The following is a 57,671-nucleotide window of genomic DNA, read 5'->3' as shown; positions in this document are numbered from 1 at the left end:
GGGCCATATAGTTTTAACGCCGCACGTTTTCTATTAGCCACCTTATCTTTACTGCCACTACTGTTTATTTTTAAATCAAAGCAGCAACAGGATAAGAAGCATTTGTGGTTAGGTGGTATTTTAGGAGGAACCTGTCTGTTCTTTGGCTTTACGTTTCAGCAAGTTGGCTTGCAATATACAACGGCAGGTAACGCGGGTTTTATCACCAGTATGTATATTGTCTTTGTGCCTATCGTAGGCATATTACTTAAGCATAAGGTAGAGCCTCATACTTGGTTGGGCATTATTTTAGCACTCATTGGCTTATATTGCTTAACGATTGGCCCGCACCTCAATATCAATAAAGGCGATGCGATTGAACTGATTGGTACTCTGTTTTGGACAGGGCATGTCATCATTATCGGCTATTTTTCTCGCTATGTTTCGGCCGTTCCGTTGTCCATCATTCAGTTTCTCATAGCAACCATCTTGGGCACTGTGACCGCTTTTTTCACAGAATCGCCGACTCTAGCTGACTTTGAAATGGCATGGTGGCCATTGGTATACACCGGTGTTGCTTCATCCGGCATTGCCTTCACCTTACAAACCCTTGGTCAACGTAATGTATCGGCCAGTATCAGCGCCTTAATCTTATCGTCCGAAGCAGTATTTGCCCTCATCGGCGGATGGCTTTTGATGAACGAAGTGTTATCAACACGCGCCTTAATCGGCTGCGGATTCATTTTATTGGGCATGATCATCAGCCAGTGGCCACGCCAAACTAAAGCTGCCGTTGTCCCGGTTTCTTAGGCCCCCCCAATCTCACTCTGTCACTTGATCAATACCAAGTGGCATTTTTCGATCAACGGGCGTCGATAAAATCATCATCGTATTGGTATCACTTAAATCAATTAAGCGCTCTAGCAGTTCATCCAATAAGGACATAGAGCGCACGGCCACCTTTAAAATAAAGGCATAAGGCCCTGTGACATTGTGGCATGAGATCACCTCATCCAGACTTAAAACCAGCGCTTTAAATTCACGCTCTTTGGTTCGGTAAACCTGACATTCAACTAATGCTGTAATGGGAATACCAACTTTTTCCAAGTTGATTTTTGCACCATAGCCCGTAATAACGCCCGATTCTTCCAGTTTGCGCACTCGCTCTGCAACTGCTGGCGCAGAGAGGTGAACCAGTTTTCCTAACTCGGCATAGGTTAGGCGAGCATTTTCTTCCAATGCTTTGAGTAACTTCCAACTCGTTCTATCGATCTCCATCCACCGTATCCCTTTACTATCAATAAATTTCCACCAGCCAATTCCGACATGACATATAAAAAAAACCGCGAACAAGCGCGGTTTTTATGACAGTAATTTTATGCATCGCAGCTATAGAGACAATGTCTTTTCACCACGAGCAACACCGGATACACCAGTACGCACCACTTCCAGTAAATGCGCACCACCCAATGCTTGTAAGAAACCATCTAGCTTGTCGGATTCGCCAACGACTTGAATCGTATAAATAGAGGGCGTCATGTCAACAATATTACCGCGGAAAATATCTACGGTACGTTTCACTTCCGCCCGTTGCGCGCCAGTGGCACGAACTTTTACTAACATCAACTCTCGCTCGATGTGCTGACCTTCCGTTAGATCCACCAGCTTAACCACATCGATCAACTTATTTAGCTGCTTGGTAATTTGCTCAACCACTTGATCTGAACCAAACGTTGTCAGTGTCAAACGAGATAAAGTGCCATCTTCCGTCGCGGCGACGTTCAAAGACTCAATGTTAAAGTTACGCTGAGAAAACAAACCAACCACGCGCGACAAAGCACCGGGCTCATTTTCCATCAATACAGAAATAATATGTCGCATGTTAGGTTCGCTCCGTCTTGCTCAAGAACATATCACGCATAGAGCCACGAGGCACTTGCATTGGATAAACGTGTTCTTCTGGGTCCACATAGCAATTGATGAAAACCAACTGATCGGTCATAGCAAAAGCTTCTTCCATCTTACTATCAAGCTCATCTTTACTACGAATTTCGACGTATTTATGACGATAAGCGTCCATTAATACTTTAAAATCCGGTAACGAATCCAAGTAAGAATTAGAATAGCGCCCTTCATAGTTCATATCTTGCCATTGACGAACCATGCCAAGGTAACCATTGTTTAGACACAGAATTTTCACTGGCAAACCGTACTGCAAGCAGGTAGAAAGCTCTTGAATATTCATTTGAATACTGCCTTCACCAGTGACACATACAACGGTTTCTTGCGGAAAACTCATTTTGATGCCCATCGCCGCAGGCAAACCAAAGCCCATCGTACCCAGACCACCTGAATTCACCCAGCGATTTGGTTTATCAAATTTATAGTACTGAGCGGTAAACATCTGATGCTGACCAACATCTGAGGCAACATAAGCATCGCCTTTTGTTGCGCGCCAGCATGCTTCAATGGCTGCCTGAGGTTTGATTTTTTCACTGCTGGTATCATAGCGACCACCATGAACAGAACGCCATTCAGTAATTTGTTTCCACCAATTAACCAACGCCTCTGTATTCGAAGTTTGCCCCTCTATTAAGGACAACATTTCTTCAAGTACCTGCTGTACAGGGCCAACAATAGGCACATCTGCACGAATAGTTTTTGAGATCGCCGCAGGATCAATATCAATATGAATGATTTTGGCACTAGGGCAAAACTTATCAGGATCATTGGTGACACGGTCATCAAAACGAGCACCCACAGCTAAAATGACATCGCTGTGATGCATGGTCATATTAGCCTCATAGGCACCGTGCATACCTAACATCCCTACAAACTGACGATCTGTTGCTGGATAACACCCCAAGCCCATTAAAGTGTTGGTCACAGGGAAATTCATGGTTTTGGCAAGAGTCGTCAGTAAGTCGGACGCCCCCCCCATGATCACCCCACCACCTGCATAGATAATGGGGCGTTTTGCTGCCAACAACAGATCTACCGCTTTTTTAATTTGGCCACTGTGACCTTTTGTGGGCGGCGTATAGGAACGAATAGAAACAGATTCAGGATATTTGTACTCGTATTTGTCCCCTGGCATGGTCATGTCTTTTGGCACGTCGATGACCACTGGGCCTGGACGACCTGTGCTGGCAATGTGATATGCCTTTTTCATAATCATTGGAATTTCAGCAGGATGCTTCACGGTGAAACTGTGTTTCACAATAGGACGAGACACCCCTATCATATCGGTTTCCTGGAAGGCATCTTCACCGATCAAGTAACTCATTACCTGACCACAAATGACCACCATAGGAATGGAGTCCATATAAGCCGTTGCAATCCCTGTCACTGTATTGGTCGCGCCAGGCCCGGAAGTCACAAGCACCGTGCCAGGCTTACCTGTTGCACGCGCATAACCATCGGCCATGTGCGTTGCGGCCTGTTCATGTCTTACCAGAACGTGCTTTACATCGGATTGACGATGCAAGGCATCGTAAATATGAAGAGCGGCACCGCCCGGATAACCATAGATATACTCAACTCCCTCATCTTTAAGGAAGCGGGCGATCATTTCGCCACCAGATAATAACTCCACTTTGTTACCCTCTATAGTATTCATCTGTCTGCTAATTCTAATCATCATGTTAGTGCAGCTATTGTAACCGCATACGACAAACAGATTAAAGTTGATAAAACGAAGTTTGCTAAACTAATGAGGCAACCAGAACAAAAGTAACACTCAAACGCAATAAATCGCAGTTTTTACACTGTCCGCGTCTTTTCGCGAGGGGAATAAAATACGGTATACTTAACCCTATTCTATTTGTGCTAATCAGAGGTCTATCTGATTGAGATGGGCTGATTGGCCCATAGAAAGAAGTCATCGACAGGGTGTTGTCGAATAAATTGAACCCTGATTTTCGCAACACAACCAGAGACTGTCAACTAGAATATCTCTATACTAAGAAAAAGAGCGCGGATAAGACTTGCCCTAAAAAACACTTCGTGGTGTGATAGCGGCATAATTTGACTAGGAGTTTTGAACATGGCTAACGAACTGAGCCAACAACGAATTATTGATGAATTCTTACGTTGTTTCCGAAAAATGTTAATGGATCCTGAGCTTGCTGGGGAGTTAATTCGTATTGCGAAAGAGAATATTCGCGAACCGAATGCGTACCAACGCATTGCCGAAGAAGTCTCTAATCAAACGACCATAAAAATACAAGAAAATCACACCGAAGCCGACCGCATGTTCATCAAGCTACTGATGGATGTGGTAAAAGGCGATTCACAGCTTTATTGATTGTTTAGTGATTGATTGCTTCTGGTTAGACGGCAAGATGGCCGTCTAACCCCATCGCTGTCTTACCTTACAAATACCGATTGGTTATTCTCTTGTTACCACCTGCACTTTCTCATCCCGACAATCTGACCAACTTAGTAGACCAGATAAAATGCTGGGCCACTGAACTGGGCTTTGCCGATGCTCGTATTGTCGCCCCCGACCTTGAACAATATAAAGAGGATTTTAACAAATGGTTAGACAGCGGCTATCATGCAGGAATGGATTATTTAGCCAACCATGGCGATATGCGCTTTCATCCAGAGCAGCTACATGTGGGGACTCGTCGGGTAATTTCCCTACGTATGCATTATTTGCCGCAGTCAGTCGAAACCGTTGAGCGACTTAAAACAAAAGAAAAGGCCTATATAGCCCGTTATGCCTTAGGGCGAGACTACCACAAACTCATCCGCAAACGTTTAACACAGTTAGCAAAAAAGATTCAAGAAGCAATCGGCGACCATGGCTATCGCGCTTTTGTCGATAGTGCCCCTGTGCTAGAAAGGCAAATTGCTGAACAAGCAGGCATGGGCTGGATTGGCAAAAACACCCTGTTACTCACACCCAAAGCGGGCAGTTGGTTTTTACTGGGGGAAATTTTCACCAACCTCCCCTTACCCGTCGATCAGCCCACCAACACTCGACATTGTGGCAGTTGTTCCGCCTGTTTGACTCAATGCCCAACGGATGCATTTGTTGAGCCTTGGGTACTGGATGCTGGCAAATGTATTTCCTATTTGACCATTGAGCATAAAGGTCCCATTCCTGTTGAACTAAGAAGCAAAATGGGCAATCGAATTTTTGGTTGTGACGACTGCCAACTAGTCTGCCCTTGGACAAAATTTGCCAAACACACCGAAGAAGACGACTTTCAACCCCGACATGATCTGGATTCAGAAGATCTGATCACGTTATTTGCCTGGGACGAAGAGACGTTTTTAAAAAATACTGAAGGGTCACCGATCAGGCGAACTGGCTATGAAAATTGGCGACGAAACATTGCGGTGGCATTAGGTAATGCCCCTACTAACAAAGAGACGATAGACGCTCTCAAGAAAGGGCTATTAAGCAGATCTGAATTGGTCAATGAACACATTCACTGGGCCTTAAAACAGCATTTAAGCCAGTAACGCTAAGACAAAGACTTTGCCTTCTCACCCTTATGCATCTAACCTGGTTAAGAAATGCCCTTTTCGTCAGGCCCGGCGTCTACTATGACTTGGTTTCGCCCCATATTTTTGGCCTGATACATGGCTGCATCCGTACGTTTTAATAAACTCATACCGTTCTCTCCAAGCAATAGCTGGGAGGCCCCGACACTCATGGTGACTTGGATAGCAGGATCATCAAAGGACGCCATTTCCAAGCGCTGTCGCAGGGTTTCTGCAATATGTTGTGCCCGTTGGATAGCAATATGAGGCAACAACACAGCAAACTCTTCCCCACCCCAGCGGGCAACAATGCCATCGTCCATCACAACACTTTCAAGCAGCTTGGCGGTAACATATAAAACATGATCCCCCACCTGGTGGCCAAACTGGTCGTTTATTCGTTTAAAATTATCTAAATCAATTAACAAAAGCGATAAGGGCGTTTTTTTATGCTCCGCCATGGCCACATGTTCTCTGAACAGTAGGTCAAAACGCGTTCGATTATAGACCTGTGTTAAAGAATCAGTATTGGCAAGGGTATAGAGTTTTTTATTTAGCTGCACTAAAGTCATATTTTTTTCTTCAAGACTTTGTGTCTTTTGCGCCACTTTTTCCTCTAACTGACTGTTTAACTCAGATAGCTCTCGACGCGAAGCCGCCAAACCATGGATAATTTTATTCATGCCATTAAGTATCCACTGATACTCTAAAAAATGCAGAAACTTGGTATTTCCATACAGCCTTTTTGGATCGTCTAAATTCATCTGACTAAGTTCTTGCTGTATTCCACTGACCGCCTTTCCTAACCCTCTAACGACAAAACAATGCAGTAAGAGCCAGATAACAGCAATCTGAATAAAAAGTAACCCCATATACCAAAGCAACCGATGAACAAACATTCTCCACACTTTATCGTTAGAAACATACACGCAGAGCCGCACTGGTTGCTCTCGCACAGAAAAAGGATAGATCCATGTATCTAAAGCGGACGTTTCCTTATTAATATGATCAAAGATGGGAGTGGAATGATCTGCTGTTTGAAGAAAAACGCCTTTAACACCTTCGTGGTTTAACTGGCGACTCACCTCAAAAAAAAGTCCACTGCTATCAAGAGACAAATTTCCGACGTCTAGGGGCTGTTGATCTTTGTCTGAATTGTGAGCGAAGAAGGTAATCTCGTATAATTTACTTCGCCAAAAACAAATACAACGAGATTACCATGCCCCGATTAATGCTCACTGATGAGATGTGGTCGAAGCTAAAAGCTATTCTGCTTGAAGATAGAGTCTATAACAAGCGAGAGCATCGATACACGATGGAAGGCATTCTTTATCGGTTGCGTGTCGGCTGCCCTTGGCGAGATTTACCAGACTATTTTGGCTTATGGAATACGGTTTACCGTCGTTTTTTACTGTGGTCCAGAAAAGGAATTTTACTCAGGCTATTCAAATCCTTATCGGCCAATAAGGATACGGAATGGGAGTTTCTTGATGGCAGCTATATAAAAGCGCATCAACACAGCTCGGGCGCATCCTCTGAGGAAAATCAAGCGATTGGGCTGAGTCGTGGCGGTAATACAAGCAAAATCCACCTTGCTGTAGACAGTTATGGTTTACCAATAGAGTTCATAATCACAGGCGGAGAAGTTCATGATAGTAAAGTGGCCAATGACCTTATTGAGGTCTTGCCACAAGGAGATTTCATCATTGCGGACAAAGGTTATGACAGTGAAGCGATTCGCGAGAAAGTTCGTCAATGCGGCTCGACTCCAGTCATTCCTAGAAAGCAAAATTCGAAAAAAGGAAACGCCGATATAGATTGGTGTTTATACAAATATCGGCATTTAGTTGAAAATGCGTTTGCTCGGCTCAAACATTTTAGAGCGATAGCCACGCGTTATGATAAGTTGAAAATTCATTTTGAAAGCATGTTAGCGTTAGCTTGCTCGATCATTTGGCTGCCAATGTGAAAGATCAACAGCCCCTAATGAATTCACAGAAGAATCTTTAATTTCCTGAATCAACAAGGCAACCGTCTGATCAACGTGATGCTTCTGTGTTGCTTGTATTTCAACATGATTGGCAAACAGTAGAGCGCCATAGACAATAACACTGATGCAGACATAGCAACCCAATATATTACCTACAACAAAATGGGTAAAACGGGCACACCTAGTCACAGTGAATCCCCAACAACTTGCACCAGCATTAACATCTAGAAGACTGCCCTCTTAATCTTGACCTATCACCCTCTCCAAGCTGCGAAAAAGCCACTGCATTCATTTTGATAGAAACATTTGCATAAACCCAAGCTTGAGTGAACCTTAGCCTATGCACAATTGCCAAACAAAACCCTCTTATTTTCAGATCGTGCAGCCTATCTTTGACTTGGGCTACACGATATAAAGTTTGATACCGTTACCCCCTATTATTCCCCGTTATACCTTATCAACCCTTCTTGGGCGGTCGAAGCTACTAATTGACCACTGCGATTAAAAATCTGCCCTCGCGCAAACCCTCTAGAATGGCTGGCAGATGGCGAGTCTGCCACATATAAGAGCCAATCATCTAAGCAAAAATCACGGTGAAACCAAATAGCATGATCCAAACTGGCAACGTTTAAATGAGGATTATTAATCGAAATCCCGTGTGGTAAAAGTGCGGTTTGAATAAAGCCATAGTCGGTCGTGTAAGCCAACATAGACTGATGTATTAATGGATCATCAGGGAGTGTTTCAACGCTGCGGATCCACATGTGCCGACGCGGCATATCAGGGCGTGGCCGAAACGGATTCTGATTTTCCACTACTCGATACTCTATTGGTCGATCAGCAGTAAACAAGCCTCTGACCTTTTCAGGAATTTCATTGGCGTGAGCACGATATAAACTCAACTCGGATTGAAAACACTCAGGCCCTGGCACATTAGGCATCGCCACCTGATGATCTAAGCCCTTTTCTTCAATATGAAACGACACCGTCATGACCAAAATGCATTTACCAAACTGATTGGCCATAACACGCCGCAAGCTAAAGCTTCGTCCATCACGAACCACTTCGACATGATACTCTATGGGCTGACTGGAATCTCCAGGACGTAAAAAATAGCAATGTAATGAATGAGGGCGGCGATTTTCAACAGTCTGAGTCGCGGCACTCAACCCCTGACCAACCACTTGACCACCGAACACTTTGGGAAATCCAATATCTTGGCTACGCCCCAAAAAATGATGTTCTGATAAGCGCTCCAACTTTAATAAATCAATCAAATGATGAACGACATTATTCATATCACTTCCTCTTCTACCCTACATAGAATTTTAAGGGTATTTTACGACATTCTATAGTGGTAATTATCGAATGAACTGACAACCCAGTTAAATCTGATACACTCATCAATGATAATTCAATTATAAAGTGCATTGTATGACCTAACAGCATCAATGTTAGAATAATCACGGATTTAATAGAGGTAATTCTGTTGGCTACATCATCGTTAATCGATCCATATGGTCGTCGAATTGACTACTTACGTATTTCTGTGACAGATCGCTGTGACTTCCGCTGCACTTACTGTATGGATGAAGACGTCACCTTCATCCCTAAAAGCCATATCCTCTCCTTAGAAGAAGTGGTTCAAGTCGCTAAAACCTTTATCAAAATGGGCACCAAACGCATTCGCATTACGGGTGGCGAACCACTGGTCCGTAAAAACCTTTTATGGGCTTTAGAACAAATCGCTAAGACCGACGGTCTTGAAGAGCTCACTATTACAACCAATGGCTCGCAATTAGAAAAAATGTCACAAGGTTTATTAGATGCTGGCGTCTCTCGTATCAACATCAGCTTAGACACACTCAATGCCGGACGATTTTTCAAACTCACTCGACGTGATAAATTTCAACAAGTCATTAATGGTATAGACAAAGCGACGTCATTGGCATTCAAAAGACTTAAATTGAACAGCGTTATTCTGAAAAACCACAATGATGATGAGATCCAACCTCTTGCTGCGTTTGCTCTTGAACGGGGAATGGACATCAGCTACATCGAAGAAATGCCCTTGGGTATGATTCACGACCATGACCGTGCTGAAGCTTACCTGTCCAGTGATGATATTATCGACAGGCTGAGCCAGCACTTTGCCTTAACGCAATCCAACTTAACCACAGGCGGTCCGACACGTTACTACAATGTAGCAGGTTACCAAAATAAAATCGGCGTTATTTCGCCTCATAGTCATAACTTTTGCAGTGACTGTAACCGTGTTCGTCTGACCGCAGAAGGCCGCTTATTACTATGTCTTGGCAACGAACACTCAAAAGATTTAAAACCTTTTTTACGCCCCCCATCCGTTACACAGGGCGTGTTAGAGGAAGGTATCATCAGCGCCCTTGCTTTAAAACCTTACCAACACCACTTTAACCTTGAAGATCCGCCACAAATTTTGCGTTTTATGAGCGCAACAGGAGGCTAACGAAGGAACCATTATGAGCAAACTTCCAACCCCTTTTCGTCCTTTAAATATCTGTGTCCTTACCGTGTCAGATACACGAACTTTAGCAGAAGACACCTCTGGTGATGCTTTGATCACTATGCTTGAAGCAGCAGGTCATCACTTTATTGAGCGAGCACTCGTTCGAGACGATATTTATGACATGCGTGCTGTTGTTTCCCAGTGGATTGCCGACAAAAAAGTACAGGTTGTCCTAATCACAGGAGGCACCGGCTTTTACTCTAGAGACAGCACTCCAGAAGCGATGATTCCTTTATTTGATAAGCAAGTTGAAGGCTTTGGAGAGCTATTCCGTCAGATATCCTATGAAGAAATCGGCACCTCCACGATACAGTCAAGAGCCGTTGCTGGACTGGCAAATAATACCTTAGTCTTTTGTCTGCCTGGTTCGACTGGCGCTTGTCGAACCGCTTGGAATGGCATTTTAAAAGAACAATTGGATTCGACACATCGTCCCTGTAATTTTGTTGAGCTTTTATTGGGGAAATTCAAGCCGAGCTTACATGAGGTCTAACAGGTATGTCTGAACTTTTACCCTTTGAAGAGGCCTTACATGCCATCGAGCATGGTGTTAGCCAGCAGGTAGCATGCGAATCCATTTTATTAGCGGCCGCATTAAATCGCATTGCGGCGCAGGATATTTGCGCCCAACAAGCGGTTCCCGCTTTTGATAACAGTGCGATGGATGGCTACGCCTTTCGTATTGAGGATTGGCAAAGCGATAAACGCCTTCCCATTAGTCAACGCATTCCTGCCGGTTACGCCCCAGAAAGATTAGCTCCCAATACCTGCGTGCGGATTTTTACTGGTGCTAATATTCCTGCGGGTGCCAATATTGTTGTCATGCAAGAAGAAGCAGACGTCTCAGAACAGGGTGTTCGCTTTCCTTTTTCCAATAACACCTCTCCTAAACAAGGGGATAACATCCGCCCCAAAGGACAAGACATCCAACTAGGGCAAACCGTTCTAGCCAAAGGGACAAAAATCACGCCCATGCACATTGGCCTTTTGTCTAGCCTTGGTCTCACCGAGCTCAAGGTTTTTACGCCGCTTCGAGTCGGCATATTAACCACAGGAGATGAATTAGTCCCAGCAGGTCATCCCCTCCAAGAAGGGCAAATCTACAACTCTAATGGCCCTATGCTAAGTGCCCTTGTTCAGCAATCTGGTTACGTGGTTGCCGATTGTCTTCATGCCGAAGATACTCCTGAGGCGACCGAAAAAGCCATTATAAAATTACTGCAATGCAGCGATGTGATCTTATCATCCGGTGGTGTCTCCGTTGGAGAAGAAGACCATGTAAAAAGCATTTTGCAAAAGCTAGGCTCAGTGCATCTTTGGAAAATTGCCATTAAACCAGGTAAACCATTGGTTCATGCAACCCTAAGTGGCACCCCATTTTTAGGATTACCCGGCAATCCCAGCTCGACATTAGTGACGTATCATTGGTTTGCACGACGTTTATTGGCGAAAAGTGCAGGACAGGCCCTTGATTGTGATAGAGCTTACCCTGTGATCGCAGGTTTTAGTCGAGAAAAAACCATCAAACGGGATGAGTTTATTCGCGTTGCCATTGGTGACGATGGCCTCGCTTATGCTCACCCACAGCAAAGCTCTGGCGCGTTACTTGCCGCCTGCGAAAGCCAAGGCTATTTACATATCAAGGCGCATTCCAAAGTCGAATATGGCAATCACTACGACTTTTACCCTTTTACTGGCTTCTAAACGCCCCAGCATACGAAATAAGTGTAAAAGTGCGCTAAAAGATAGTGCTTACGATAATTTAAACTAAACTAGAAAGAGTCCATTAGGGCTCTTTTTATTATCACCCTACATTCGTAAGCAATCATGGAGAATGCACTTATGCGCGATATAGAATGGGAACAATCACTTTATCGTCATCAGCACGATATGATTGTTAGACTGGATAAATTTAGAAAGCGAGACAAAAGCCTCACGTTAACAAAAGACGAAAGCATGGCCATAGAACATGCCTTTCAACTGCTTGTTGCCTCCATGTTAGATCTAGCACGCTATGTATTAAAGCACCACTACCAAGTCAGCATTTCTTCTCGTGATGAAGTATTTGCCCAACTGGTCTCACATAATGACGTCACCTTGCAACAGGCGGAACAAATACGTTTTTTAATCGAATTAAGAGATAAAATCCTACACGACTATTTGTCTGAAAATTTTGACATGTTAGAAGACGCCATGAGTTTACGGCGCTATAGTTTGGTTGAAACGCTCACACAAGAATGGCTAGCACAACTGGATAACAACCTAAAAGAAAAGGACTAAGAATAGGAAATAAACGTCAGAAGTTTATATTGCCTCATCAATAAATGCTTTTCTAAACAGACCACGAAACCACTGATGAGCAGGGTCATGCTGAAAACGCTCATGCCATATCATAGAATAATCAAAATCACGACTTTTAAACGGTAGTTGATGCATCGTTAGTCCTGGAATCGTCGCCATAATATCTTGAGCAAACAAACAGGGCACGGTTAACAATAAGTCACTGTCTTTCACCACTCTGGCCGCTGGCACAAAGGTTGGTAGTTGTAACGACACATGACGCTTATGTCCTAACCGCTCCAACTCCCTATCCACTGCAAAATAGGCACGACGTCCTAACACGACTTGCACATGGTTTGCTTGTAAATACCCTTCAAGTGTTAACGCCGTCTTAATATTAGGGTGATTCTCACGGGCCAAACAAACCATGCGGTCACTCTTTAACCGCATGGCACGTACCCCTGTAGGCGGTTCCTTAGAGAGTACCGCCACGGCTAAATCAATATCGACTTGATCCAGCTCTTGAGCAACATCTTCATTCCACGACTTCACATCCAACGTCGCATTGGGAGCGGACTGCTGAAAAACATCCAAAATTTTAGGTAAGACTGTCAAGGAGCCAAAATCGGTTGTCGAAAGAACAAAGCGGCGCTGGCTGGTTTGGGGAATAAAGTTAACTGGCTGCAGCAGTCGCTCTAAACCTGCTAATGTTTCTTTCAGAACGGGTGCCAGCTCTAATGTCTTTGTTGTGGCGGACAGCCCATGGGAAGTCCGAATAAATAACGGATCATCAAACACATCTCGTAATCGCGCTAACGAACGACTGACCGCAGGTTGCGACACATCCAATCTTATCGCCGCCTTAGTTACATTTAATTCTTCAATCAAAACCTGAAAAATATACAAAAGATTTAAATCAACATCTGATAACCTGACTTCCGACAAAAGAATACTCCGCTCACAGATACTCTGCTTATTGTATTGGGCAAAGCCCTATTGTTATTTTTCTAAAATCGCTCTTATATCATCACTAGACAAACCTAGAAGATATAAAATGCCATCTAATCCCAAGGTATTTATCGGACAAGGTGCTTGCTTTCTGACAAGAGGCTTAGCATGTAAAGCAACGCCTAATGCTGCCTTCTTAAGCATTAATAAGTCGTTTGCACCATCGCCACAGGCAATCGTTTGAGACCATCCACATCCCGTCTCTTCTACCAGAGCGTCTAACAAGTCAGCTTTACGCTGCGCATCGACAATAGGCCCCATATGCTTGCCCGTTAACTTGCCATCGACAATCTCTAGAACATTCGCATGAGCCTCATGCATTTGATGCTCGGCTCGCACTCGATCTGCAAAGAACGAAAAACCACCAGATAAAATTGCTGTACGCCACCCAAAGTGGTGCAACACTTTCATCAGAGGACCAATCCCTTCCATATGAACGATGCGTTGATACACGCCATCCATTACATCACAGCTTAATCCTTCTAATAAAGAAAGGCGCTGAACAAAACTCTCAACAAAATCAATCTCACCGCGCATGGCACTTGCCGTAACCGCCGCAACCTGTTCGCCGATGCCCATCTCTATCGCCAACTCATCCATGACTTCTGCTTTGATCAGAGTAGAATCCATATCAAATACAGCGACACCCGCCTGTCTAATATCCAGCGTGGATGATTGGTAAATATGATCAATTTGCGTGTCATCTGACCGCATAAGCAAGGCATTACGAAAGCTTTCTAGACGATCATCCCCTATGGGGTTTGCTAACGTCATTCGCACAACAGATACAGCTTCAGACTCTTGAGTTAGAAAAGTGGCATGACCTTCAACCGCTTGTTCTTTTAGCCATGTAGTAAACTGAGTCAAATAAGTTGCATCAAAGGCACCCATTAACGTGATATTGGCAGACATAACCACTCCTTAAAAAGAATCTGACCACTATAACAAATCAGTTTGCAGAAACTAAGTACTAGACACGATAACAAACGAACATCAATGATTTATTTTTGGCACTGACGGATACATCTATACTGAAAGGAACCTTTTTTTGCATTTTCCTTTACTCAAACAGTAAAGAAAAACAGAGCCTCCAAGTGTATACTTGACTGATTGTTTTATAAGTAAATTTAAAGGGCATCAATGCAGACGCAAATGAAAAGCAACAAAGCCATCGCTTTCCTTCGTAAAAAGCTATCGGCGTCAGCAATTACCATCACAACGTTTATGTCTTTGATGATAATAACGGTGGGGCTTTTTTGGTTTACCATCACCCAAGCCTTAGAAAACTACTTGGATCAACAAATCGATGTATTAGGCAACAGCTTAGCCACTCAAGCCGCTTTTAACGCAACTCAATCGATTTTAACGAATGATTTACTCAGCCTGAATGTCCTGCTCAATCGTCTTGTATTGGACGATAATATTTTAAGTGCTCGTGTTTATAATAAAAAAGATGAGCTATTAGCCGAAGCCAGCAGCGGTAACGCTAAGCAGCCAACGAATGCCGATTTTCGCCCTTCTAAAACACACAGGGTGTATACCTCAAGCATTCGCTTTCAAGATGATGTCGTCGGCCATGTCCTCATCACACTAGACAAAACACCAGCGCAAGAGACTCTTAAACACCTCACCAACTTATTAATCGGCGTCTCGATTTTTATATGCGCCATCGCACTATTGCTTGTGGTTTTAGTCACTCGCTGGCTGTTTTCTCCCATCAATGATGCCACCGACGCCCTATACGCCTTAGCAAAAGGTCATCATGATGCGAAATTACCTAATGCAGCCTTCAAAGAAGCCAGAGCACTGTGTCACGCAATTCATGAAGCGCAAAACCTTGAATGGCCCAAACCTGAACCGATAGATGAACCAATTTCTGACGACATCACAGGGATACCAGCAAAAACACAATTAGAAATCGATTTTGAAACCATTTTAGCAGAGTCAAAACGGCGCAGCTGTGTGCTTTTCATCGATATTCTCAATATTAATGAATGGCACGAAAACATGACACCGCTTCAGGTTGCCAACTTACTTACTCCCATTTACCGTGCGATTTTCCAAACAACCGAACGCTTTCATGGACAAGTCCACCAATATCAAGACGACTCCGTTCTCATCCTGTTTAATGCAGAGGACACAGGCGATCATTTATATATGGAAGCCATTAGTGCCGCTCACGTCATTATCGGTTTAACGGAAGCCCTATTAGAAAACGAATTATACCATGACGCTCCCGCCTTGAACCTCCACCTCGGATTACACAAAGGAACGCCTCATATTACAGAGATGATGAAAAATGACACGTTTGATGCAGATGAAATAGGCGAACTAATGGATGACATCACCAAACTCACTCAATCCACCAGCATTAATAAACTGGTCATCAGTGAACAGGTTTTCACCATGAACGATATACAAAACCGAGTGTTTACCAGTTTGCCAGAGATCATTGACATAGATGAAAATGAAATCTTAATTTATGAAGTAAAAGGTCTGGCTGAGAAATATCAAAAACGTGTCTATCAATATATCAAAGAGATCAACCGGGCTGATGAAAACTTAGCGTTAGATGCAAACAACTAATTCAGGCCTACCCCGTTACAAACGTATAAAAAAAGGTTTTAGCAATACCGATAAGCCACAAAATACGCCTCCCTAGCACTGCTAAAGAGGCGTTTAATACTCTTCTGTCCTGTAGTCCTGAAATAGGTTTACACTAGGACTGTACGTTGCCGCCGACGCAAGCCTGCGGTGGTCGATCCATCAAAACTAAAATCAATATCACCGGACAAACTGGACGTTTGTGCCCACAACTGTTCACATAAAGTTGATAATTTCGTGTCATTTCCTTTCTGAAGCCAGCCCACAACAGCCCGCGCCACATTGGGATAATTTACCTGAACGACCCGACTGCTCTCTAACCAATTCTGAATAATCGATGAACTCAATGTGCTACTGGTGTGTGCAAGTTTTAGATACTCCAAAGCAATAGCATTTGAATGTTGTTCTATTTGACCTTGCAGTGGTTTAGCTAAAATACGACGCCCCAACTGCAATGCCTCTGAGTTCAATTCAAACCCAGCATTGCACAAGACAGATTCACACTCACTTAAATTGTTATGAAACTCAATGCGACTGAAAGGAAAGACTTCTATATTGCCATAGACACCAGGCTCAATGTCTTTACAGTGCATACGAAAATGGTAATTCGGTACCCCTTCCAACCATTCCATGACTTCTTCGCTGTCCTCAAAAGGCAAATAGACTAAGACATGATCATCTTTAGGGTTATTATGTTTGTTATCCATGAGAATCAAAGGCGGCAAAATTGCATGATCAAAATGATGCCAGTGAGCACCAAGCTGAGTGGTCGCAGGAGCAAAATGCATCATAATCCATTGAGCGATACGACTCCCTTTGAATTGCGGAATGTTATGATGAAATGCATATTGGTGACCAAACCCAACACTAGGGGTTCCTTGGCGTTTCGCCGCCCAAGCAACAATGGGCTCAAAATCCGTAATTACCAAATCATAAGAGCGAGTATTAATAGTTCGAATGTCTTTCAGTAACTTCACGACATTGGCTTTTCGACAGGTAGAGACAATGTCCAGTTTGCCATTTCGCGCCACAAAGCTCAAACCCTGAAAGGTTTGATACTCCCCAAAGACGTCCATATCAAAGTAATCTTTTGCGTCTCGTCCTGAAAAAATATAATCCACGTCAATGCCTGCTCGGTGAAACTCAGCTGCCATTGAACGTGCACGAGTAATATGGCCATTGCCAGTCCCTTGAACGCCGTACAAAATTCTCACACCAATACTCCTACCATGATGGCCGCGCAAGCTGTTCCAAGTAATGCTCCCATTACCGTATCCGTTGGAAAGTGAACGCCTAAAAATATCCGAGACAGTCCTACATGACTGGCCCAGACATACAATAAAACACTAAACTCGGGGAAAAATTTGCTTAAACAATAGGCAATAAAAAATGCTCCCGAAGTATGACCTGAAGGAAAAGAAAACTGGTCAGATGGGATAATAAAACTACTAAAATTCTCCAAAGCCTCTGCAGGCCGATTACGCTTAAATCCCCGCTTTAAAAGAAAATACAAACAACGCTCTAATATAAACCCCATCACCAAGATCAAAACCAAGGTATTAAATTCTAACCACCATAGGGATAAAGCTAACAGCGCATACAATGGGCCATCCGCGCTAAAGGAAATAGCACGTCCAATTCGAGTAAATCCAACACGATGTTTACGTGCCATACACCAAGAAAAAGTATGTACATCTACTGCGTGGATATTTTGAAGGATATTCATACGCCACCCCGCTCATTATTTGTCTACCCCTAACATAGAATAGAAAAATGTCAGTTTAGCGGCAGTTATATGACAGCTGTATGAAGTACATACTCACCGTAAAATGATGAGGGTTTCACGGACTAGAAAAAAATGCCTCGCATGATGCGAGGCATTGAAAAAACCATTCACAATAAACAGCCCGTTAACTCATAACCAGCTTGATAACATAATCCCCACTCCCAACGTTTGTGAACTGTGGTTATAATCAAGCAACGAATCACCGTAACCATTAAAGTACTGTATGTAACCTCTCGATTTACCCCAAAGAGGGAAGGTAAAACCTAATTGTACCGACCCCTTATTACCGGATGTGCGAAGATTGTTTCGTAAGGTCATATCAAATGTATAATCGTCAATGGTATGCACCATCGTCAATTCCCCATACCCCAAATATTTTTCAATATCGGGGTTATCATCATCGGCCGCATTTTCAGGAATACGGTACCAAGGCTTGATGGAATAAACGGTATTTTCAGTCTGAAACAAAAAGTTAACGTATATACGGTTCCAAGAACGAGATAAAGCCGTTGATTGCCCATTCGATTGATGAACAATACCGTAGCTTACATAAGTCGGTTTAATACCAAAAAGCCCTTTTTTGGGCTCCGTCATTAGGAACATTTCTGGCTCATAGTTGGTGTCTCTAAAGGGCGCTGAAATGCTACTATTGTAAGCTTGCCAATAAGACAGCTGAGTGTAAGCCACCCATAAACTACTGTTTTTACCAACCACATCGTATAAAACAGGCACTTTAAAGCTAAATTGAAATTTAAATTCAACATCATTTAAATCATCTGAGCTGTTTTTATCCCCTAAAAATGCCCTACTGACAGGGTGAGGGTTATAGTTAAAAGGTAAAAAATAATTGGTTTTATAGGGTGTTAATACAAACGGATTATTGGCCGTTGCTTGCTCTTGTTCCATGCGTTGCTGTATAAGGCCATGGGCCTTTTTAGCACGTTCCGAAATAGGTTCAGGAACTGCTGGTTCTTCCGGCGTCGAATCATCGGAAGTATCAGATTTAGCGTTAACAGACGATTGATCCGTCAGTGCTTTACTCTCTGTTGCCCACAACAAAGAAGGTGAAAATAATATCAGTACTAGCAACCATTTCATGTTTTTGTCCTAGGGTCTCTCAGAGAAAGAGGTCAGTATTACAGTGACAGTACTCATTTTTTTGTATAGGTTTCTTTGTCCATTTCACATATGTCGACAGTGAAGCTCACATTCACCACCTTAAAACCCTGCAAAGCATCAAGAACCAAAGAGGAAAGCATTCTTCTGCTCTCAACCGAACGGCCAGATAGCATCCGAATGGTGACATGTACAAAGGCATCGTCCTTGCCACCCGTCACAAAATTTTTGTACGCAAGCGCCCTTAATTTCAGATCTTCCTCCGCAAAAAGGCCCGAAGTAAGGCAAGCCGACTTTACCACGTCTAGCCAATCAACCGGCGGCACTTCTTGTTCTAAATTTTGACTGTATTCAATAATGCAATGAGGCATACATTAGTCCCTTGTAATGTCCGTAAAAGAGTAGCGTTAGTATACTACGGTCTTATTGCAAGCCATTCAGAAAAGTGAAAACCTTTATTTATTTCATTATTAATAACCTAATGAGGCATTAACACCTTCTGGAATAAAACCATTAGCACGATAATGCCGAATCGCCTTAGCCACTATCTGACTGGCCGAAACAGGATTCGTTGGCGCGGAAATATGCGGCAAAACAGTCACCTTCGGGTGGGACCAAAAACGGTGTGAGGTTGGCAACGGCTCTTGGGCAAAGACATCTAATACGGCATGATCCAAATGTCCATTGTCCAAGTGTTCCAACAAAGCCATCTCATCAACGATAGGACCACGGGCAAAATTAATCAGCATGGCGCCATTGGGTAACAGGGCCAATCTTTCATGATTGAGTAAACCGCGAGTACTATCCGTCAAGGGCAACAAACAAATCAAAATATCGCTGTCCTCTAACAACGCATCTAGACCTTCTTCACCACAATAACACGGCACGCCCTCAAAATTTTTGGCCGTTCTACTCCAACCAGACACATGAAAACCATTATCCACTAAGCGTGTTGCACTGACTTGCCCTAACGCACCCAATCCTAACACCCCGACGCGTCGCTCCTGTGGTGTCACCATTGCCCGTTGATACCATGTTTTTTCACACTGCTGTTGCCTATAAAATGGCATACCACGATGCAGATACATGGTCCACGCTAACACCGCTTCAGACATGGTCTTCGCTAACTCAGGGTCAATCAAACGGACAATGGTAAATGGCATCGTCGTTAATTCATCGACCATACGATCCACACCAGCCCAAACACTATGAACCCACTTTAAATTTGGCAATTGCATGAGTTCTTGCGGGTCTGGGTTGGCTACAATTGCCACGTCACATTGCGACTTTTCCACATCGGACAAAAGACTAAAAGCCACAATGGTTTCTTCAGGAAGTAGAGTCGATAACTGCTTGAGCCAAGCCGCTTGTTCGACTTCGTCTATTCGACCAACAAATGGAATCATCACAGATAGCCTTGTTTACACTTTTTCACTACAGGTTATTTACGATCCCGCCAAGACTCCTTGGCTAACATCAACCGCCTATCCTTCATAAAAGTCCCTTTTAGCGGCTCAGTTGACCTTCCCTGGTACATACACCTATAGGATTTATGAACGGACGGTATTTTCTACTTTTTCCGTTGTTTCTGGGGTTTCAAACCCAACAAGGTTTATAAACTCGGGGCGCACATTGGGCAAAGGGTTTACTTCTGAAAAAAGTAAAGAATGGCTCTGATTTTCGATAATCCGAACATGCTCACGAGTAAGCTCCCTTGGCTCTTTAACGCCACAAGAATGCGCAATCAATCCGATACCATGTAACAGACCATCAGCATAGTTAGCAACCCGCTCTGATTTCTCTTGAGCCTGCAGACCTTTTTGTAAATCAGCATTATGTGTGGTAATCCCGGTTGGGCAAGTATTCTTATTACACTGTAATGCTTGAATACAGCCTAGAGAAAATAAGAAGCCCCGCGCAGAGACAACAAAATCCGCTCCTGCACTTAAAGCCCATGCGGCTTTCCCAGGAACCACTAATTTGCCGGAGGAAATAATTTTGATGTATTTTCGAAGCCCATACGCTGTCACTATGTCCACCACTTTCGGTAAACTTTCACGCAACTGCATCCCCACGTAGTCCATCAATGGCTGAGGCGCAGCCCCCGTTCCACCGTCAGAGCTGTCTATGGTGATAAAGTCAGGGCAGTAAGGTAAGCCTTTTTTATGCACTAAGTCACACAACTTCTCGAAAAAATGAAGATCCCCTACCACCATTTTAAAACCAACGGGCTTACCCGTTAAAGAACGAACGTGATGAATCATTTCTAATAGGTCTTCAATGCTCTTAATATTCTTATGACCATTAGGACTGATGGAATCACGCCCTTTAGGAATCCCTCGAATATAGGCAATCTCTTCGGTCACTTTGGCCCCTGGCAACATTCCTCCTTTACCAGGTTTCGCCCCCTGCGACATCTTTATCTCTATCATGCGTACTTGTTCATGAGCCGCAACCTTCGTCAATTTATCATCGTCTAAATTGCCTTGCTCATCACGAACACCGTATTTTGCCGTCCCTATTTGAAAGACTAAGTCACATCCACCTTCTAAATGATAAGGAGATAATCCACCCTCACCAGTATTCATCCAAATACCAGCTTTGCGAGCCCCCTTCGATAAAGCCTGTACAGCCGGTTTCGACAAGGCGCCGAAGCTCATACCGGAAATATTCACAACAGAACTGGTGCGATAGGGTTTTTTGGCTGTAAATTCACCGATACAAATTTCTTTTGGCAGAGCGGCATCTTCGTCCAATGTCGGAAAAGCGCAGTTGACAAAGAAGATATCACCGGGCGTATCTAAAGAACGAGTCGAGCCAAATGCAATGGTTGTATCGACTTTTTTCGCCGCACGATAGGCCCAAGAGCGTTCCGCACGGTCAAATGGTCGTTCTTCCCGATCCATCGCGAAAAAGTATTGCCGAAAAAATTCACCTAAATGTTCGAGGAGATAACGGAAGCGCCCCACAACAGGGTAATTTCGCCTTATGGTGTGTAAAGTTTGATGAGTGTCCACCCAATACATAACACCAATCGCGATCACAAGAATAAGTAATCCAAAAAGAAACAGGATGGCTCCCCAGTGTATTGTATCAGTAGCAAGTGACGACAACATATTCATCGATAATGACCTCTAATAGAGAAAAATGTCTTTAACCTACGCAAAGACGATAAACAGAACTCAAAGCCCCTATTCACAGCCATCAAATAAGAGCTATCGTTTTTATTATTGAATGAACTCTTTAACAACGCTCACTTCAATGCTAAGAGTAAGGGATTCAGTCTATTAATTCATCTTCAAACCATGCACGCATTCGTTAACAAATTGTGAAGAAGAGACGGGACGGCTAAATAAATATCCCTGATAGAAGTAGCAGCCTATTTCCTGTAGCCGTTCAAACTGCGCCACACTCTCAACCCCTTCCGCTAATACACTCACATTAAAAGCTTTCGATAACGCAATAATAGAGAAAACAATGGCTTCGTTCCCCTTATCACTTAGCAGATCTCTCACAAAAGACTGATCTATTTTTAACCGATTAATTGGCAATATTTTTAAATATTTCAATGATGAATAGCCTGTCCCAAAATCATCAACAGACAAGTGAACCCCCATTTCACGAATCAGGTTCATTTTTTCTAAGGAGGACTCAAGATCGGTCAGTAACATGTTCTCAGTGATCTCTAAGTCCACACAACTGGTCGGTAATTGATACTTGTCTATTTTCTCCTTGAGCATCGCTAAAAAACCATATTGCTGAAATTGCACGGGGCTCACATTGATCGAAATACGCCAGCTAGGGAACCAGACCCCTTCTTCTAACCACTTTGCCACTTGAGAAAAAGCGGTATCCATTACCCATGAACCGATATCAACAATCAATCCCAGTTCCTCAGCCAATGGGATAAAATCATTAGGGGAAATAAAGCCCTGCTCGCCATCGTTCCAGCGAATTAACGCTTCTGCTCCTATTAACTCCCCAAGATTATTCACCTGTGGCTGATAATACAACTCAAATAAACCGAGTTCGATCGCTCTATGTAAAGACTTTTCCTTTTCCAATCGAAGATCTGAAATGGCTTGCATGGTATTTTCATAGATAACATAAGTATTGCGTCCAGACTCCTTCGCTCGATAAAGCGCGGTATCAGCCTGCTTAACGATGGTTTCTACTTGCCAATTTTCACCTGAAAACAATACCACCCCAATACTGGCAGAAATATGCATAGAGTGCTGGTCAATCTCCTGAGACGTTGCACAGAGAACTAATACCTTTTGAGCAAAGGCTTTAATAAACGCCTCGACTTCCGTCTGCTTATCCATCTCCATTACAAAAAAAGCAAACTCGTCCCCTCCCATGCGCGCCAAAACAATCGAGTCTCGCTCCAGTAAAGACAACTCCTCAGCCACACGTATCAAGAGCTTATCACCTACGTTATGACCAAGCGCGTCATTGATGGTACTAAATCGGTCAAGGTCGATCAGTATCAGTGCACCAAATTGGCCTTCTTGGATGTCGTGATTGAGGTAATCATCAATTTTATCCATAAGAAGCTGTCGGTTCGGTAACTTGGTCAGAGGGTCGTAATAGGCTAACTGATGAATATGTTCTTGCGCTTCGATACGTTCTGTCACGTCTCGGACCAGTAAAAGAATTTCTACTTTTCCTTGCAAGTCAAACTGCGCTAAATGGATTTCAACTGGAATGTCCTTATCCGCTCCCTTGAAAAGAGTTTCCAGCGTAAGGGGCATATCGGGGGGCATTGTATCAATATGGCGCTTAATGGTATTGAAGGTCTCATCATCTAACACCTTCTGTGCAGATTGACTCAGCGTTGACTTTGCCTGTTCACCCAACATCATTCGTGCCGCTGCATTCAAATACACTACTTTAAAATCTTGGTCTAGCAATAATATGCCATCCGCTGCATGTTCTATCACCGCGATGGAATGTGTATAACTTCGCTCTAGTTCATCTTTTGTTTTCTTAAGCTTTTGCCACAGTCGTGCAAAGCTGACATATAAACGTCCAAATTCATCAAGGCGATGACGGCGAGATAAAATATCGGGAAACGGCCGATCTAAGTCTTCTTCAATAGAAGCAAATACTTGTGTTAAACGCTCTAAAGGATGAGTAATTAAAAAATAAAAAAATACCGAAATGATAAAAGCAAACAACAAATCTTTGACCAAGTTATACATCAGGATCGAAGCATGTTTAATTAAAAAATTTTCTGCTAGCACCTGCTTTTCGGGCCAGATAATTAACTGGCCCGCTTTAAAATAAGGTTTTCGTAGAATAAGACTGCGGTGATAAGAAGACAGATCGGGGAGCAAGAAATCAGCGGTGGATTGAGAGAGGAAAAAGTGTGTCTGCGTTGACTGACCAGAAACAAACACCTTACCCGACTCATCCTTTACCTCGACACGAGCGACACTAGGATTCAGTAACAAACTGTCTATTTGCTGCTTGATAAATGTTTTGTCTAATCGAAAAGTGGCTTCAGCAATTGGTTTTTCAACAATCGTTAAAATATCACCAAAAAAGCGATTGATATTCTGTTTTTCTGTGGAAATTCCCTCTAATACCTGAACAAAACTACTCAGCAAACTCAATACAACCGCTAAAGTGAGCGTCAACACCGCCTGTTTTATAAACAAAGACCTAGACAGTCGTCCCATTCGCTTCCTTCCGCAAAAGATATGATTAGTGTATTACTCTACCTATATTGCCCATCCTTGAGCAAAACATAAATACATTTTATAGATAATTCAATGGGCAATTGCAGAGACAAGAGGACTTGTTCACATCTTCCCTAGTAATAAGATTAACACACCAAAACACTCTTAGTAGCTAGATTTTACATAATGGAACGCTTTTGTTAGGCTATCTGGTCATTGTATTAAATCCATTAGCCTGATGTAATCTAATCAAGCTGGCACCTGCTAAAACAACTATCCCCAATACAATCAGGGAACCAATGATTACTCCTTGCCACTGGTCTGTTCGCCAAAAAGGATCAAGATAGTATCCCCCCATGCTGCCACCTAAATAGTAGCCAACCAAATATAAAGAAGACGCACTGGCTTTAGCATACTTAGCATTGCGACTCACAAAACTACTCGCCGTAGAATGGCATAAGAAAAAACCAAAACAGTTTATTGCTAAACCACAAAGGATGATTTCCAAACGCGCACTCAACGTGATTACCGAGCCCAGCATAAAAATCAATGTCCCAATCACCATAATATAGGGCTGTGCTAGCCGTTGGGCTAATCGACCAGAAACGGCCGACCCGACGGTACCAGCAAGATAGGTTAAAAATAATAAACCAATGTATTGGGAAGACAGCTGGTACGGCTTGCTTTCTAGACGAAAGGTAATATAGCTGTACTGATTAATGAAAACAAAGAAACTCAAGCCACCAATAACGTAAGCAGTCACCAGACGACGATTGGATAAATGCCCTAGCATATTAGAAACAATTGTTGACCATTTCAAAGGCTTCGATTCGAACTGTTTTGAGGCGGGTAATAACACAATAAATGCTATTAAAAAAACCAAACTGATGCCAGACATGGCCGCAAAGGCAGCGGACCGCCCCATCCATTCGCCAACAAAACCACCAATTAAGCGACCACCAATCCCTCCTAGCGTATTACCGCCAATATATAACCCAACCGCAACCATCAGTGCCTCAGGACGGTATTCATCCCCTAAATAAGCCACCGCTATAGCGGGCAACCCTGCCAAAAAAAAGCCCTGCAAACCTCGCAATAATAAAAGTGTTTCAAAACTATGCACCACAGATAAGGCATAGGTGGTGCAAGTTACCCCCAGCAATGTCATCACCATCAGCCTTTTTCGCCCAAAGGCATCAGAAATAGGACCGTAAAATAGTAAAGATATCCCTAAAGTCAGCGTGGTAATCGTAAAGCTAGCAGAGGCCTGCAACGCACTCACGTGAAACTCATTAGCAATCATGGGTAACAAAGGCTGAGTCACATAGACATTCGCAAACACCATAAATGATCCGATCACCAAAGCAATCGTACCACGCCAAAAAGTACGACTTCCCGTTTCTACCATACTACCCCCTTATCAATACCTTCAACTATTGATCTGCACTATACGCCTTCAGCATTTATCAATAAAATATATGTTTCTTATTCAATACATAAAGGTTGTTGATGGATATTAAACCGCTACGCTATTTTCTCGCCATTGCACAAAATGCCAGCTTCACCAAAGCCGCTGAACAACTCAATGTGGCGCAGCCCGCCGTCAGCATGGCAATGAAAAAGCTAGAACAGGAATTAGGACTAACACTGATTCATCGCAAAGAGCGAACCATTACGCTAACTGATGAAGGGCAACGCTTGGCTTACCATGCCGAAAAAATTCTGCAAGCGACCGATGACGCTCTATTGGAAATGTCCGAACTCAAGGGATTGAGCAAAGGTGAAGTACGTATTGGCATTCCCAGTATGCTTGGCTCTTATTACTTCCCTCCTATATTGATGGCTTTCCGTCATCAACACCCCAATCTCTCACTCACCGTTGTCGAAGGCGGCACATGGCAATTACAAAAAATGCTGGAAAATGGCGAATTGGATTTAAGTGTCATTGTTGCAGAAAACCTACCGGATAACTTCAACACCCATCAGTTACTAAAAGAAGAGATGCTGGTTGCTGTCGCCAAAGACCATCCCTTTAGCCAACGGCAGAGCGTTACCGCCGAGGAGTTTTTCGATCAGGAGTTAGTCATGTTCAAGGAGGGATACTTCCATCGCAGAATCGTCAATCGGCTCGCCCAAGAAACCAACAAGAAGCCCAAAATAGGCTTTGAAACCAACTTAATTCCCTTGATTAAATCCATCACTCGACAAGGCTTTGGTATATCAACACTGCTTAGCATGGTGATTGAACCAAAAGACGATCTGATTACTCGCCCCTTTGATCCACCTATTTGGTTAAACTTGGAAATAGCTTGGCGCAAAGACGGTTATCTATCCCAAGCTAACCGCGCCTTTTTGGATTTTCTCAGCCACCAAGCGGATAACGAACAAAACAGAGACGCCCACACCTCTAGTTTCTATACTCCTAAATAATCACTAAAAACGCCCAGCAAGCTGAGCGTTTTTACAGTGCTACAATACTACCGCTAACACACTATCCTTGGTACAAACGTCGCTCGACCAAAGAAGAGCTTTTTAGACTTCCCATACCTTTAGCGCCCCACAAGATCGCTAAATCCAACAAAGGCTCAACTAAAACCACACTCATATAAGCAAAACCAAAACTAGCAACAGAAGACAGATTAGCAGCAGAAAAGCCTTGCCCATAGAAAGCCCAAAAGGCGACCCAAAGCACAATACCGCCTTGATAAGTAACCGACAACTTCAACGCTTGGGCATAATCTAAATCCACATAAGCGGTTTTTTCTGGAATAACACGACGTGCAATGACCACCATAATAAATAAAGGCGCCAATAAGGTAGTGACATTCATACCATATTGCGGCAAATCAAATGGAGCAAATAAAATACCCTGTATTAACAGCCCCATAAATAAGCCAATCGACGCCGCGGCAGGACCAAAGATTAAAAATAAGGTTGAGCCCAGAATTAAATGTACTTCCGAGACACCGACCGCATGATGAGGCAAAACTTCAAAAAAAACGAAGACCAAAAAACTTGTCATGACACTACGAGCTAATAAATTAATCACACCATGTTCTTTAATCGCATTAATAGAATATTTTGCAGACCAACCTAACACCCCTAACGCTGTCGCATAACTCAATACTATTTTGGCTCCAGTGACAACACCTGGTTCAATATGCATAACCCTTCTCCCTAAAACACCAAACACTCACCCGTGAATGACATTTCACATCCTAATAATAGAAAGAGGTATTTACACCTCTACCACCATAAAGGCCGGTCTCCGGACTCATAAGATCCCCCCTAATCCTTCCCATTTTCACAGTGGATTAGAGCCGATATTCCATCACTTATTTACCGTTGCGGGGGCAGTACAGGGGTTGTTTCTTCCTAAAAACGCACCTATTTCCCGTTTCACCAGTAAGCTGGCACCTTTATGAGAGGAATCGTACGTAAGAAACGAATAGTAGGCAATCAAAAACAAATCGTTAAAAGAAGAGAAATAGTCATACTGTGAAGCCTTTTAACTATCCCTTATTACAATGCGTTATCTCGTCCCTGATAATGATGTCCGCTCATTCATTCGCGCTTCGATTTTTTTCAATAAAGACGTTCGATGGAAAATAGCACCACCCACACAACCAATAGCACTTCCGATACAAATATCAATTAAGCGATACTCAACCAATAAACTCGCCGGAATATGATGGCTCGTTACTTCTGCCATAATCACCGTCAACGGCGTAATAAAAATCACGGCGAATCCGTAATGCTTTACGATTAAAAACTCGGTAATAAATTGAAATATAAAAACACATATCGCCAACACCCAAAAATTCGGCTCAACGATAAAGACGCACCACACAACCCCCATACCAATCGTCGTGCCAGCAATACGATGAATATTACGATGCCAAACCATGCGAAATGTTGCCCCTTGTAATATAGCGGCACAAGAGATAGGCACCCAGTAAGGATTATTTAAAGACAAAGACACTGCAAATGCGTAAGAACCGCCAATCAATAAGGCCATCAAAGCAGCTTCTAAAATAATCGCATTTACCCGCGAATCGGTTTCTACTTGCGTAACCGCTAATCGATTCGCCCCAATGGCCAGACTGTAAAAAAACGCCAACATGCACGACAACATGCCCCCCAATGCCACCATACCAACATGGGTAGGCAAACGGTGTAAATCAAATGGTAGCGTAATCGCCACACAACTAATTAACACAAAAAAGAAACTACCAGGGGGAGGAAGTCGATAATAACGGGTAATCAGTACCGCTAAAAAGACCAAACAAACCAAAGCCATCGAGGCAACATAAGGGTTGAAACTGGTAATGGAACCCAACGTAAAACAGACCATAAAACCAAACGAGCATAATGTAATGGTCAACATACGATGTGCCGTTCTAGTGGGCGGCATATATAAAATTACCATCGCGCCCATACTGGCCAAGATAGCCGTCGCGAAATCATTACTTGCTGCACCAACAAAAGCGGGAATGGCAACGCATAAAGCTGCAACCAAAGGCAAATGCCACGGTCGACTTCCTTCATTCCACACCAACAACGCTTTAAGATGCAAAAAGACACGTTTTTTCAAAAGTGATGGCCTCTATATTCCTATATAAAAATCATCGAACCGTTATAGCCGACTATAACTTGGTTAAGATAATAGTTGTAACCTTTCTTTATACTAACATGGTTTCCTTACCTTGCTTTATCGAGGATCGGAACCATTTATTTAAAGATACGCTGAGCCCACACCGTTAATCCCGCCGCGACACTGCCAAAGTGATCACCATCTAAGACCGGAACATTCCCGATTCTGTCCTGAATAGCACTACGAATAATCGGAGATTTTGCCGACCCACCCGTCATATAAATAACGTCTGGTTTCACTCCAGCTTGTTGGATGGCTTCAGTCATTAAAAGCAACATTTTTTCAAGAGGAGGTTGGATAGACAGCGCAAATTGCTCACGTGTCATCAGCGTGTTTAGACCTGTTTCTATATAATCCAATTCCACTCGGTGTTCTAACGCATCGGATAATACAATTTTGGCTTCCTCAGCGTTTCTCACCAAATGGTAGTTATGTTTTTCTTCTCGTAAATGTATAAACCGCTCAATCAAAGTGGGCTCAGTTGCATCCAGACGCAACTGTTCCATTTGTAACTTGGTTTCTAGACTATTAAATGTGGCCAATGCGGACACATCATTTGTCGTAATGGCATTCCAATACAATTGAGTCGGCATGGGCAACCCGGTTTTCAACGTCGATTCCATCCCAAACAGGGGCATTAACTGCTTTCCTGCAATACGAATATCTAAATCATTCCCCCCGACGCGCTCCCCCGTATGAGCAAGGAAATCGGCAGATCGATCAGATTTGACGGCATAATCAGGGCCCATACGAACCATGGCGCAGTCGGTTGTCCCACCGCCAATATCAACCACCAAAACCGTTTTGTTTTCTGTCATACTCGCTTCAAAGTCTAACCCAGCCGCAATCGGCTCATATAGGAATTCAATCTCTTTAAAGCCAGCACGTTTTCCTGCTACCGTCAGAATATCCAAAGCTTGGCGATTACTTGCTTCAGCATCAATCCCTTGAAAATTTACCGGGCGTCCAATAACAGTATGAGTCAGTTCTTTTCCCAGATTGTGCTCTGAGCGACGCTTAATATTCTGCATCATTGCTGTGACGACGTCCTCAAAAAAGCTAATATGCTGCTCACGAAGCCCTGTTCCGCCCAAAAAAGATTTAGGAGACTTAACGAAATACCCCTCATCTGGCCACTGAAAATATTCAGCAAAGGCTGCACGCCCAAAAAACAAAGTTTGCTCATCGTCGTCTAAATCTTCTTCACGACGGACACGCTGAGCCCGAGTCAAAATATTACGACGTAATGTAACAAAGTCTTGACGTTCCTGTTCAGAGCCAATATGACGCGCTACAAACTCCGTAATCAGATCCCGATCCAATGCATAAAGCGTCGAGGGTAAAAAAGTATTGGTGCCTTCAAGCGGCACTAATTGCACGCTTGCCTCGTGCTCGATACCAATGGCACAATTTGATGTACCGTAATCAAACCCACAAATCATGACTCACCTAGAAATCAACAATAACAAACAAATAAAAGGGAGCGGAAGATAACATATAACGCTAAAAACCGTCAGCTAATAAAGCAAAAACATCGATTTCGAGTAACAAAAGGCAAAAGGTTTAGAAATTTTAGAAATTTTAGAAAATGGTCGATTTTGATTAGAATGCGGGCCTAATGCTATGTTCAAAATACGGCATTAAGGTCTATCATTAACTCTGTATAGGCTTGCAAAGCAACCACATACAGAAAAAAGGCACTCAAATAATAAAAAAAGCATTGTTTAAGGATTAAGAAAGGCTGAGCAGGGACTCTCAGTTCTTAGTGACACTTTTATGGAGACATCATCGAAAGATGGGACTCCTGCGTGTTTCTAGACTAACGCTGTTTCTACAATTGAATAGCGTCGTCTCTCTTAAGATACCCACACACTGGTATGGGTATTCATAAGTGCTTATTGAGTCACTATCAATTAGTTTATTAATGGAGTCATCATGAAGCTTTCTCTTCAGACTAAAATTGCATTGCAGTCAATTATAGTTGCTATCGTCGTCACTCTCGGTGTCGGGATACTCTCCTATTACGAATTTCAGTCAGCGAGTCAGAATAAAGTTCGCAAAGAAGCCGCACTACAAGCCGATGCCATTTCCACTTATATAGACAGCTGGTCTACAGATAGAGCTAACGCTCTAAAAGCCATGCGCAACAAGGTGGAAGCCCTACTAAAAGCCCATCCACAGGCGGAGAACGACAATAAAGCCATTTTAGATATTCTACAGCAAGCTCAAACCAGCTTAAATTTTGGTATGACTTTCTTAGGACTAGAAGACGGGGAAATGTTTCGTCATGACCCATCTTTAAACAGCGCAGGCTACGATCCACGAGTTCGCGACTGGTATAAGGAGGCGAAAAGCAAACAAACAGCCTATGTGACAGCCCCCTATATTTCAGCATCCACCAAAAAACTGTCTATGACATTTGTTGAACCCGTCATTGTTGACGGAGAATTTAAAGGTGCACTTGGTGGCCTTGTATTCCTGAATGATGTCATGGACAGTATACTCGCCCTAGATGTTCAGGGAGACGGTTACAGTACGCTATTTGATGCAAACGGAAAAATCATTGCTGCCCCTGATCAATCCTTGATTTTAAAGAATGCAACCGATATATCACCCGCCTTGGATAGTAACTTCTTTAACAGTATCAACCAAGGCCCTCAGTTTAAAGCATTCTCCCTCAATGGGAAGCCAATGCTTATGTACGCCAGTAAAATCAAAGGAAGCCCTTGGGTGTTGGGCATGATCATGCATGAAAACGTATTGAATGCACCCATTAAAAGCCTCGGCTATAAAACGATCATTATTTCGTTAATTATCATCTTGATCGCCGCCCTCGTCGTGACACAAGTGACTCGTTTATTGTTGAAAGATTTACGCCGAGTATCCGACAGTATGGGGCAAATAGCGAATGGTGATGGGGACTTGACACAGCGCCTAACCGCCAGCTCTAAGGATGAAATTGCCGTATTGGTCGATAACTTTAACCAGTTTGTCGAACTATTGCATAGTACCATCTCGCATTTAAAAAACATTGGTCAACAACTCGCACTACAAGCCAATCAAGCCCATGAGTCCTCTAGCAACAGTGCGCTTAAACTTGAAGAGCAACAGCACAACATTGCAATGGTCGCGACTGCGGTTCATCAAATGGCTCAAGCCACTCAAGAAATTGCCAATAATGCGACCGACACAGCACATAACGCGGATGAAACGGTCAATGCCAGCCGCCTAGGACAAGATCAAGTCATCAAGAGCCAAAACAGCATCCTAGCGCTCGCCACAGAAATCCAAGAAGTGGCCGAGGTCATTAACAATGTCAGTGATAATGCCAATGGCATTAGCTCGATCCTAACGACCATTTCAGGCATTGCAGAGCAGACCAACTTGCTAGCACTAAATGCTGCCATTGAAGCGGCTCGAGCTGGCGAACAAGGTCGGGGGTTTGCCGTCGTCGCCGATGAAGTGCGCGAACTCTCTCAACGCACCTACAGTTCTATTGAAGAAATCCAAAGAATGATCGAATCATTGCAAAGTACCACACAAAATGCGGTTAGCAAAATTCAGAAAAGCCATGGACAAGCCGAAGGCAGCGTCAATGATGTGAATGAGGCCAAGCAAAGCTTAGACAGTATTCAACAATCCATCAATTTGATTAATGATCGTGCAGCCCAAATCGCCACCGCCACGGAAGAACAAACGAGTGTTACGTCTGAAATTAACCAAAACACTAACGATATTCAGCAGGGTTCAGTTGAGCTGGTTGAGTTATCAACACAAAGTGCGAAACGAGCCGAAGAGCTCAAAGCCTTAGCGGACGATCTCACGAAAAACATTAATAGGTTCCGTACCTAAAATCATACCGTTAAGAAACTGACCCTTAAAAACACAAATCCCCATAGGCCAAGTGCCAATGGGGATTTTTTTATTATTCTTATGGCAACCATTAAACCAATGGCGCAACACCAAACAGCAACTTATGGAAATAAAACACCATACCAAACCAAGTAATCATGGTGATGGTAAACGCAGCTAAGTCCATATGAATGCCGATATACTCATGCTTTACACCTTCAGCTCTATCACGACGTCGAAGTACCGCATAAGCCACGATCGACCACACTAAAAAGCTCCCAAAGATGATTATATCTTCTAATTTGCCATTACTGATTAAATGAGCAAACGCCCATAATTTCACTGCTAACAGAAAGGGGCGCCCCGTCATGGCTTTCAATTTTGTGCCAGGTATCAAAGCACATGCAGCGAAATAAAAAGAAACCAACATGAGCAATGAGGAGACTTGGCGAATCCAACTAGGTGGCAGCCAGACCCATGTCGGATCCAAGCGCACTTGTGTAAACCCCATCCAAATGAAAGCAACGGCAATCAAAGCTCCCATACCAAACCGCATTTGCCAGCGCATTTTACCATGGCGCAAGATGCCCTCTTCCCGCCACTTCGGCGCTATAATTTGCACTGAATGCAGTACAAAAAACATGACTAGACCAATCACTAAAATCAACATAAAACGCAATTCCTAACTGATAAACAAAAATCCACACCGTGTTTTATTAAAAAAGGGCGAATGACAAGTTTTTGCCACCTACTGACTCTGACGAGGATGTAGGTAATTAGGGCAATGCAGGAGCAATTGCCAAGACAAAAGAACTTGTTCACCCTTTTTTTAAAGGAAAAACAAACACATTATACAGCGAGCACAAGAGTACCTTGTTTTCACTTATTTAAAAGCCCTTTTCTCAACCCAAACAGTGACTACTAGCAATCGACTTTATGGAAATAAGTGCAGTCACATTGTAGTGTCGCGCTAACAAACCTCAAGCCTAAAGACCAACTCTTCCGCCTACTCAAAGGAAATAACACAGTAAGACGATAAATAGTTACTCTAGAACGTTCTCAATCACTACTACTTTAGGGTACATTAAGTAACAACACCCAGACAGAAAATGTCTGACAGAAGCGTCTGTAAGAAAACATGCTCTTTATTAATAGTGATCCACTAATACGAATAGTGGTCTACTAGAACGGGGCACAATGTATGTGTGGTGGCTTTTTTCTCAATGGTAATCAAAACAGGCAACTTAAATAAGCTTGTAGACAGAGAAGTAACAAGCCTTGAAAACGACATACTCGCTGCTATTTTATATAGCGCCGAGGAACTCATGACAGGCAAAGGCTGGCTGGAAGGCATCAATAAACTACTGGCTGAGCTTGGCAGAGCCACTTCAGTAAGCCGCGTATGGGTTTTTCAAACCTTGGAGCTTCAACACGATTACATCCTCCAAGACTATACCTTTGAATGGCATGCTCACAAAAAATACAAACAAATTGGTTTACCTCATTTCAACCGTTTCAAATCTCCTATTGTTGAACCTGAATACATCGCATTAATTGAAAGCCGAAAACGAGGCGAATATCAAAGCGTCATGACCCGCACTCTCCCCGATGACTGGCTAAAAAGTCATTTAGTCAGTCAGGGTGTCAAGTCTATGCTTACCCTTCCTATCATCATAGAGAATCAGTGGTGGGGCACAATAGGTCTCGATGACTGTGAAAGAGAATATAAGTGGACTGCTAATGACATCACACTACTGAGAACGGCCAGCTATTTTATTTCCAGCGCGATTGTTCGAGATCATTATCGGGCAAAGCAACATCAGCTCGATATACTAAAAGAAAATATTGCCTGCAGCAGTTGGGAGTTAGACTGGCGGCGAGGGCATCTATGGTGTACCTCAGAAGTCCTCATCCCAAACGAAAAACAAGTGACTCGTCAACTCTTTTCCCTACGCCAATGGCTAAGACGCATATACCCACCACACAGAAAACCTTTCCTTAAAACCACGCTCCAGTTTCTTAAATCGGATACATCAACATTACGTTGTGACCTTAAGATCCTACGTTTAGATGGTCAATATTGTTGGGTCGAAGTCTCCAGCAGTATGGCAAAAGGCAATGGTAATATAAACAATGTTATTGCAGGTATCTGTTGGGACATTACTGCTCGAAAACGCGATGAAGAACGACTGCAACATGAAGCCACTACCGACCCTCTAACGGGGCTGGTGAATAGACGTAAGTTCGAGATACTTATGAAAAGCCATTTTATGGCATGCCCTCAACCACCACGTCCTTTCTCCTTCGCGATTCTCGATATTGATTTCTTCAAAAGCATCAATGATCGATATGGACATGCAGTGGGCGATTATGTACTAAAGCAATTTACCCAAACCATTCGCCAAATTATTCGCCCATCAGATCACTTCGCTCGCATTGGCGGGGAAGAATTTGCAATTCTTCTGCCAGACACTCCCCCAAACGACGCAACCACCCTATTAAAAAAGATATGCCGGCATATCTTTACGCGCCCAATAGCTCACCAAAACGATATCATCCATTACTCCGTCTCAATTGGCGTTGCTGTTATTGAATCCCCTAAAGCAACCGCCGATGAAGCATTTAAAGCCGCCGATCGCGCCTTATACCAAGCCAAACAAACAGGACGTAACAGAGTTATAACTGTCTTTTTATAAAAACGTCATATTTATTCTCTATTATCAACAATTTGTGAACAGTCTCTGGCTAGCCATAGACACAGGAGAACCAGAGAATATGTTATCAAGCCCAACTTAACTGAAAAAAAGACGGGGAAATAACTAGGGGCTGTTGATCTTTCACATTGGCAGCCAAATGATCGAGCAAGCTAACGCTAACATGCTTTCAAAATGAATTTTCAACTTATCATAACGCGTGGCTATCGCTCTAAAATGTTTGAGCCGAGCAAACGCATTTTCAACTAAATGCCGATATTTGTATAAACACCAATCTATATCGGCGTTTCCTTTTTTCGAATTTTGCTTTCTAGGAATGACTGGAGTCGAGCCGCATTGACGAACTTTCTCGCGAATCGCTTCACTGTCATAACCTTTGTCCGCAATGATGAAATCTCCTTGTGGCAAGACCTCAATAAGGTCATTGGCCACTTTACTATCATGAACTTCTCCGCCTGTGATTATGAACTCTATTGGTAAACCATAACTGTCTACAGCAAGGTGGATTTTGCTTGTATTACCGCCACGACTCAGCCCAATCGCTTGATTTTCCTCAGAGGATGCGCCCGAGCTGTGTTGATGCGCTTTTATATAGCTGCCATCAAGAAACTCCCATTCCGTATCCTTATTGGCCGATAAGGATTTGAATAGCCTGAGTAAAATTCCTTTTCTGGACCACAGTAAAAAACGACGGTAAACCGTATTCCATAAGCCAAAATAGTCTGGTAAATCTCGCCAAGGGCAGCCGACACGCAACCGATAAAGAATGCCTTCCATCGTGTATCGATGCTCTCGCTTGTTATAGACTCTATCTTCAAGCAGAATAGCTTTTAGCTTCGACCACATCTCATCAGTGAGCATTAATCGGGGCATGGTAATCTCGTTGTATTTGTTTTTGGCGAAGTAAATTATACGAGATTACCTTCTTCGCTCACAATTCAGACAAAGATCAACAGCCCCTAGTAAATAGGCGGAAAAATGTTTCCAGTTGTCTCCCTAGAAAGCCTTATAGTATAGACGTTCAAGAAAATTTTCGGAGTAACAAAAGGTTGCCAGGGTAATAAGTTAATGGCATTGACCAATCAGGTAGAGGACAAAACATGCACTTTAAAATTTAAACTGCCCAACTTGTTCCTGTAATTTTTCACCAAGTTGCGCCAACTCTGAACTTGTTGAAGACATTTGTTGGACCGCCGCAGCTGACTGTTCTGTCACACCATGAACATTGCTAATATTTCGATTAATTTCTTCCGCAACAAGACTTTGTTCTTCTGACGCAGTGGCTATTTGGCTGTTCATATCACTGATCGTTTCTATAGATTCTATGATCGTTGCTAACATGGATCCAGCGTCATTGACTTTGCCGACGACGAGAGAGGTGTGATTCCTACTTTTATCCATGACAGTGACGACAGTCGATACACTACTTTGTAAGCTATCTAACATGGACTCTATTTCAGTGGCCGACGCTTGAGTACGTCCAGCTAATGTGCGCACCTCATCTGCAACCACAGCAAACCCTCGGCCTTGCTCACCTGCTCGGGCGGCCTCAATAGCGGCGTTTAGCGCCAATAAATTGGTTTGTTCGGCAACCCCTTTAATAACTTCTAGTACAGTAACAATATTGTCCGTATCGCCTCTGAGTGTTTGAATGGCGTCTGTTGAGCTCTCTATTTCCTCTGAAAGTGTATGAACAGCATTGACGGTCTCATCTAGAACTTGCCTTCCATTTTTTGCATTATTGTCTGCTTCAGTAGAAGAGGAGGCGGCCTTTTCAGCATTTCTAGCAACATCCGTAATAGTGGCTGTCATTTCTCCGATGGAAGTAGCGACTTGAGTGGTCTCCGAACTAAGTTGCATGACGCCAGTATTTGTTTGTTGAGCCGTGCTCGACATTTCTTCTGCTGCAGTGGCGACTTGATGTGTTGCACTCGATATATTTCCTATTACTTTTTGTAGTTTGATAACAAAAAGATTAAAAGCCATTGCCACCTGGCCTGTTTCATCTTTTGCACTGTCATTCATTCGCACCGTCAAATCTCCATCTCCTTGAGCGATTTCTTGTAAATTAATGTACAAGCGCTGCAATGCTTTAGTGACCGTTAACGTAATATATAGCGCCGCAGCGATGCCCAAGACTAATCCAACTAATGTTATGAGTAACATCATATTGCGAGTTGTTGTGTAATCTTGTTTGCTGACCATGGAATCCTTATCCATATCATCTTCCGATTTTTTGACTATTTTTGCCATGCTTTTTATAGCCAAATCACTCAATTCTCTTCCTTTATTACTAGATAATTCAAGTGCTTTGTTATTACCATTTTGGCGAGTTAATGCTTCAACCTGATCTTTAAAAACTGAATATTTTTGATAAAGTGGTTTGAACTCACTTATCATTTCAGTTGTTTCTGGTGAGGCCATTGATTGCAACTTATTTAAGCTTTCAATTATATATTCAGAATTATTTTTGATTATTTTTGAATATTTTTCCATTTGTTTTTGATCTTTTGACAGTATCATGTTTTTTACATTTAGCTCAATTTCATTTAACTTTGTTAGAATTTTATTTGAGACATAGATTTGTGTGCCAAGATTACTGACTATATTTACTGAAGTCGATTTATCCAGATCATCTTTATTACGATCAATGATGCTAGATATAAATTTTGATGCTTCACTATAAGCGTCAAGCATTTTTCCTTCTGCCAAAATATTTGCTTTATAATTTGAATTAAGTCGAGCGAATTGTATTACTTGCCCATTAACAACCATATAGTTATTCCAGGCTTTCGAAAATTCATCGATTAGTTTTTTATCAGTAGAATCATCCATGAGATTGCGTAACTTACTAACTTTATTATTCATGCTGGATAATACAGTTTTAGCATACGCTAAATATTCATCTTGATCTTTTGAATTATTTGTTAAAATTAGATTCTTTTCTGCTCGAGTGATAGAAAGTACATCTTGATTAATACGTGCTGCCAGTTTTAATTTTTCTGAAGAGACACTCACTATGTAGTTAAGACGGTCATTTGTAGCTTTTAAACTGGAAACTCCTATCCAAGCTAGTATTGACATCATAACAATTAGTAAAATAAAACCTGTAAAAAGCTTTTCTCTAATAGACAGTGATCTGATTTTTATCATTCTATAACCCTTTTCCTCGAGGTGAGAGATTTTTAAACAGCATTTTATGGTACGAAAACTAAATTCACAAAAATTTTGTTGGCGTTATTTGACGCCAATATGTCGTGAGCGAGCTTTTAATCTATAAAAATAAATTATGATAGAGTTTTTTTCAAAAAGTATATGATGATTTCGTAAATATCATATAAGTTAAGATGGAATTTGTGATATTGAGTTAAATGATGTTTTTTTTTGTATAGACTTCTTTGCTTATTTTTATTAACTCGGCGAACAAATAATCCTGATATAATGCAAAAATGAATCAAAAAATAGACACTCGAAAATTATCTTCTGCCGAATTGCTAGTCCTACGCCGTCAAGCCATAAGACTTCGTGAAACGCAATCCTCCTCTTTTCAATATATCGCTGCTATTACAGGGGTTAGCTCAAAGACCGTTAGCGCTTGGTGTCGAGCCTATGAGAAAGAAGGAGAAGCCAGCTTCACCTACAAAAAGCGTGGTCGGATCGAAGGGGATCAACGTAGTTTGACAGAAGCCCAAGAAGATCGCATACAGCGGGAAATTACCGACAAAATGCCAGGCCAATGCAAGCTGGCGTTTGCGCTATGGACTCGTCGAGCCGTTCAGCAATTAATTAAACAATTGGGGGAAAAATATGCCTATTCGCACGGTTGGAGATTACTTACAACGCTGGGGGTTCACGCCACAGAAGCTCTTAAAAAAAGCGTATGAGCAAGACCCCAAGCGAGTTGATGCTTGGTTAAATGAACAATATCCACAGATAAAAGAGCGGGCCAAGCAAGAGAATGCAGAGATCCATTGGGGAGATGAAACGGGATTGCGGAATGATAGCCAACATGGACGTAGTTACGCCCCAAAAGGCCAAACTCCCGTACAAGTCATACCCGCTAAACGTTGCTCTATGAACATGATCTCGTCGATTACCAATCAAGGAAAAGTGCGTTTTATGATTTATAGCAGCACCATGACGGCCAAAGTACTGCTCCGTTTTATAAAGCAGTTGATCAAATCATCGAATAAGAAAGTGTTTTTGATATTAGGGGCTGTTGATCTTTGTCTGAATTGTGAGCGAAGAAGGTAATCTCGTATAATTTACTTCGCCAAAAACAAATACAACGAGATTACCATGCCCCGATTAATGCTCACTGATGAGATGTGGTCGAAGCTAAAAGCTATTCTGCTTGAAGATAGAGTCTATAACAAGCGAGAGCATCGATACACGATGGAAGGCATTCTTTATCGGTTGCGTGTCGGCTGCCCTTGGCGAGATTTACCAGACTATTTTGGCTTATGGAATACGGTTTACCGTCGTTTTTTACTGTGGTCCAGAAAAGGAATTTTACTCAGGCTATTCAAATCCTTATCGGCCAATAAGGATACGCAATGGGAGTTTCTTGATGGCAGCTATATAAAAGCGCATCAACACAGCGCGGGCGCATCCTCTGAGGAAAATCAAGCGATTGGGCTGAGTCGTGGCGGTAATACAAGCAAAATCCACCTTGCTGTAGACAGTTATGGTTTACCAATAGAGTTCATAATCACAGGCGGAGAAGTTCATGATAGTAAAGTGGCCAATGCCCTTATTGAGGTCTTGCCACAAGGAGATTTCATCATTGCGGACAAAGGTTATGACAGTGAAGCGATTCGCGAGAAAGTTCGTCAATGCGGCTCGACTCCAGTCATTCCTAGAAAGCAAAATTCGAAAAAAGGAAACGCCGATATAGATTGGTGTTTATACAAATATCGGCATTTAGTTGAAAATGCGTTTGCTCGGCTCAAACATTTTAGAGCGATAGCCACGCGCTATGATAAGTTGAAAATTCACTTTGAAAGCATGTTAGCGTTAGCTTGCTCGATCATTTGGCTGCCAATGTGAAAGATCAACAGCCCCTAAGATTGCAAAATTGCCCCAAAAAAGACTTCTCGCACGGTGGAAAAACGCCCCTTATTTGCACTAAAATACGCCCTTTTGCGGACAGGCAAGCAGCCATGATCAAGACACCTTATTACCTCATTGATAAAGCCAACCTTCTAAAGAACTTAGAAAAGATTGCTTATGTGCGAAAACAATCTGGTGCCAAGTCATTACTGGCGTTGAAATGCTTTGCCACATGGTCTGTCTTTGACTTAATGCAAGAATACATGGATGGCACGACTTCCTCTTCCTTATACGAGGTCAAACTCGGCAAAGAGAAGTTCCAGGGTGAAACACATGCCTACAGCGTGGCCTACGCCGATGATGAAATAGCCGAAGTGCTCGACAACAGTGACAAGATCATTTTCAACTCCATTGGTCAATTCTCTCGCTTTAAAGATATAAGCAAAGATAAGACCCGTGGGTTGCGAGTGAATCCACAAGTCAGCACATCAGAATTTATCATTGCTGATCCTGCACGCCCTTTTAGTCGTCTTGGTGAATGGGATCCCGAAAAAATCGCCACCATCATCGATGATATCTCAGGTTTTATGTTCCATAACAACTGTGAAAACAGTGATTTTGCGCGTTTCGATGAAATGCTCACACTGATCGAAGCACGTTTTGGCCATTTGATTGCCAAAATGCAATGGATCAGTCTAGGTGGTGGCATTCATTTTACAGGTGAAGACTACCCATTAGATCGATTTTGTCAACGACTCAAAAGCTTTTCCGAGCAATATGGTGTTCAAGTCTATCTTGAACCAGGCGAAGCGGCGATTACTAACAGTACCACTCTCGAAGTGACGGTGTTAGACACATTGTTTAATGGCAAACATCTCGCCGTTGTCGATAGTTCCATCGAAGCCCATATGCTTGATCTGCTCATTTATCGTGAAAATGCGAAAATGTCCCCATGTGAAGGTGACTATGAGTACATGATTTGTGGTAAATCTTGTTTGGCTGGCGATATTTTTGGCGAATTCAAATTTAACAAAGTGCTAGAAGTAGGAGACCGTTTGTCTTTTCAAGATGCCGCAGGTTATACCATGGTGAAAAAGAACTGGTTCAACGGTGTAAAAATGCCGTCTATTGCCGTACGCCAATTGGATGGCAACGTTGAGGTCGTTAAAGAATTTCATTACAACGACTTTATGCAAAATTTATCTTAATGACCGTTTATGAAAACGGCAAAAACACCGCGACACTAAACATTAAAGAGATTGTTACTATGAAAAAAAATGTCTTAATCATCGGCGGCGGAGGCGTGGCTCGTGTAGTAGCCCACAAATGCGCCCAACACAATGACACACTGGGCAATATCGCAATTGCTTCACGTAGCGTTTCGAAATGCGACGATATTGTAGCCAGTGTCCTAGACAAAGGCAGTATGAAAGTTGAGGGTCGTATTCAAGCATTCGCCCTAAACGCTCTGGACGTGCCAGCCACTGTAAAATTAATTCAAGAAACCGAATCACAAATCGTTATTAACGTCGGTTCAGCCTTCATCAACATGTCTGTACTTGAAGCCTGTATGGAAACAGGGGCTGCCTACTTAGACACCGCAATCCATGAAGACCCAACAAAAATTTGTGAAACCCCACCTTGGTATGCCAACTACGAATGGCAACGCCGTGACGCTTGTAAAGCAAAAGGTATTACTGCCATTCTAGGCGTAGGCTTTGATCCAGGCGTAGTAAACGCTTACGCCGCGCTTGCCTATAACGACTACTTTGATACCGTAAGTGATATCGACATCATTGATATCAACGCGGGCAGCCATGGCAAATATTTTGCCACGAACTTCGACCCTGAAATTAACTTCCGAGAATTCACTGGACGCGTCTATTCTTGGCAAAATAATGCATGGCAAGAAAACAAAATGTTCGAAATCAGCCGTACGGATGACCTGCCTGTTGTTGGCAAACAGACGGCTTATATGACAGGCCACGACGAAGTTCATTCACTTTCTCAAAACTTAGATGTACCAAACGTACGTTTTTGGATGGGCTTTGGCGAGCATTACATCAATGTATTTACTGTCTTGAAAAGCCTCGGATTACTATCAGAGCAGCCTGTTAAAACAGCAGAAGGCTTGGAAGTCGTTCCACTGAAAGTGGTGAAAGCGGTTTTACCAGATCCATCCTCCCTTGCTCCTGATTACACTGGCAAAACCTGTATCGGCGATGTTGTCAAAGGCATTAAAGACGGACAAGAAAAAGAAGTCTTTATCTACAACGTAGCGGACCATAAAGACGCCTATAACGAAGTCGGTAGCCAAGGGATTTCTTACACCGCAGGCGTACCACCGGTGGCCGCCGCTATTCTTGTTGCCAATGGCACATGGGATGCAAAAGAAATGCGTAATGTTGAGCAGCTTGATCCTAAACCTTTCCTAACTCTGTTAAATACCATGGGATTACCGACTCGTATTAAAGATGAAAACGGCGACCGCCCTTTTACACCTTAATCCAGTCTATCCCCTGATTAGCAAACAGATGAAATAGAAAAGCTAGAAAGTCTACATCCAAAACGATTTTCTAGACCAACAAGATGGCAATATACACACCATCCTGCTGCTTTGTTAATGGATTTAAAACCACTTTAGTGAAAAGCTAAGGTGGTTTTTTGTGCCTTCCCCCAACAAACACGTACTTCTCTTCTTCTAACGAATTATTCCACCTCACAAAAAAGCATATCGAATTACAAAAATACACAATCCCCCTTAAAAAAACACAAAAAGCGCATAAAAAGTTCATGAAATTTTCACCTAACTAAGTGTATGCTTAATAATAATTTCAAATATTCCTACTTTTTATGGAGATGGTCGGTTTGTTTCACATACCTAAATTTTTTCGGTGTCATTTGCTATCAAACACAGAGTCAAGCAAGACGAGTATGATTCCCCTACGTTTTGTCTTAACGCTAAGTGGTGTATTGTTTATTACCGCTTTAGGACTCTGGCTGATGGGCGGCTACCATTCCAGTTTCCTCGTGCTTAACTCATTAGGCAGCGTTATCCCTGATAATATATGGTCTTCCATCACGCTGTTAGGTGATACTCAAGTAGCTATCGCTCTATTGCTTTTTGTGATTTATATTCACCCCAAATTGCTATCAGCCACCATTATTGCCATCATTCCAACCACCTTGATTACCCATGGTATGAAGGCCTTTTTTTCTATGGAGAGACCTGGCAGCGTATTACCAGAAGGAAGCTTTCATCTAGTTGGTAAACTGCTACATACCAACAGTTTTCCTTCGGGACATTCGGCAACAGCAGGTGTTATTGCCACTTTTTTCCTCGTGATAGCAAAAAACACACAACAGCGTATTGCTATTGTTTGCGTCTTACTGCTCATTATGTTCAGTCGCGTGATGGTAGGAGCTCACTGGCCAATTGATGTTCTAGTCGGAGGCGCTATTGGTTTATTGTGTGGCCTAGCTTGTTATAAGGTTGCAAAGCACTATCATTTTTGCAAATCCGCATTGTCCCAGTGGATTGCCATGGTTATCCCTCTGTATTGTGTTGTCACCTTGCCGTTTCACAATGGTGGCTACCCACAAGGACATTTTGAAGTCACCCTAATTATCGCTATTGCTTTTCTCTTTTATTTGAACCAACTTCGCAATCAATGGCTTATTAGTAAAAAACACTGATTCTTAGTAGAAAATAGAAGTCATGAGTACTATCAAGCACCATCAGTGCTAACAGAGGACTCGGTAGCCTTCATGTATTATGACAGCCCATAAGAGCCAGTATACGAATAAAAAGACCCAGCGAATATTGTAAATTTAAAGCAAATTGAAGTGGTTTTTATGCTTTAATTTACCTAGTGCTTAAAATGATCATGACGATACCGTCATATGATCATTTCGCACCAATCACATCTTATTCAAATAGGCTTTTCTAACGGAGTACACATGAGACACGAGCTGAAAATTGCTGCCCTCGTCACAACACTCACCTTTACTTTAGTGGGTTGCGCCTCTAATCCAGACTCAACCGCCAGCCTAGCAAAGGATGCAGCGAAATCAAAAACAGCCTCAGATATTAACATAGTAAAAAACGCCTTAGATCAAGCTGACATGGCATTAGAATCCGCCAAAAGCGATGAACTCGATTGGTTCGCAACAGAACAAATGAAAGAGGCAAGAAAAGCCCTTGCTGAGGCGAAAGAGTACTATGGTGAATTTGCCTTAGACCCATCCAAAGCAAACAGTAGCAGTGGTTTTTTCAGCTCAAAAACCAACCTGGAAGCGGCTCAGTCAGACATAACCAAATTCAACGCCCACTTAACGAAAGCTCAAAATATCCGCAGCAATGCAATGAGCACTCTCGAAAGTGCATTCGACTACAAAGCACAGCTCACCAAAATTGGGGCAGATAAGTACTACCCCAATACGGTCAAACAACTGAATAATGAATTGAAAAACCTAGTTGACGACATTGCAAACGACAAAATGAATGCCGCCATCAGCGCCCAACCTGATTTGCTTGTAAAACAACGTGCTCTAGAAGTGAAAACGATCACTAAAATCTATTTAGCCGATGCGAACCAACAACTCAATCAGTTAAAAAAAGACCAGATTGGTGATTATGCGCCAAAAACCTTGGCTCAAGCTGCCGCGTCTGTGACGGCTGCAGAAGCCTTTATTAACGCTGAGCCGCGAGCCATTAGCAAAATCAAAGAAAAAGCAGAAGAAGCCATCTTTGCTATCCAACATGCTAAGCAAGTCGCCATTGCAGTCAAACAATTACAAGCCTTACCAAGCAGTGCTTATGAAAATTACATTGTAAATATCGAAGATATTCTCTTAACGATTTCGAGTAAACTGGGGGCAGCAGACAAACGTAATGAACCAATCAGCCAACAAGGCAAAGCCATTGCTGCTTTTATTGATCACAATATGAAAAACGAGCAAGCATTAGAACAACAAAACACGGCACTAAGTGAGCAAGTAACAAAGCAAAAAGATCAACTGGAAGAACTGGCGGCACAAATCATATCGCTAAACACCAAGCTGTTAAACAAAACAAGCTATGCAAACTCATTAGAAAAAAGGCTATCAGAACTGTTGGCGACAATAAATCCAACCAAAACGACACAGTCATCGCCACAAACAGTAACAACATCAGTGAAACAAAGTGACACTCAGAAAATAGAAACCACGTCACCTCAAAGCAACAGCAATTAACCCACTTTCAGTAAAAAGGTCTAGGAACCTTTTTACTGAAAAAAGTTTTTTACGATATGCTGTGTAATGCACATATTTTATTACCAGCGGGGTCACGTAAATACGCAATATAGTACTGCCTATCCTCAAAATCACGTACTCCTGGTGGATCCTCGCAAGGAACACCACCATGAGCCACTCCAACCTCATGCCAAGTATCAACCAACTTGGTAGACTTTGCTAAAAAGCCAATGGTCGTGCCATTACCATGGGTTGCAGGTTGACCGTTTAGCGGTCTTGTTAATGCAAAAACATTATTATCCGCAAAGTAAAAGCATTGTCCTTCGGGGTTAATCGATCCGGGAGGATGCCCTAACACTTGAAAAACAGCATCGTAGAATGTTTTTGACTCTTCAATATCGTTCGCGCCAACCATCACATGACTAAACATTCATTTTTCCTCTTTTAAAAAATTGGAAATACCACGAAAAACACTTATAGAGTGTGATTCAGTTCTTAGTACAAACAAAGTAGCATGCCTAAGCAGATTATGAGAAACGTATTATCGCCAATTTCAGTGAATCAAAAGTGACTTTGCGCAGAAATTGACGTAATCGTTGCTCGTTTGATATAACAAATGTGTAAAAATATGCTATAAACAGAGTCATAGAATTACCGCTCACCCTACCCGTTTATTGGCAATAGGGTTAGAATGCTAACGTCAGAGAGTCGTATGTCAGACATAACTCAGGTTGACTTCGCTGCAACCAGCTCCATAACAGTAGACACACCTAAAAACAGCATTACCGACAAGCGCGTTCTTATTATCGAAGACATTGCGGAAATGCGCTTAATGCTTAAATCCTTAATGACCTCGCTGGGTTATGAAAAAATTGATGTAGAGCCATCAGGACAAGGTGGGCTTAAGCGTATCTTGAACTTTAAATACGATATTGTTTTATCGGATTACAACCTAGGTGGCAACATTGATGGGCAACACATTCTTGAGACCACTCGTAAAAATTACTCCTTGGACCATTCTGCTATTTTTATGATGATTACCGCTGACACCGCTTACGAAAGTGTTGTCAGCGCCGTAGAATATGAACCCGATAGTTATTTGGTTAAGCCTTTCCCGCCTTCGTCATTTCATCGTCGTTTTAACAAAATTATCGGCCAGAAAAAGATCTTTTCCGTGGTCGATCAGGCAAGAAAAAAAGATGACTGCGAGGCCATGGAAAAGCATGCTCGTGACATTCTAAAACAATATCCACAATACGCCAGCATGTGCTTGAAAGTGATAGGTGAATCCCTTTATAAACGCAAGCAATATAAGCAGGCTAAACAGCACTATGCTATGGTGGTCGAAGGTAATAGCACACTGGCATGGGCTTATTATGGGATGGCACAATGTGATGTGGAATTTGACGAATTTCCTTCTGCCATAAATCACCTTGAAAAAACCGTTGCCCTCAGTAAACATTTTCTCTCAGCTTACGACCTACTTGCCGATGTCCATAGCAAAATGGGAAACCTCGAAAAAGCCCAATCCGCGATACTGAGAGCCTTGGAAAATTCACCAAGATCCGTTGAACGATCCCATAGACTAGGACGTATTAGTGTCGAAATACAAGATTGGACCATAGCAGAACAATCGCTTTCCCGAGCCATTCGCCTCGCGAAAGATACAAGTTCAGAAAATGTTGAATTATATTACGACTATTTAAAGACACTTACTTCCATGCTCGAACAAGGCATAGAATGCACAAGATTGCAGGATAAATTTAGACGCGCGTTATCTCGACTAAGAAGTTTAGGTCAATCTAATCCCAATGTCTTATCCAATTCTTTTCGTCTTGAAATCCAACAATTGCTGTATAGAAACCATCTTGGCGAAGCCATTCGCTCCTGGCAGCTATGGAGCAAACTTATTGAAAAGGGAGAAGCATCTGCGCTAACCCTTGCACAAGAGTTAACCTTAAAAAAGCGACTCGGCTTACTCTAATAAAGCGTTTATTTCCCCCTAACAAAAATCGAATACGAGCAAAAAATAGGAGAGAGGTCTGTATTTTCTTCTAGACTATATAGACGTCTAATCTAACCTCATCCATATCAAGGTTGACCATGGAAGTGATTACAAAATCCGGTGCAGCAGCAGAACAACGCGTCCTTATCATCGAAAGCATTGCTGAGATGCGCTTTTTACTGAAGTCATTAATGGTATCGTTAGGCTATGAGAAAATAGATTTTGAAATATCTGATCAATCCGCCATTAAACGCATTCAAGCCATCCAATACGATATTATTCTTTCTGACTTTAATGCTGACAATAAAATCAATGGTCAGCAGATACTTGAAGCCACACGTAAACATTACAGCATTGATCATCCCGTGATTTTTATGATGATTACAGCAGACCGAGCCTATGAAAGCGTAGTCAGTATTTTAGAATACCAGCCCGACTGCTATTTAGTGAAGCCCTTTACCCCGGCGGCATTCCATCGCCGTCTAAAACGCGTCGTTAAACAAAGAATCATCTTTGACCTTGCCCATCAAGCCAGAAAACAGAAGGATTACATTACGCTTGAACGTGTAGCAAAAGCCATTATTAAACACTACCCTCAATATGCCAGCCAATGTCTTCGAGTGATGGGGGAAAGTCTCTATCAGCAAGGAGAATACCAAGCTGCCAGTACTCATTATACTAAGGTTTTGCAACGTAATAACGAGCTGTCATGGGCCCATTTTGGTATGGCACAATGTCATATCAAGCTCAATCAACTCAAGCAAGCGGTTGTAGCACTTGAACAGACGATTGAATTAAACCAATACTTTTTCTCTGCTTATGATCTACTAGGCGACCTATATTTAGAGCTTAATCAACCAAAGGATGCTCAAGAAATCATTATTAAAGCGCTGATCGTCTCTCCTCGCTCCCATGAACGCTCCTTACGGTTAGGAAGAATTAGCATCGATTTAGAGGACTGGCTCACAGCAGAGCAAGCCTTCTCAAAAGCCATCCGCAGCACCAAAAACAATAATAGTGATACGCCAGCGCTTTACTACGATTATTTAAGGACCATTACCGAGCTAATCGAAAACGACATAGAAGCGCCAAGACTGATCGAAAAGTTTAATCGAGCACTGACTCGGTTACGAAAGATTGGACAGAATAACCCTGAGGTTATCACCAATTCTTTCCGTCTAGAAGTTCAGAACCTACTGGCAAGGGGACTACAAAAAGACGCCGTCAAAGCATGGTATACTTGGGGAAGGCGTATCAGCATGGAAGAAGCGGAACCATTAACGCCCCATCAAGAAGTGACCCTAAAGAGAATGTTAGGCTTAAGACTTTAATCAAACACAGGTAAACTTGCCATTGGAGAGCGTCCCCGTTATCGTCCCCTATTGATTTGCTATTTTTTGCTGGTATGACACAGCAGCAAGTCTTTTTTATTTCACCAGAGAGTTAACTATGTCTGCTTCCCACGCTTTTTCCCGCCTTGTTCCCGACGTGATTCTCGATGCCGTAGAATCTACTGGATTATGGAGCGACTCGCGAATTTACCCATTAAACAGCTATGAGAACCGAGTTTATCAAATTGGGATAGAAGGTGGTCCAACAGTGATCGCCAAGTTTTACCGACCAGAACGCTGGAGTGAAGCCCAGATCAAAGAGGAACATCTCACCCTATTAAGATTACAAGAGGAAGGCGTACCCGTTGTCGCTCCCATGGTCTTTAACGGTGAAAGCCTGTTTAGCCATAACGGCATACACTTTTGCCTATCCCCAAAACTCATTGGACAGCACCCCGAAGCAGACAACCTTGATCAGCTGTATCAACTGGGAGAATTAATTGGCCAAGTCCATCAAAAAATGAACGCCCCCTTTACCAAACGCATCAGTGTGTCACCTCTTGAGCAAATGGCTCTGGCGGCTAAGCAAATCCTAGCAGCGGACTATCTACCACAAAAACTCAAACCCATTTATCAGACTCAAATAACCAAGCTGATTGACATGAGCGCCACTCGCATTCAAGCCTATTGGCCCACACAACTGAGAGCCGTTCATGGGGACAGCCATCGAAGCAACTTGATGTTGCATAACGGTCAGTTTCATTTATTGGACTTTGACGATTGTCAAAACGGTGTGGCCGTTCAAGATATCTGGCTCCACCTGACACAAACCGAAAACCCAAGACAGCAATTGAGTGAAATGATTGAAGGATACGAAGCGTATTTGCCTTTTGAAACCCGCGAATTAGACCTGATCGATGTCTTCAAAAGCGCTCGCGTTATCCAGTATGCGGCCTGGTTACAGCAACGTTGGAGCGACCCTGCGTTTGTTAAAGCCTTTCCTTGGTTTGCCAGTGAAGAATATTGGCTCAATCATTTGAACGAATTACATAGCTGTGAACAAGAATGGGGGCAGATTTCTCTATGAAAACAAGTACACCGTTAGCCATTACCCCAACTTTTCAAGCGCGCGATTTACAAGGGGCATTACACGCCATATTTGGTTTCGAGCACTTTCGCGAAGGCCAAGGCCAAACCATTACTCAGTTGTTATCAGGGCATTCTTCCCTTGCCGTTTTCCCAACGGGTTCAGGAAAGTCCCTTTGCTATCAATTTACCGCCACACAGTTACCCAACCTGACCTTAGTCATTTCACCGCTAATCGCACTGATGCATGACCAATTAGCTTTTTTACAAAGTAAAGGCATTCCCGCTGCCTGCTTGGATTCCAGCCAAGCCAAAGAAGACAGTCAGGAGATCATGAGACAAGCCCAAAGTGGTGCCATTAAAATTCTCATGATCTCGGTCGAGCGTTTTAAGAACGAACGTTTTCGTCGCTTTATTAAGCAAGTGCCAATTTCTATGCTAGTGGTGGATGAAGCCCACTGCATTTCTGAGTGGGGACACAATTTTCGCCCTGACTACTTAAAACTCCCGCAATACAAACAAGAGCTAAACATCCCTCTCGTTTTGCTCTTAACCGCCACGGCCACTCGTCGAGTACAAAGAGACATGGCGCAAAAGTTTGATATTTTCCCTGAGCACATTGTGCAAACAGGCTTTTATCGCCACAACTTAGACGTGGATCTTATTCCTGCACAAGGCCATGAAAAACTCGACAAGTTAATCGCAATTTTAGATGGCACCCAAGGAGCCAGCATTGTCTATGTGACTCAGCAAAAAACCGCAGATGATATCGCTCAAGCACTAAGATCAAAAGGCTACTCAGCAACCTCCTACCATGCTGGGCTTGGCAACGACCTTCGTAGCCAAATTCAAGCAGATTTTATGGCAAGTCGCACGCGCATCATCGTCGCCACCATCGCTTTCGGCATGGGCATAGACAAAGCGGACATTCGACTCGTCGTACATTATGATTTACCAAAATCCATTGAGAATTACAGCCAAGAAATCGGCCGAGCGGGACGTGATAACCAAGCCAGCCGTTGTGTACTGTTAGCCAGTCTAGAAGGCCTACACACGTTAGAAAACTTCGTTTATGGCGATACACCGGAACGCCAAGACATTGCCTCCCTGCTCGCTACCATTGAAGAACAAGCTAAGATCAATGATGGCCAACAAACACTTTGGGAAACTCAGCTATACGGCTTATCCAACCAAACCAACATTCGCTCACTGCCGTTAAAAACCCTCTTGGTTCAACTCGAGATCCTCGGGGCTATCACTCCTAAATACAGTTATTACGCAGATGTACGTTTAAAGTGGGAAGGTGATCGCTATGCCTTTGCGGCACAAGTTCCTGATGACATGCGCGCCGCTTACGATGCTATTCTTAAAGGCATTCAATATAAGAAAATCTGGGGCACACCAAATTTCGATTTAATTTATCAACAATCAGGGTTTTCTCGCGGCGATGTCCTGCAACTATTAGAATACGCTGAGTCTCACCATGTGCTCACACTAGAAAGCAAGCAACTAACCGAGGTCTATCAAGTCAATCTAGAGCGGTTTCATCTAGACACCTTACTGAATGTCTTAGATCAATACGTAACGGAAAAACAAACCGCAGAAATCGAACGCATTGCTACCATGATTCGCTTCTTTGAACTCAATCGCTGCTTGAACCACAACCTAGCTCGCTATTTTGGTGATAAAAATGCCCCAGAACATTGTGGACATTGCTCTGTATGCCGTGGAAAAGCGCTTGTCTTCCCAGAACCGATAGAACAAAAAGAATCGCTGGAAAAACAGCGTCAACAAATGGCTCACTATGTCACAGAATTCGCACAACAATTGCGAAACAAAAGCCCAGAGACAACGCTCACACCGGTTCTAATAACACGTTTTTTAACTGGACTAGCACAACCAATTTTTACGAAGATCAAAGCCCGTCAATTAACAGGCTTTGGTGTTTATGAAGAGAAAGCCTATAAAGACGTTATTGCTGCGGTAAAAGCGCTACTAACACAATGACTCCTCAACAGGGTCTTATATGGCATACTAGGTGAACAGACGACTAGGCAATATAAGGCCCAAAAACGGCATCAAATTTTTCTTCTAATGCGGATTCATAGACTTCTTTGGCAGAAGTTTGATTGGCTAGGGAAACTCGTTCCCGCAGCGCTTTATCACTGAGCAAAGCATCCATCAAATTGGCGAGCGTTTGGTTACTTTCACCATCATAGACAAACTCAGCCGATTCATCTTTCATTATTTCACTCGCCCCCACCCATTTCGTCGTGATCACAGGGGCACCACAGGCCATCGCCTCAGCCACAACACGCCCAAACTCTTCAATTCTGGCTGGCAGTACAAATACATCCAACGCATTAAAGTACCCCTCCACTTTATTGATGATTGGCAGCTGGCGCACTCTATCTTTATAAGGAGAACGGTCTAGAATCGCTTGATATTCAGGAGACAACTTATCTTTACCAACAAAGACAAAATGCGTTTTCTCAGCCACCTCTTTTGGCAATAAGCTAATGGCCTCAAAGAATCGATCAACACCGCGTTTTTTAAAATTTCCAGACGTCACTAAGCCCACCAGAAGCTCATCGTCTTTCACTCCTAGGTCGGCGCGAATCGCATTTCGCTCCTCAATGGGTAATAGCTTAAACTGGTTTTCATCAATCGCCGGATAGATCACAGAAATATCGTGCTCTGGTATCGAAAAACGAGACATCAATTCATTTTTGGCCAAGTGTGAGTTGGCAACAATATGTTTAAACTGATGATTTTGGAAAATGGGGGTATGCGTTAAATACATCTCATCGTCTTTCGCCAAGGGCTTGCCATGGATTTTCTCGGATGCTAAATGCACACAATTATGAATAAAGTGCACATCCGGCTGTTGTAAGTCCCCTTGACCTATCAACAAATCGACCTTGAGTTTTTTCGCCAACTTCAACGCTTCATTACTAAACTGCATTCTGCGGTTAAATTTTTTCTGCCAAAAAAATCGCCTAGACTTATGTGAAATTCCACCGCTGTTTTCAATATCCGCGACATTAGCATTTTCAGAAATAGTATGCACTTCACAGCCTTTAGAACGAAAATATTTGATTTCCTCATGCACACTACGACAAGCACCAGAATAGGTCTTCTCAAGGTTTTGTTTCGCAATTAAGATAGTTTTCATAGCCGAAGAAGGATCCTTGACGGTCATTTGAGGGAACAAAATTAAAGCAACAATGATAACAATAAGTGAACAAAAAAGCGGTTCTAAACAAGAAAAAATAACCCAATAGGACGAAATGCGTTATTCAGAGAGATTCTTAGGATAGACACTCACCTCGATAAGATTATTATCAAGGTCATTGAAATAAACAGATTGAATCTCACCCTGAGCGCCCGTTTTGCTGACAGGACCTTCAAGAATCGGCACCTGACAGGCGTTAAGGTGAGCAATGACTTCATCCAGAGACCAATCGGTGATCAAACATAGGTCACCAGAGCCTTCAAGAGCATGATTACGTAGCTCATCACCTACACATTGAAAGTTGATTTTTTGCTGTCCAAAATGCACGGCACGACGACCGTTAGCAAAGGTAACAGGCTTCATTTTCAATACTTTTTCGTAAAAGGCGACGGATTTTTCAATATCAACAACGGTTAACACGATATGGTCAATGTGGCGAATCATGTACCCTTGTCTCCCTTTACAAGTCACGATTTAATCTGTCTTTGCTAATCAAGTAATGCTAGGAGCAAATGGCCTGAAAGACAAGTTAAAAACCTGCTTATTCTCGTAAAGAATGTAAATCAATCTGACCGCTAATCAATTGTAATTTCTGATATTTCTTAAGTTTTTTGACACGATACTCAAGTCTTGCGGCGTCCCTTTTCGAGTCAACCAATTGATGCCAGACAAGTTCCAAAGGTCCTTTTCCTTTAAGGTATTTCGCCCCCGTTGTGCCCTGCTTTGAATGCTCATGAAAGCGCCTTTCCACATCGGTGGTAATACCCGTATAGAGGGTATTTAAACGAGTTTTGATGATGTAGATATACCACTCACTCACGCGCCACACAGCCTTATTAATTGTCCTACCATAGAGGGAAAAATCACCTCACTAAACACTTACCAGATCTGCTAATTGCACAGGGGATCCCATAAACGACTAACGGTAGAATGCTACCAGAAAAAATAGCACTAACCTTTGATTATTAGTAACAACGTCGAAGCAGTCATCACACCCATAACAATATTAAATAGACGTTGACGCTTTACACTCGTTAGCTTTCGTCGGATAGCCTCACCTGCTAACACCCATATTGTGATCGCGGGGAACCCCATGCACGCAAACAGCATAATAATCCAAAAGCCAGACTGAACATACAGATCGCCCGCTAGAGAAAACGAGCTGACACAGCCAATAGACATCATCCAAGCTTTAGGGTTCGCATACTGGAATAAAGCAGCTTGCCACCAGCGCATTGGCACCATTTGCTTATCGATATTTTCTGGTTGTAAATCACTGCATTGACCTGATGGGGCTAAGTTTGGCTTTTGCGTTGACATCTCGTCCGTTGGGGCATTCGCAATTTTCCATGCAAGCCAAAGCAAATACGCCCCACCCACCCATTTTAAGACACTGTAGAGTGGAGGGTAGAGTATAAACAACGAGCCAAGCCCCAATAAAATAGCCAACAATAAAGACGCCATGCCAAGAATAATCCCTAACATATGCGGCAAGGTTCGACGAAAACCAAATTGTGCCCCAGAGGCCAATAACATCATATTGTTTGGTCCCGGCGTGACAGACATAACAAAAGCAAATACCGCGACGCCCAGAAAAAAAGAAAGATTCAGCATTAGACATCCCCATACACTTTTTTATCAAAGGATTTGCTAACACGTTTAAACATCAATATCTCTTTCCCCATTCCCAATAAACTCGCTTTAGCAGCCTGCTTTCTTCTATCCCCTTCACTGATGCCGACATCCTTGAGTTCATCAGCTGTTAAGGACAATAAGGCTTTGCGTGTACGATAGCTTTGCACACACTGTTTTATATGAACCAATAATGCAATCATCAACATAACCCTTCTCCTTCTTAGCCAACTAACCTAAGGCATCAGATTAAAAGGAAAGTAAAAAGCATAACAGTGATAAAAATAGACATTTTTCACCATACAGATTATTAAAAAAACCGCCTGTATGGTGAAGAAAACCCCCATCTGTATGGTTACAGTAGGTATATATTCATTTCTAATAAAATAAGTACTTTAAAGTAAGGGAAAATCGATCATGACACTGTATCAAGATTTAGCGCTAAGACTAGGGGAGCATATTAAACATGGCTTTTACCAAATAGGCGACAGACTGCCTTCGGTCCGTCAATTAGCACAAGAATACAGTGTCAGTATCTCCACCGTACAAGAGGCCTATCGCCAGCTAGAACAAGAAAGATTGGTAGAAGCTCGCCCTAAATCAGGCTACTTTGTTAGTCAGCCTTATCAACACGATAATTTGCCCACTATTTCGCGACCACCTCAACGCCCATTAGAGGTCTCACAATGGGAAGAAGTGCTTAATATGCTGATGATTCGTAGTGAAAAGCTTGGCATACAACTGCAACATGCCATGCCTGATATGCAGGCTCCTACCCTTAAACCCTTGCTTAAAACATTAGCAGATTTATCCAAACAACATCCGCAGTTAGGACTAGGTTATGGTGATGTACGGGGGACGATCGAATTACGCGAACAAATTTGTCGTCTCACCGTTGCCTCAGGATGCCAACTTCATCCCGATGACTTAGTTATTACCTCAGGCTGCCAAGAAGCACTCTCAGTCTGCCTAAGAGCCGTTGCTGAACCTGGCGACATTATTGCCATTGAATCACCTGGCTTTTATGGCGCGATGCAAGCCATTAAGGCCGCTGGACTAAAAGTCATGGAGATACCCACTCATCCAGAAACAGGCATTAGCCTAGAAGCATTAGAATTAGCCTTAGACCAATGGCCAATTAAAGCGATTTTAGCCACGCCTACCTGCAACAATCCTATGGGCTATACCATGCCTGAAGAGCAAAAGAAACGTCTATTTAAACTGGCTCAAAGTTATGATATCACCATTATTGAAGATGACATCTATGGGGATATTTCTTATCAATTCCCTCGTCCAAAGACAATCAAATCGTTTGATACCGATGGGCGTGTATTAATGTGCTCTTCTTTTTCTAAAACCATTGCACCAGGCATGCGTGTTGGATGGATAGCACCTGGCCGCTACCGAGACAAAGTGACCCATATCAAATACGTCAGCAGCTCCATGTGCCCGACCTTGCCGCAATTAGCCATCGCCAAATTTATTCGTCTGGGAGGCTATGACAAACACATTAGACAAATGCGGCAACACTATGAACAACAACGAGATCATATGCTCACTGCCATTAACACCTATCTGCCAAAAGGCACTAGAGTGAGTTTTCCTAGTGGAAGCTTTGTTCTTTGGGTGGAACTCAATCTACCGATAGACTGCTTAGAATTAGTCAAAACCTGTCGCGAGCACGGTATTAGCTTTGCACCCGGACCCATTTTTTCATCCACAGGTAAATATCGTAATTGCTTACGAATCAACTATAGCCAATTACAACCAAACGAACGAGAAGAAGGCATAAAAAACCTTGCGCTTTTAATTGATGAATTCGCCTCAACGAAAAGTCAAAAGGCCAGTTAAAATAGGCTGGATACTATAAAGAAGATAGTTTTCTGTTAAAGTAGTCGTCATAATGGTGATGTGGACATTGCTGCGCCACTCATTACATTTTAAAACTTTCCTCCACGGTTGTACTATTAAAAACAGTTTCCTATCTTTATATTTGTCTATATCAACTATCAAAATGAGATGGACTTATTGGTCATTAATTTTTTACTAGACACCCTCAGTTCAATCTACGTCTGCTAAGGAATCACCAGATGATGAATTTTTTAGAAAACCGATTAATTGGAACCAAATTAGCATTAGGCTTTGGTTCCGTACTGATACTAACGCTTATTGTGGGAATAACAAGTCTGTATGGCGTGAGTTCACTACTCAGCCGAGCAGACAAAGTCCGGTTATCCAACGAGTTAGATCACAATATTGTTGATATGCAGGTTGCTCGCGAGCACTTTGTTACTTCCGGCTCTGAGGCTGACAAAGCCAAGCTAATGGATCTCACTCGACAACTTAGTGACAAATTAGCCAAATCAAACCAGCTCTATAATGGCCCA

General features: G+C 42.7%; 53 protein-coding genes and 1 riboswitch (2 of these 54 cut by a window edge). Of the genes, 25 read left to right on the top strand and 28 right to left on the bottom strand.

Annotated features, from left to right (window positions below; all coding sequences use genetic code 11):
• Positions 1 to 789, top strand: partial view of a DMT family transporter gene (locus AC0VYI_RS06875; RefSeq protein ID WP_199477371.1) — the 3' portion only. It extends 87 nt beyond the left edge of the window; the window shows 789 of its 876 coding nt (coding positions 88-876); the start codon falls outside the window, past its left edge; the stop codon is at positions 787 to 789.
• Positions 790 to 801: 12 nt separating this feature from the next.
• On the opposite strand, the gene AC0VYI_RS06870 is transcribed toward AC0VYI_RS06875, so the two are convergent.
• The 3 genes from AC0VYI_RS06870 to AC0VYI_RS06860 all read right to left on the bottom strand — a co-directional run bounded on the left by AC0VYI_RS06870 (position 802) and on the right by AC0VYI_RS06860 (position 3,574).
• Entirely contained in the window at positions 802 to 1,257 is a 456-nt protein-coding gene (locus tag AC0VYI_RS06870) for an Lrp/AsnC family transcriptional regulator (RefSeq protein WP_475448197.1), read from the bottom strand.
• 111 nt (positions 1,258 to 1,368) lie between these two features.
• Positions 1,369 to 1,860: an acetolactate synthase small subunit gene (gene ilvN, locus AC0VYI_RS06865; RefSeq protein ID WP_067018597.1), complete on the bottom strand. Its 492-nt coding sequence runs from the start codon at positions 1,858 to 1,860 to the stop codon at positions 1,369 to 1,371.
• A 1-nt stretch (position 1,861) separates the two neighbouring features.
• Positions 1,862 to 3,574: an acetolactate synthase 3 large subunit gene (locus AC0VYI_RS06860; protein ID WP_475449796.1), complete on the bottom strand. Its 1,713-nt coding sequence runs from the start codon at positions 3,572 to 3,574 to the stop codon at positions 1,862 to 1,864.
• Between the two features lie 450 nt (positions 3,575 to 4,024).
• Here AC0VYI_RS06860 and AC0VYI_RS06855 point away from each other — a divergent pair, with 450 nt between their 5' ends.
• Together AC0VYI_RS06855 and queG are read left to right on the top strand one after the other, a co-directional pair.
• Complete coding sequence (locus AC0VYI_RS06855; RefSeq protein WP_475431462.1) at positions 4,025 to 4,285, top strand: hypothetical protein; 261 nt, start codon at positions 4,025 to 4,027, stop codon at positions 4,283 to 4,285.
• Between the two features lie 92 nt (positions 4,286 to 4,377).
• Positions 4,378 to 5,454, top strand: coding sequence for a tRNA epoxyqueuosine(34) reductase QueG (gene queG / locus AC0VYI_RS06850; RefSeq protein WP_475448195.1), 1,077 nt, complete (start codon positions 4,378 to 4,380; stop codon positions 5,452 to 5,454).
• A 47-nt stretch (positions 5,455 to 5,501) separates the two neighbouring features.
• On the opposite strand, the gene AC0VYI_RS06845 is transcribed toward queG, so the two are convergent.
• Positions 5,502 to 6,560, bottom strand: coding sequence for a GGDEF domain-containing protein (locus AC0VYI_RS06845; protein ID WP_475448193.1), 1,059 nt, complete (start codon positions 6,558 to 6,560; stop codon positions 5,502 to 5,504).
• 134 nt (positions 6,561 to 6,694) lie between these two features.
• Between AC0VYI_RS06845 and AC0VYI_RS06840 the strand changes: the two genes are divergently transcribed.
• Positions 6,695 to 7,444: an IS5 family transposase gene (locus AC0VYI_RS06840; RefSeq protein WP_475443627.1), complete on the top strand. Its 750-nt coding sequence runs from the start codon at positions 6,695 to 6,697 to the stop codon at positions 7,442 to 7,444.
• On the opposite strand, the gene AC0VYI_RS06835 is transcribed toward AC0VYI_RS06840, so the two are convergent.
• Together AC0VYI_RS06835 and AC0VYI_RS06830 are read right to left on the bottom strand one after the other, a co-directional pair.
• Positions 7,412 to 7,654 (bottom strand): hypothetical protein, encoded by a 243-nt coding sequence (locus AC0VYI_RS06835; protein ID WP_475448191.1) that lies wholly within the window; start codon positions 7,652 to 7,654, stop codon positions 7,412 to 7,414. The two genes, AC0VYI_RS06840 and AC0VYI_RS06835, sit on opposite strands and share 33 nt — an antisense overlap.
• A gap of 248 nt (positions 7,655 to 7,902) precedes the next feature.
• The gene (locus AC0VYI_RS06830; RefSeq protein WP_199477367.1) at positions 7,903 to 8,763 is read right to left on the bottom strand and encodes an acyl-CoA thioesterase; all 861 of its coding nucleotides are present in this window, start codon (positions 8,761 to 8,763) and stop codon (positions 7,903 to 7,905) included.
• A gap of 191 nt (positions 8,764 to 8,954) precedes the next feature.
• Between AC0VYI_RS06830 and moaA the strand changes: the two genes are divergently transcribed.
• The 4 genes from moaA (at position 8,955) to AC0VYI_RS06810 (ending at position 12,290) form a co-directional block, all read left to right on the top strand.
• A complete protein-coding gene (gene moaA, locus AC0VYI_RS06825; protein WP_475448189.1) occupies positions 8,955 to 9,950 on the top strand; it encodes a GTP 3',8-cyclase MoaA in 996 nt (331 codons plus the stop codon).
• Between the two features lie 13 nt (positions 9,951 to 9,963).
• Complete coding sequence (gene moaB / locus AC0VYI_RS06820) at positions 9,964 to 10,503, top strand: molybdenum cofactor biosynthesis protein B (RefSeq protein WP_199477365.1); 540 nt, start codon at positions 9,964 to 9,966, stop codon at positions 10,501 to 10,503.
• 5 nt (positions 10,504 to 10,508) lie between these two features.
• Complete coding sequence (locus tag AC0VYI_RS06815; protein ID WP_475448187.1) at positions 10,509 to 11,714, top strand: molybdopterin molybdotransferase MoeA; 1,206 nt, start codon at positions 10,509 to 10,511, stop codon at positions 11,712 to 11,714.
• Between the two features lie 138 nt (positions 11,715 to 11,852).
• Positions 11,853 to 12,290, top strand: coding sequence for a HepT-like ribonuclease domain-containing protein (locus AC0VYI_RS06810; protein ID WP_199477363.1), 438 nt, complete (start codon positions 11,853 to 11,855; stop codon positions 12,288 to 12,290).
• A 24-nt stretch (positions 12,291 to 12,314) separates the two neighbouring features.
• On the opposite strand, the gene AC0VYI_RS06805 is transcribed toward AC0VYI_RS06810, so the two are convergent.
• Both AC0VYI_RS06805 and serB read right to left on the bottom strand, forming a co-directional pair.
• On the bottom strand, positions 12,315 to 13,235 hold the full coding sequence (locus AC0VYI_RS06805; protein ID WP_199477362.1) for a LysR family transcriptional regulator: 921 nt from the start codon (positions 13,233 to 13,235) through the stop codon (positions 12,315 to 12,317).
• A gap of 54 nt (positions 13,236 to 13,289) precedes the next feature.
• Positions 13,290 to 14,210 carry a phosphoserine phosphatase SerB gene (serB, locus tag AC0VYI_RS06800; RefSeq protein ID WP_199477361.1) on the bottom strand — a complete coding sequence of 307 codons (921 nt, stop codon included), beginning with the start codon at positions 14,208 to 14,210 and terminating at the stop codon, positions 13,290 to 13,292.
• Positions 14,211 to 14,438: 228 nt separating this feature from the next.
• Here serB and AC0VYI_RS06795 point away from each other — a divergent pair, with 228 nt between their 5' ends.
• Positions 14,439 to 15,884 carry an AhpA/YtjB family protein gene (locus AC0VYI_RS06795; protein WP_475448185.1) on the top strand — a complete coding sequence of 482 codons (1,446 nt, stop codon included), beginning with the start codon at positions 14,439 to 14,441 and terminating at the stop codon, positions 15,882 to 15,884.
• Positions 15,885 to 16,012: 128 nt separating this feature from the next.
• On the opposite strand, the gene AC0VYI_RS06790 is transcribed toward AC0VYI_RS06795, so the two are convergent.
• The 8 genes from AC0VYI_RS06790 to AC0VYI_RS06755 form a co-directional block, all read right to left on the bottom strand.
• Positions 16,013 to 17,116 (bottom strand): MJ1255/VC2487 family glycosyltransferase, encoded by a 1,104-nt coding sequence (locus tag AC0VYI_RS06790; RefSeq protein WP_199477359.1) that lies wholly within the window; start codon positions 17,114 to 17,116, stop codon positions 16,013 to 16,015.
• Entirely contained in the window at positions 17,113 to 17,628 is a 516-nt protein-coding gene (locus AC0VYI_RS06785; protein WP_199477358.1) for a phosphatase PAP2 family protein, read from the bottom strand. Before AC0VYI_RS06785 ends, AC0VYI_RS06790 begins: the two co-directional genes overlap by 4 nt.
• Positions 17,629 to 17,817: 189 nt before the next feature.
• Positions 17,818 to 18,786: a phospholipase A gene (locus tag AC0VYI_RS06780; protein WP_199477357.1), complete on the bottom strand. Its 969-nt coding sequence runs from the start codon at positions 18,784 to 18,786 to the stop codon at positions 17,818 to 17,820.
• A 53-nt stretch (positions 18,787 to 18,839) separates the two neighbouring features.
• On the bottom strand, positions 18,840 to 19,175 hold the full coding sequence (locus AC0VYI_RS06775) for a 5-carboxymethyl-2-hydroxymuconate Delta-isomerase (protein ID WP_475448182.1): 336 nt from the start codon (positions 19,173 to 19,175) through the stop codon (positions 18,840 to 18,842).
• 99 nt (positions 19,176 to 19,274) lie between these two features.
• Complete coding sequence (locus AC0VYI_RS06770; protein WP_475448180.1) at positions 19,275 to 20,210, bottom strand: 2-hydroxyacid dehydrogenase; 936 nt, start codon at positions 20,208 to 20,210, stop codon at positions 19,275 to 19,277.
• A gap of 144 nt (positions 20,211 to 20,354) precedes the next feature.
• Positions 20,355 to 21,926 carry an FMN-binding glutamate synthase family protein gene (locus AC0VYI_RS06765; protein WP_475448178.1) on the bottom strand — a complete coding sequence of 524 codons (1,572 nt, stop codon included), beginning with the start codon at positions 21,924 to 21,926 and terminating at the stop codon, positions 20,355 to 20,357.
• Between the two features lie 165 nt (positions 21,927 to 22,091).
• A complete protein-coding gene (locus AC0VYI_RS06760; RefSeq protein ID WP_475448176.1) occupies positions 22,092 to 24,488 on the bottom strand; it encodes a putative bifunctional diguanylate cyclase/phosphodiesterase in 2,397 nt (798 codons plus the stop codon).
• A gap of 205 nt (positions 24,489 to 24,693) precedes the next feature.
• Positions 24,694 to 25,896, bottom strand: a complete 1,203-nt coding sequence (locus AC0VYI_RS06755) for an MFS transporter (protein ID WP_475448174.1) — start codon at positions 25,894 to 25,896, stop codon at positions 24,694 to 24,696.
• 101 nt (positions 25,897 to 25,997) lie between these two features.
• Between AC0VYI_RS06755 and AC0VYI_RS06750 the strand changes: the two genes are divergently transcribed.
• Positions 25,998 to 26,918 (top strand): LysR family transcriptional regulator, encoded by a 921-nt coding sequence (locus AC0VYI_RS06750; RefSeq protein ID WP_475448171.1) that lies wholly within the window; start codon positions 25,998 to 26,000, stop codon positions 26,916 to 26,918.
• Between the two features lie 61 nt (positions 26,919 to 26,979).
• Here the strand turns inward: AC0VYI_RS06750 and AC0VYI_RS06745 are convergent, their stop codons facing one another.
• The 3 genes from AC0VYI_RS06745 to yegD all read right to left on the bottom strand — a co-directional run bounded on the left by AC0VYI_RS06745 (position 26,980) and on the right by yegD (position 30,584).
• Positions 26,980 to 27,654, bottom strand: coding sequence for an energy-coupling factor ABC transporter permease (locus tag AC0VYI_RS06745; RefSeq protein WP_475448169.1), 675 nt, complete (start codon positions 27,652 to 27,654; stop codon positions 26,980 to 26,982).
• Positions 27,655 to 27,730: 76 nt separating this feature from the next.
• Positions 27,731 to 27,924: riboswitch (cobalamin riboswitch) on the bottom strand.
• A gap of 96 nt (positions 27,925 to 28,020) precedes the next feature.
• Entirely contained in the window at positions 28,021 to 29,082 is a 1,062-nt protein-coding gene (locus AC0VYI_RS06740) for an FUSC family protein (RefSeq protein ID WP_475448167.1), read from the bottom strand.
• A 137-nt stretch (positions 29,083 to 29,219) separates the two neighbouring features.
• Entirely contained in the window at positions 29,220 to 30,584 is a 1,365-nt protein-coding gene (gene yegD / locus AC0VYI_RS06735) for a molecular chaperone (RefSeq protein ID WP_475448165.1), read from the bottom strand.
• 493 nt (positions 30,585 to 31,077) lie between these two features.
• Here yegD and AC0VYI_RS06730 point away from each other — a divergent pair, with 493 nt between their 5' ends.
• Entirely contained in the window at positions 31,078 to 32,994 is a 1,917-nt protein-coding gene (locus AC0VYI_RS06730; protein ID WP_475448163.1) for a methyl-accepting chemotaxis protein, read from the top strand.
• A 91-nt stretch (positions 32,995 to 33,085) separates the two neighbouring features.
• On the opposite strand, the gene AC0VYI_RS06725 is transcribed toward AC0VYI_RS06730, so the two are convergent.
• Entirely contained in the window at positions 33,086 to 33,664 is a 579-nt protein-coding gene (locus AC0VYI_RS06725; RefSeq protein ID WP_475448161.1) for an NnrU family protein, read from the bottom strand.
• Positions 33,665 to 34,217: 553 nt separating this feature from the next.
• On the opposite strand from AC0VYI_RS06725, the gene AC0VYI_RS06720 reads away from it, so the two are divergent.
• Entirely contained in the window at positions 34,218 to 35,690 is a 1,473-nt protein-coding gene (locus AC0VYI_RS06720; protein ID WP_475448159.1) for a sensor domain-containing diguanylate cyclase, read from the top strand.
• 141 nt (positions 35,691 to 35,831) lie between these two features.
• Here AC0VYI_RS06720 and AC0VYI_RS06715 read toward each other — a convergent pair whose 3' ends face one another.
• Positions 35,832 to 36,581: an IS5 family transposase gene (locus AC0VYI_RS06715; RefSeq protein WP_475443627.1), complete on the bottom strand. Its 750-nt coding sequence runs from the start codon at positions 36,579 to 36,581 to the stop codon at positions 35,832 to 35,834.
• Between the two features lie 234 nt (positions 36,582 to 36,815).
• Positions 36,816 to 38,861 carry a HAMP domain-containing methyl-accepting chemotaxis protein gene (locus AC0VYI_RS06710; protein WP_475443938.1) on the bottom strand — a complete coding sequence of 682 codons (2,046 nt, stop codon included), beginning with the start codon at positions 38,859 to 38,861 and terminating at the stop codon, positions 36,816 to 36,818.
• A 296-nt stretch (positions 38,862 to 39,157) separates the two neighbouring features.
• Here AC0VYI_RS06710 and AC0VYI_RS06705 point away from each other — a divergent pair, with 296 nt between their 5' ends.
• The 7 genes from AC0VYI_RS06705 (at position 39,158) to AC0VYI_RS06675 (ending at position 45,995) form a co-directional block, all read left to right on the top strand.
• Positions 39,158 to 39,592 carry a helix-turn-helix domain-containing protein gene (locus tag AC0VYI_RS06705; protein WP_475443936.1) on the top strand — a complete coding sequence of 145 codons (435 nt, stop codon included), beginning with the start codon at positions 39,158 to 39,160 and terminating at the stop codon, positions 39,590 to 39,592.
• A complete protein-coding gene (locus tag AC0VYI_RS06700; protein WP_475443934.1) occupies positions 39,516 to 39,962 on the top strand; it encodes a transposase in 447 nt (148 codons plus the stop codon). The genes AC0VYI_RS06705 and AC0VYI_RS06700 overlap by 77 nt, the downstream gene beginning before the upstream one ends.
• A 45-nt stretch (positions 39,963 to 40,007) precedes the next feature.
• Complete coding sequence (locus tag AC0VYI_RS06695) at positions 40,008 to 40,757, top strand: IS5 family transposase (protein WP_475443932.1); 750 nt, start codon at positions 40,008 to 40,010, stop codon at positions 40,755 to 40,757.
• A 113-nt stretch (positions 40,758 to 40,870) separates the two neighbouring features.
• Positions 40,871 to 41,968 carry a carboxynorspermidine decarboxylase gene (nspC, locus tag AC0VYI_RS06690; RefSeq protein WP_199477344.1) on the top strand — a complete coding sequence of 366 codons (1,098 nt, stop codon included), beginning with the start codon at positions 40,871 to 40,873 and terminating at the stop codon, positions 41,966 to 41,968.
• 59 nt (positions 41,969 to 42,027) lie between these two features.
• A complete protein-coding gene (locus AC0VYI_RS06685) occupies positions 42,028 to 43,266 on the top strand; it encodes a saccharopine dehydrogenase family protein (protein WP_475448157.1) in 1,239 nt (412 codons plus the stop codon).
• A 428-nt stretch (positions 43,267 to 43,694) separates the two neighbouring features.
• The gene (locus AC0VYI_RS06680; protein WP_475448155.1) at positions 43,695 to 44,456 is read left to right on the top strand and encodes a phosphatase PAP2 family protein; all 762 of its coding nucleotides are present in this window, start codon (positions 43,695 to 43,697) and stop codon (positions 44,454 to 44,456) included.
• A gap of 264 nt (positions 44,457 to 44,720) precedes the next feature.
• Positions 44,721 to 45,995 carry a hypothetical protein gene (locus AC0VYI_RS06675; RefSeq protein ID WP_475448153.1) on the top strand — a complete coding sequence of 425 codons (1,275 nt, stop codon included), beginning with the start codon at positions 44,721 to 44,723 and terminating at the stop codon, positions 45,993 to 45,995.
• 49 nt (positions 45,996 to 46,044) lie between these two features.
• Here the strand turns inward: AC0VYI_RS06675 and AC0VYI_RS06670 are convergent, their stop codons facing one another.
• The gene (locus tag AC0VYI_RS06670) at positions 46,045 to 46,425 is read right to left on the bottom strand and encodes a VOC family protein (RefSeq protein ID WP_199477340.1); all 381 of its coding nucleotides are present in this window, start codon (positions 46,423 to 46,425) and stop codon (positions 46,045 to 46,047) included.
• Between the two features lie 282 nt (positions 46,426 to 46,707).
• Between AC0VYI_RS06670 and AC0VYI_RS06665 the strand changes: the two genes are divergently transcribed.
• The 4 genes from AC0VYI_RS06665 (at position 46,708) to AC0VYI_RS06650 (ending at position 52,424) form a co-directional block, all read left to right on the top strand.
• The gene (locus AC0VYI_RS06665) at positions 46,708 to 47,979 is read left to right on the top strand and encodes a response regulator (protein ID WP_199477339.1); all 1,272 of its coding nucleotides are present in this window, start codon (positions 46,708 to 46,710) and stop codon (positions 47,977 to 47,979) included.
• Positions 47,980 to 48,098: 119 nt separating this feature from the next.
• Complete coding sequence (locus AC0VYI_RS06660; RefSeq protein ID WP_475448150.1) at positions 48,099 to 49,331, top strand: tetratricopeptide repeat protein; 1,233 nt, start codon at positions 48,099 to 48,101, stop codon at positions 49,329 to 49,331.
• Positions 49,332 to 49,449: 118 nt separating this feature from the next.
• The gene (locus AC0VYI_RS06655; RefSeq protein WP_475448148.1) at positions 49,450 to 50,418 is read left to right on the top strand and encodes a serine/threonine protein kinase; all 969 of its coding nucleotides are present in this window, start codon (positions 49,450 to 49,452) and stop codon (positions 50,416 to 50,418) included.
• A complete protein-coding gene (locus AC0VYI_RS06650; RefSeq protein WP_475448146.1) occupies positions 50,415 to 52,424 on the top strand; it encodes a RecQ family ATP-dependent DNA helicase in 2,010 nt (669 codons plus the stop codon). The genes AC0VYI_RS06655 and AC0VYI_RS06650 overlap by 4 nt, the downstream gene beginning before the upstream one ends.
• 43 nt (positions 52,425 to 52,467) lie before the next feature.
• On the opposite strand, the gene AC0VYI_RS06645 is transcribed toward AC0VYI_RS06650, so the two are convergent.
• The 5 genes from AC0VYI_RS06645 to AC0VYI_RS06625 form a co-directional block, all read right to left on the bottom strand.
• Positions 52,468 to 53,592, bottom strand: coding sequence for a glycosyltransferase family 4 protein (locus AC0VYI_RS06645; RefSeq protein WP_475431427.1), 1,125 nt, complete (start codon positions 53,590 to 53,592; stop codon positions 52,468 to 52,470).
• 120 nt (positions 53,593 to 53,712) lie between these two features.
• Positions 53,713 to 54,096 carry a VOC family protein gene (locus AC0VYI_RS06640; RefSeq protein WP_199477334.1) on the bottom strand — a complete coding sequence of 128 codons (384 nt, stop codon included), beginning with the start codon at positions 54,094 to 54,096 and terminating at the stop codon, positions 53,713 to 53,715.
• A 97-nt stretch (positions 54,097 to 54,193) separates the two neighbouring features.
• Positions 54,194 to 54,472: a GIY-YIG nuclease family protein gene (locus AC0VYI_RS06635; RefSeq protein WP_475448144.1), complete on the bottom strand. Its 279-nt coding sequence runs from the start codon at positions 54,470 to 54,472 to the stop codon at positions 54,194 to 54,196.
• 131 nt (positions 54,473 to 54,603) lie between these two features.
• The gene (locus tag AC0VYI_RS06630; protein ID WP_475448142.1) at positions 54,604 to 55,266 is read right to left on the bottom strand and encodes a LysE family translocator; all 663 of its coding nucleotides are present in this window, start codon (positions 55,264 to 55,266) and stop codon (positions 54,604 to 54,606) included.
• The gene (locus tag AC0VYI_RS06625; RefSeq protein WP_475448140.1) at positions 55,266 to 55,493 is read right to left on the bottom strand and encodes a DUF1127 domain-containing protein; all 228 of its coding nucleotides are present in this window, start codon (positions 55,491 to 55,493) and stop codon (positions 55,266 to 55,268) included. The genes AC0VYI_RS06630 and AC0VYI_RS06625 overlap by 1 nt, the downstream gene beginning before the upstream one ends.
• 208 nt (positions 55,494 to 55,701) lie before the next feature.
• Between AC0VYI_RS06625 and AC0VYI_RS06620 the strand changes: the two genes are divergently transcribed.
• Together AC0VYI_RS06620 and AC0VYI_RS06615 are read left to right on the top strand one after the other, a co-directional pair.
• Complete coding sequence (locus AC0VYI_RS06620) at positions 55,702 to 57,135, top strand: aminotransferase-like domain-containing protein (RefSeq protein ID WP_475448139.1); 1,434 nt, start codon at positions 55,702 to 55,704, stop codon at positions 57,133 to 57,135.
• Between the two features lie 239 nt (positions 57,136 to 57,374).
• A protein-coding gene (locus tag AC0VYI_RS06615) for a HAMP domain-containing methyl-accepting chemotaxis protein (protein WP_475448137.1) crosses the window boundary here: on the top strand, positions 57,375 to 57,671 show its 5' end (the start). The gene runs 1,602 nt beyond the window's last position; 297 of the gene's 1,899 nt are visible here — the first part of the coding sequence; the start codon lies at positions 57,375 to 57,377; its stop codon lies beyond the right edge, outside the window.

Source organism: Marinomonas sp. 63XJN7_9_ISO-PGPR-S23-217 (genome assembly GCF_056173515.1).
This window is presented reverse-complemented; position numbering and strand designations above follow the sequence as displayed.

Excerpts from the sequence above, each read along its gene's own strand:
- AC0VYI_RS06695 (WP_475443932.1), top strand. The coding sequence starts at position 40,008 with ATGCCCCGATTAATGCTCACTGATGAGATGTGGTCGAAGCTAAAAGCT.
- AC0VYI_RS06620 (WP_475448139.1), top strand. The coding sequence starts at position 55,702 with ATGACACTGTATCAAGATTTAGCGCTAAGACTAGGGGAGCATATTAAA.
- AC0VYI_RS06815 (WP_475448187.1), top strand. The coding sequence starts at position 10,509 with ATGTCTGAACTTTTACCCTTTGAAGAGGCCTTACATGCCATCGAGCAT.
- AC0VYI_RS06760 (WP_475448176.1), bottom strand. The coding sequence starts at position 24,488 with ATGGGACGACTGTCTAGGTCTTTGTTTATAAAACAGGCGGTGTTGACG.
- AC0VYI_RS06700 (WP_475443934.1), top strand. The coding sequence starts at position 39,516 with ATGCCTATTCGCACGGTTGGAGATTACTTACAACGCTGGGGGTTCACG.
- AC0VYI_RS06795 (WP_475448185.1), top strand. The coding sequence starts at position 14,439 with ATGCAGACGCAAATGAAAAGCAACAAAGCCATCGCTTTCCTTCGTAAA.
- nspC (WP_199477344.1), top strand. The coding sequence starts at position 40,871 with ATGATCAAGACACCTTATTACCTCATTGATAAAGCCAACCTTCTAAAG.
- AC0VYI_RS06750 (WP_475448171.1), top strand. The coding sequence starts at position 25,998 with ATGGATATTAAACCGCTACGCTATTTTCTCGCCATTGCACAAAATGCC.
- AC0VYI_RS06665 (WP_199477339.1), top strand. The coding sequence starts at position 46,708 with ATGTCAGACATAACTCAGGTTGACTTCGCTGCAACCAGCTCCATAACA.
- AC0VYI_RS06810 (WP_199477363.1), top strand. The coding sequence starts at position 11,853 with ATGCGCGATATAGAATGGGAACAATCACTTTATCGTCATCAGCACGAT.
- AC0VYI_RS06650 (WP_475448146.1), top strand. The coding sequence starts at position 50,415 with ATGAAAACAAGTACACCGTTAGCCATTACCCCAACTTTTCAAGCGCGC.
- AC0VYI_RS06840 (WP_475443627.1), top strand. The coding sequence starts at position 6,695 with ATGCCCCGATTAATGCTCACTGATGAGATGTGGTCGAAGCTAAAAGCT.
- AC0VYI_RS06660 (WP_475448150.1), top strand. The coding sequence starts at position 48,099 with ATGGAAGTGATTACAAAATCCGGTGCAGCAGCAGAACAACGCGTCCTT.
- AC0VYI_RS06770 (WP_475448180.1), bottom strand. The coding sequence starts at position 20,210 with ATGATTCCATTTGTTGGTCGAATAGACGAAGTCGAACAAGCGGCTTGG.
- AC0VYI_RS06725 (WP_475448161.1), bottom strand. The coding sequence starts at position 33,664 with ATGTTGATTTTAGTGATTGGTCTAGTCATGTTTTTTGTACTGCATTCA.
- AC0VYI_RS06720 (WP_475448159.1), top strand. The coding sequence starts at position 34,218 with ATGGTAATCAAAACAGGCAACTTAAATAAGCTTGTAGACAGAGAAGTA.
- serB (WP_199477361.1), bottom strand. The coding sequence starts at position 14,210 with ATGTCTGCCAATATCACGTTAATGGGTGCCTTTGATGCAACTTATTTG.
- AC0VYI_RS06755 (WP_475448174.1), bottom strand. The coding sequence starts at position 25,896 with ATGGTAGAAACGGGAAGTCGTACTTTTTGGCGTGGTACGATTGCTTTG.
- AC0VYI_RS06640 (WP_199477334.1), bottom strand. The coding sequence starts at position 54,096 with ATGATTCGCCACATTGACCATATCGTGTTAACCGTTGTTGATATTGAA.
- AC0VYI_RS06645 (WP_475431427.1), bottom strand. The coding sequence starts at position 53,592 with ATGAAAACTATCTTAATTGCGAAACAAAACCTTGAGAAGACCTATTCT.
- AC0VYI_RS06655 (WP_475448148.1), top strand. The coding sequence starts at position 49,450 with ATGTCTGCTTCCCACGCTTTTTCCCGCCTTGTTCCCGACGTGATTCTC.
- moaB (WP_199477365.1), top strand. The coding sequence starts at position 9,964 with ATGAGCAAACTTCCAACCCCTTTTCGTCCTTTAAATATCTGTGTCCTT.
- AC0VYI_RS06730 (WP_475448163.1), top strand. The coding sequence starts at position 31,078 with ATGAAGCTTTCTCTTCAGACTAAAATTGCATTGCAGTCAATTATAGTT.
- AC0VYI_RS06870 (WP_475448197.1), bottom strand. The coding sequence starts at position 1,257 with ATGGAGATCGATAGAACGAGTTGGAAGTTACTCAAAGCATTGGAAGAA.
- AC0VYI_RS06680 (WP_475448155.1), top strand. The coding sequence starts at position 43,695 with ATGATTCCCCTACGTTTTGTCTTAACGCTAAGTGGTGTATTGTTTATT.
- AC0VYI_RS06670 (WP_199477340.1), bottom strand. The coding sequence starts at position 46,425 with ATGTTTAGTCATGTGATGGTTGGCGCGAACGATATTGAAGAGTCAAAA.
- AC0VYI_RS06625 (WP_475448140.1), bottom strand. The coding sequence starts at position 55,493 with ATGTTGATGATTGCATTATTGGTTCATATAAAACAGTGTGTGCAAAGC.
- AC0VYI_RS06630 (WP_475448142.1), bottom strand. The coding sequence starts at position 55,266 with ATGCTGAATCTTTCTTTTTTTCTGGGCGTCGCGGTATTTGCTTTTGTT.
- AC0VYI_RS06775 (WP_475448182.1), bottom strand. The coding sequence starts at position 19,175 with ATGCCTCATTGCATTATTGAATACAGTCAAAATTTAGAACAAGAAGTG.
- AC0VYI_RS06765 (WP_475448178.1), bottom strand. The coding sequence starts at position 21,926 with ATGAATATGTTGTCGTCACTTGCTACTGATACAATACACTGGGGAGCC.
- AC0VYI_RS06705 (WP_475443936.1), top strand. The coding sequence starts at position 39,158 with ATGAATCAAAAAATAGACACTCGAAAATTATCTTCTGCCGAATTGCTA.
- AC0VYI_RS06710 (WP_475443938.1), bottom strand. The coding sequence starts at position 38,861 with ATGATAAAAATCAGATCACTGTCTATTAGAGAAAAGCTTTTTACAGGT.
- AC0VYI_RS06780 (WP_199477357.1), bottom strand. The coding sequence starts at position 18,786 with ATGAAATGGTTGCTAGTACTGATATTATTTTCACCTTCTTTGTTGTGG.
- AC0VYI_RS06685 (WP_475448157.1), top strand. The coding sequence starts at position 42,028 with ATGAAAAAAAATGTCTTAATCATCGGCGGCGGAGGCGTGGCTCGTGTA.
- AC0VYI_RS06745 (WP_475448169.1), bottom strand. The coding sequence starts at position 27,654 with ATGCATATTGAACCAGGTGTTGTCACTGGAGCCAAAATAGTATTGAGT.
- AC0VYI_RS06830 (WP_199477367.1), bottom strand. The coding sequence starts at position 8,763 with ATGAATAATGTCGTTCATCATTTGATTGATTTATTAAAGTTGGAGCGC.
- yegD (WP_475448165.1), bottom strand. The coding sequence starts at position 30,584 with ATGATTTGTGGGTTTGATTACGGTACATCAAATTGTGCCATTGGTATC.
- AC0VYI_RS06785 (WP_199477358.1), bottom strand. The coding sequence starts at position 17,628 with ATGAATATCCTTCAAAATATCCACGCAGTAGATGTACATACTTTTTCT.
- AC0VYI_RS06675 (WP_475448153.1), top strand. The coding sequence starts at position 44,721 with ATGAGACACGAGCTGAAAATTGCTGCCCTCGTCACAACACTCACCTTT.
- AC0VYI_RS06715 (WP_475443627.1), bottom strand. The coding sequence starts at position 36,581 with ATGCCCCGATTAATGCTCACTGATGAGATGTGGTCGAAGCTAAAAGCT.
- ilvN (WP_067018597.1), bottom strand. The coding sequence starts at position 1,860 with ATGCGACATATTATTTCTGTATTGATGGAAAATGAGCCCGGTGCTTTG.
- AC0VYI_RS06855 (WP_475431462.1), top strand. The coding sequence starts at position 4,025 with ATGGCTAACGAACTGAGCCAACAACGAATTATTGATGAATTCTTACGT.